The 56,006-nt window shown below is 64.5% G+C and carries 53 protein-coding genes (2 of these 53 cut by a window edge); 16 read left to right on the top strand and 37 right to left on the bottom strand.

The window, feature by feature from the left end:
* Positions 1-327 carry the beginning of a choline ABC transporter substrate-binding protein gene (locus GJV37_RS20990; RefSeq protein ID WP_037010356.1) on the bottom strand. Its footprint begins 612 nt before the window's first position, so the window shows 327 of its 939 coding nt (coding positions 1-327); the start codon lies at positions 325-327; its stop codon lies beyond the left edge, outside the window.
* Between the two features lie 237 nt (positions 328-564).
* Positions 565-1,503, bottom strand: coding sequence for a choline ABC transporter substrate-binding protein (locus GJV37_RS20985; protein ID WP_024766697.1), 939 nt, complete (start codon positions 1,501-1,503; stop codon positions 565-567).
* A gap of 335 nt (positions 1,504-1,838) precedes the next feature.
* On the opposite strand from GJV37_RS20985, the gene GJV37_RS20980 reads away from it, so the two are divergent.
* From GJV37_RS20980 to GJV37_RS20970, 3 genes are all read left to right on the top strand, one after another.
* On the top strand, positions 1,839-3,215 hold the full coding sequence (locus GJV37_RS20980; RefSeq protein ID WP_193452917.1) for an L-serine ammonia-lyase: 1,377 nt from the start codon (positions 1,839-1,841) through the stop codon (positions 3,213-3,215).
* Between the two features lie 383 nt (positions 3,216-3,598).
* Positions 3,599-4,705, top strand: a complete 1,107-nt coding sequence (gene gbdR / locus GJV37_RS20975) for a choline metabolism transcriptional regulator GbdR (protein WP_024766695.1) — start codon at positions 3,599-3,601, stop codon at positions 4,703-4,705.
* Between the two features lie 161 nt (positions 4,706-4,866).
* Positions 4,867-6,324, top strand: coding sequence for a hypothetical protein (locus GJV37_RS20970; RefSeq protein WP_170858194.1), 1,458 nt, complete (start codon positions 4,867-4,869; stop codon positions 6,322-6,324).
* A 24-nt stretch (positions 6,325-6,348) separates the two neighbouring features.
* Here GJV37_RS20970 and GJV37_RS20965 read toward each other — a convergent pair whose 3' ends face one another.
* From GJV37_RS20965 to choX, 6 genes are all read right to left on the bottom strand, one after another.
* Positions 6,349-6,600, bottom strand: a complete 252-nt coding sequence (locus tag GJV37_RS20965) for a hypothetical protein (protein ID WP_024766693.1) — start codon at positions 6,598-6,600, stop codon at positions 6,349-6,351.
* A 262-nt stretch (positions 6,601-6,862) separates the two neighbouring features.
* Positions 6,863-7,792 carry an alpha/beta hydrolase gene (locus GJV37_RS20960; protein ID WP_065083772.1) on the bottom strand — a complete coding sequence of 310 codons (930 nt, stop codon included), beginning with the start codon at positions 7,790-7,792 and terminating at the stop codon, positions 6,863-6,865.
* A gap of 7 nt (positions 7,793-7,799) precedes the next feature.
* A complete protein-coding gene (locus GJV37_RS20955) occupies positions 7,800-8,273 on the bottom strand; it encodes a thioesterase family protein (RefSeq protein WP_169889362.1) in 474 nt (157 codons plus the stop codon).
* A gap of 81 nt (positions 8,274-8,354) precedes the next feature.
* Positions 8,355-9,320 (bottom strand): L-carnitine dehydrogenase, encoded by a 966-nt coding sequence (locus GJV37_RS20950; protein ID WP_170858193.1) that lies wholly within the window; start codon positions 9,318-9,320, stop codon positions 8,355-8,357.
* A gap of 127 nt (positions 9,321-9,447) precedes the next feature.
* A complete protein-coding gene (gene cdhC, locus GJV37_RS20945) occupies positions 9,448-10,332 on the bottom strand; it encodes a 3-dehydrocarnitine:acetyl-CoA trimethylamine transferase CdhC (protein ID WP_084359823.1) in 885 nt (294 codons plus the stop codon).
* A 73-nt stretch (positions 10,333-10,405) separates the two neighbouring features.
* The gene (gene choX, locus GJV37_RS20940; protein ID WP_193452916.1) at positions 10,406-11,344 is read right to left on the bottom strand and encodes a choline ABC transporter substrate-binding protein; all 939 of its coding nucleotides are present in this window, start codon (positions 11,342-11,344) and stop codon (positions 10,406-10,408) included.
* Positions 11,345-11,567: 223 nt separating this feature from the next.
* Here choX and GJV37_RS20935 point away from each other — a divergent pair, with 223 nt between their 5' ends.
* The gene (locus GJV37_RS20935; RefSeq protein WP_037010367.1) at positions 11,568-12,542 is read left to right on the top strand and encodes a GlxA family transcriptional regulator; all 975 of its coding nucleotides are present in this window, start codon (positions 11,568-11,570) and stop codon (positions 12,540-12,542) included.
* 201 nt (positions 12,543-12,743) lie between these two features.
* The gene (locus GJV37_RS20930; RefSeq protein WP_084359822.1) at positions 12,744-13,214 is read left to right on the top strand and encodes a nuclear transport factor 2 family protein; all 471 of its coding nucleotides are present in this window, start codon (positions 12,744-12,746) and stop codon (positions 13,212-13,214) included.
* A 109-nt stretch (positions 13,215-13,323) separates the two neighbouring features.
* Here GJV37_RS20930 and GJV37_RS20925 read toward each other — a convergent pair whose 3' ends face one another.
* From GJV37_RS20925 to GJV37_RS20910, 4 genes are all read right to left on the bottom strand, one after another.
* Entirely contained in the window at positions 13,324-14,946 is a 1,623-nt protein-coding gene (locus GJV37_RS20925; RefSeq protein WP_169889364.1) for a GMC family oxidoreductase, read from the bottom strand.
* A gap of 138 nt (positions 14,947-15,084) precedes the next feature.
* Complete coding sequence (locus GJV37_RS20920) at positions 15,085-15,918, bottom strand: ABC transporter ATP-binding protein (RefSeq protein ID WP_024764975.1); 834 nt, start codon at positions 15,916-15,918, stop codon at positions 15,085-15,087.
* Positions 15,906-16,712, bottom strand: coding sequence for an ABC transporter permease (locus GJV37_RS20915; RefSeq protein WP_024764976.1), 807 nt, complete (start codon positions 16,710-16,712; stop codon positions 15,906-15,908). The genes GJV37_RS20920 and GJV37_RS20915 overlap by 13 nt, the downstream gene beginning before the upstream one ends.
* A gap of 57 nt (positions 16,713-16,769) precedes the next feature.
* A complete protein-coding gene (locus tag GJV37_RS20910) occupies positions 16,770-17,744 on the bottom strand; it encodes an ABC transporter substrate-binding protein (RefSeq protein ID WP_024764977.1) in 975 nt (324 codons plus the stop codon).
* A 318-nt stretch (positions 17,745-18,062) separates the two neighbouring features.
* Here GJV37_RS20910 and GJV37_RS20905 point away from each other — a divergent pair, with 318 nt between their 5' ends.
* The 4 genes from GJV37_RS20905 (at position 18,063) to GJV37_RS20890 (ending at position 23,889) form a co-directional block, all read left to right on the top strand.
* Entirely contained in the window at positions 18,063-20,468 is a 2,406-nt protein-coding gene (locus tag GJV37_RS20905) for a carbohydrate-binding family V/XII (protein WP_193452915.1), read from the top strand.
* 85 nt (positions 20,469-20,553) lie between these two features.
* On the top strand, positions 20,554-21,525 hold the full coding sequence (locus GJV37_RS20900) for an AEC family transporter (protein WP_176707206.1): 972 nt from the start codon (positions 20,554-20,556) through the stop codon (positions 21,523-21,525).
* A 265-nt stretch (positions 21,526-21,790) separates the two neighbouring features.
* The gene (locus tag GJV37_RS20895) at positions 21,791-23,095 is read left to right on the top strand and encodes a CitMHS family transporter (RefSeq protein ID WP_193452914.1); all 1,305 of its coding nucleotides are present in this window, start codon (positions 21,791-21,793) and stop codon (positions 23,093-23,095) included.
* Positions 23,096-23,127: 32 nt separating this feature from the next.
* Positions 23,128-23,889: a TerC family protein gene (locus GJV37_RS20890; protein ID WP_024764981.1), complete on the top strand. Its 762-nt coding sequence runs from the start codon at positions 23,128-23,130 to the stop codon at positions 23,887-23,889.
* 61 nt (positions 23,890-23,950) lie between these two features.
* Here GJV37_RS20890 and GJV37_RS20885 read toward each other — a convergent pair whose 3' ends face one another.
* Positions 23,951-24,424 carry an LEA/WHy family protein gene (locus GJV37_RS20885; RefSeq protein ID WP_193452913.1) on the bottom strand — a complete coding sequence of 158 codons (474 nt, stop codon included), beginning with the start codon at positions 24,422-24,424 and terminating at the stop codon, positions 23,951-23,953.
* 17 nt (positions 24,425-24,441) lie between these two features.
* On the bottom strand, positions 24,442-25,749 hold the full coding sequence (locus GJV37_RS20880; RefSeq protein WP_038803449.1) for a PQQ-dependent sugar dehydrogenase: 1,308 nt from the start codon (positions 25,747-25,749) through the stop codon (positions 24,442-24,444).
* A 355-nt stretch (positions 25,750-26,104) separates the two neighbouring features.
* Between GJV37_RS20880 and GJV37_RS20875 the strand changes: the two genes are divergently transcribed.
* Both GJV37_RS20875 and GJV37_RS20870 read left to right on the top strand, forming a co-directional pair.
* Entirely contained in the window at positions 26,105-27,829 is a 1,725-nt protein-coding gene (locus GJV37_RS20875) for a Na/Pi cotransporter family protein (RefSeq protein WP_024764983.1), read from the top strand.
* A 96-nt stretch (positions 27,830-27,925) separates the two neighbouring features.
* Positions 27,926-28,960 carry an AraC family transcriptional regulator gene (locus GJV37_RS20870; protein ID WP_193452912.1) on the top strand — a complete coding sequence of 345 codons (1,035 nt, stop codon included), beginning with the start codon at positions 27,926-27,928 and terminating at the stop codon, positions 28,958-28,960.
* A 70-nt stretch (positions 28,961-29,030) separates the two neighbouring features.
* Here the strand turns inward: GJV37_RS20870 and GJV37_RS20865 are convergent, their stop codons facing one another.
* Entirely contained in the window at positions 29,031-29,987 is a 957-nt protein-coding gene (locus tag GJV37_RS20865) for an NAD-dependent epimerase/dehydratase family protein (RefSeq protein ID WP_024764985.1), read from the bottom strand.
* Between the two features lie 205 nt (positions 29,988-30,192).
* On the opposite strand from GJV37_RS20865, the gene GJV37_RS20860 reads away from it, so the two are divergent.
* Positions 30,193-31,566 (top strand): M16 family metallopeptidase, encoded by a 1,374-nt coding sequence (locus tag GJV37_RS20860; RefSeq protein WP_193452911.1) that lies wholly within the window; start codon positions 30,193-30,195, stop codon positions 31,564-31,566.
* Between the two features lie 23 nt (positions 31,567-31,589).
* On the opposite strand, the gene GJV37_RS20855 is transcribed toward GJV37_RS20860, so the two are convergent.
* The gene (locus GJV37_RS20855; RefSeq protein ID WP_024764987.1) at positions 31,590-32,141 is read right to left on the bottom strand and encodes a GNAT family N-acetyltransferase; all 552 of its coding nucleotides are present in this window, start codon (positions 32,139-32,141) and stop codon (positions 31,590-31,592) included.
* A 124-nt stretch (positions 32,142-32,265) separates the two neighbouring features.
* Positions 32,266-33,555 (bottom strand): MFS transporter, encoded by a 1,290-nt coding sequence (tcuC, locus tag GJV37_RS20850; RefSeq protein ID WP_193452910.1) that lies wholly within the window; start codon positions 33,553-33,555, stop codon positions 32,266-32,268.
* Between the two features lie 506 nt (positions 33,556-34,061).
* Between tcuC and GJV37_RS20845 the strand changes: the two genes are divergently transcribed.
* The gene (locus GJV37_RS20845; protein ID WP_024764989.1) at positions 34,062-34,637 is read left to right on the top strand and encodes a S1C family serine protease; all 576 of its coding nucleotides are present in this window, start codon (positions 34,062-34,064) and stop codon (positions 34,635-34,637) included.
* On the opposite strand, the gene GJV37_RS20840 is transcribed toward GJV37_RS20845, so the two are convergent.
* On the bottom strand, positions 34,619-35,848 hold the full coding sequence (locus tag GJV37_RS20840) for a nucleoside recognition domain-containing protein (protein ID WP_024764990.1): 1,230 nt from the start codon (positions 35,846-35,848) through the stop codon (positions 34,619-34,621). The genes GJV37_RS20845 and GJV37_RS20840 overlap by 19 nt on opposite strands.
* 108 nt (positions 35,849-35,956) lie before the next feature.
* Positions 35,957-37,306, bottom strand: coding sequence for a glutamate/aspartate:proton symporter GltP (gene gltP / locus GJV37_RS20835; RefSeq protein ID WP_037010334.1), 1,350 nt, complete (start codon positions 37,304-37,306; stop codon positions 35,957-35,959).
* A 665-nt stretch (positions 37,307-37,971) separates the two neighbouring features.
* Between gltP and GJV37_RS20830 the strand changes: the two genes are divergently transcribed.
* Positions 37,972-38,631, top strand: a complete 660-nt coding sequence (locus tag GJV37_RS20830; RefSeq protein WP_170858189.1) for a DUF3313 domain-containing protein — start codon at positions 37,972-37,974, stop codon at positions 38,629-38,631.
* 188 nt (positions 38,632-38,819) lie between these two features.
* Here GJV37_RS20830 and GJV37_RS20825 read toward each other — a convergent pair whose 3' ends face one another.
* From GJV37_RS20825 to GJV37_RS20805, 5 genes are all read right to left on the bottom strand, one after another.
* Positions 38,820-39,290 (bottom strand): inhibitor of vertebrate lysozyme family protein, encoded by a 471-nt coding sequence (locus tag GJV37_RS20825; protein ID WP_054907599.1) that lies wholly within the window; start codon positions 39,288-39,290, stop codon positions 38,820-38,822.
* Positions 39,291-39,330: 40 nt separating this feature from the next.
* On the bottom strand, positions 39,331-39,492 hold the full coding sequence (locus GJV37_RS20820) for a DUF1328 domain-containing protein (RefSeq protein WP_017518828.1): 162 nt from the start codon (positions 39,490-39,492) through the stop codon (positions 39,331-39,333).
* 174 nt (positions 39,493-39,666) lie between these two features.
* Positions 39,667-39,984: a hypothetical protein gene (locus GJV37_RS20815; RefSeq protein WP_170858188.1), complete on the bottom strand. Its 318-nt coding sequence runs from the start codon at positions 39,982-39,984 to the stop codon at positions 39,667-39,669.
* Positions 39,985-40,262: 278 nt separating this feature from the next.
* On the bottom strand, positions 40,263-40,697 hold the full coding sequence (locus GJV37_RS20810; RefSeq protein WP_037010327.1) for a ferritin-like domain-containing protein: 435 nt from the start codon (positions 40,695-40,697) through the stop codon (positions 40,263-40,265).
* Between the two features lie 32 nt (positions 40,698-40,729).
* Positions 40,730-41,584 (bottom strand): BON domain-containing protein, encoded by an 855-nt coding sequence (locus tag GJV37_RS20805; RefSeq protein WP_193452909.1) that lies wholly within the window; start codon positions 41,582-41,584, stop codon positions 40,730-40,732.
* A gap of 227 nt (positions 41,585-41,811) precedes the next feature.
* Between GJV37_RS20805 and algB the strand changes: the two genes are divergently transcribed.
* Positions 41,812-43,158, top strand: a complete 1,347-nt coding sequence (gene algB, locus GJV37_RS20800) for a sigma-54-dependent response regulator transcription factor AlgB (protein ID WP_024764997.1) — start codon at positions 41,812-41,814, stop codon at positions 43,156-43,158.
* Between the two features lie 2 nt (positions 43,159-43,160).
* On the top strand, positions 43,161-44,948 hold the full coding sequence (locus tag GJV37_RS20795) for an ATP-binding protein (RefSeq protein WP_246228404.1): 1,788 nt from the start codon (positions 43,161-43,163) through the stop codon (positions 44,946-44,948).
* Here the strand turns inward: GJV37_RS20795 and GJV37_RS20790 are convergent.
* The 13 genes from GJV37_RS20790 to GJV37_RS20730 form a co-directional block, all read right to left on the bottom strand.
* Positions 44,945-45,727, bottom strand: coding sequence for an N-acetylmuramoyl-L-alanine amidase (locus tag GJV37_RS20790; protein ID WP_170858185.1), 783 nt, complete (start codon positions 45,725-45,727; stop codon positions 44,945-44,947). The genes GJV37_RS20795 and GJV37_RS20790 overlap by 4 nt on opposite strands.
* 22 nt (positions 45,728-45,749) lie before the next feature.
* Positions 45,750-46,337, bottom strand: coding sequence for a MarC family protein (locus GJV37_RS20785; protein ID WP_017518835.1), 588 nt, complete (start codon positions 46,335-46,337; stop codon positions 45,750-45,752).
* Between the two features lie 109 nt (positions 46,338-46,446).
* On the bottom strand, positions 46,447-47,814 hold the full coding sequence (gene glmU, locus GJV37_RS20780; protein WP_037010321.1) for a bifunctional UDP-N-acetylglucosamine diphosphorylase/glucosamine-1-phosphate N-acetyltransferase GlmU: 1,368 nt from the start codon (positions 47,812-47,814) through the stop codon (positions 46,447-46,449).
* Positions 47,815-47,925: 111 nt separating this feature from the next.
* Entirely contained in the window at positions 47,926-48,351 is a 426-nt protein-coding gene (locus tag GJV37_RS20775) for a F0F1 ATP synthase subunit epsilon (RefSeq protein ID WP_017518837.1), read from the bottom strand.
* Between the two features lie 181 nt (positions 48,352-48,532).
* Positions 48,533-49,909 carry a F0F1 ATP synthase subunit beta gene (gene atpD, locus GJV37_RS20770; protein ID WP_017518838.1) on the bottom strand — a complete coding sequence of 459 codons (1,377 nt, stop codon included), beginning with the start codon at positions 49,907-49,909 and terminating at the stop codon, positions 48,533-48,535.
* A gap of 30 nt (positions 49,910-49,939) precedes the next feature.
* A complete protein-coding gene (atpG, locus tag GJV37_RS20765; protein ID WP_017518839.1) occupies positions 49,940-50,800 on the bottom strand; it encodes a F0F1 ATP synthase subunit gamma in 861 nt (286 codons plus the stop codon).
* A 52-nt stretch (positions 50,801-50,852) separates the two neighbouring features.
* Entirely contained in the window at positions 50,853-52,397 is a 1,545-nt protein-coding gene (gene atpA, locus GJV37_RS20760) for a F0F1 ATP synthase subunit alpha (RefSeq protein ID WP_017518840.1), read from the bottom strand.
* Between the two features lie 18 nt (positions 52,398-52,415).
* Entirely contained in the window at positions 52,416-52,952 is a 537-nt protein-coding gene (locus GJV37_RS20755) for a F0F1 ATP synthase subunit delta (protein ID WP_024765001.1), read from the bottom strand.
* A gap of 12 nt (positions 52,953-52,964) precedes the next feature.
* Positions 52,965-53,435 (bottom strand): F0F1 ATP synthase subunit B, encoded by a 471-nt coding sequence (locus GJV37_RS20750; RefSeq protein ID WP_017518842.1) that lies wholly within the window; start codon positions 53,433-53,435, stop codon positions 52,965-52,967.
* 52 nt (positions 53,436-53,487) lie between these two features.
* Entirely contained in the window at positions 53,488-53,745 is a 258-nt protein-coding gene (gene atpE / locus GJV37_RS20745) for a F0F1 ATP synthase subunit C (protein WP_003457994.1), read from the bottom strand.
* A 110-nt stretch (positions 53,746-53,855) separates the two neighbouring features.
* Positions 53,856-54,725, bottom strand: a complete 870-nt coding sequence (gene atpB, locus GJV37_RS20740) for a F0F1 ATP synthase subunit A (protein ID WP_017518843.1) — start codon at positions 54,723-54,725, stop codon at positions 53,856-53,858.
* A 16-nt stretch (positions 54,726-54,741) separates the two neighbouring features.
* Complete coding sequence (locus GJV37_RS20735) at positions 54,742-55,149, bottom strand: F0F1 ATP synthase subunit I (RefSeq protein ID WP_037010316.1); 408 nt, start codon at positions 55,147-55,149, stop codon at positions 54,742-54,744.
* Positions 55,150-55,300: 151 nt separating this feature from the next.
* Positions 55,301-56,006, bottom strand: the 3' portion of a protein-coding gene (locus GJV37_RS20730; RefSeq protein WP_024765004.1) for a ParB/RepB/Spo0J family partition protein. Its footprint extends 167 nt past the window's final position; 706 of the gene's 873 nt are visible here — the last part of the coding sequence; its start codon lies off the right edge, out of view; the stop codon is at positions 55,301-55,303.

The following is a 56,006-nucleotide window of genomic DNA, read 5'->3' as shown; positions in this document are numbered from 1 at the left end:
CTCGAGGTTGGCCTTCACCGTCTCCACCGACCCGTTGTCGGCGTAGGGCTTGATGTCGTTGGCCATGCTCGGCATCCAGTTGCCGAGGAAGACGTCCAGGTCCTTGTTCGCCAGCGACTTGTAGGTCACCGGGACGGAAAGCATGGTCACCTTGGTCTTGTAGCCAAGGGACTCCAGCACCTGTCGGGTAGTGGCGGTGGTCACGGTGATGTCGGTCCAGCCGACGTCGGAGAAACGTACCGTGCCGCACGAGTCAGGTTCAGCGGCCTGAACCGCCAGCGGCGCGCAAATGGACACAGCCAGCAGCAAAGACTTGAAACCATTCATGAGCGTACTCCTCTGCGGGGTGGGCGCCGGCGCTGCCCACGGTGGGGCGCGGCGGTCTGAATTATGGTTGGGGCCTGGGGCGGGCCCTTTTGTTGTCATTTCGTAAACGATCATGGAGCAGGAAAATTTCGTCGCATACCGGGTGGGTCGCATCCAGTGCAGGCGAAGTCGTATTCAGCACCAGCCATGTCGCATCCAGTGGAAAGGCCCGGTTCCAGCGACTTCCAGAAGCTCGGATCAATCCATGGCGGCGGTTTTCTGGCCCCCCGGCGCCGCGCCCGATGAGCCGGGAGCGACACCCTGCAACCAGCCATCGAGCACCTGCGGATTGGCTTTCAACCAACTCTTGGCGGCCTGGCGGGGATTGCGTCGCTCGTTGAGCACCGCATCCATCAACTGGTTCTCCATCGCCAGATCGAACTTCAGGTTCTTCAGCAGCCGCGCGACATTGGGGCACTCCTGAAGATAGCCTGCTCTGACGTTGGTGAAGACCGTTGCGCCGCCAAAGTTGGGACCGAAGTAGGAATCCCCTCCCTCCAGATAGTTCATTTGGATGCGGGTATTCATCGGGTGCGGCTCCCAGCCCAGGAACACGATGGGCTGTTTCAAGGCCCCGGCTCGCTTGACGTAGGCCAGCATGTCGGCCTCGCTGGATTCCACCAGCTTGAAGTCGCCCAGGCCGAAGGCCTTTTCCTTGATCATCTTCTGGATCAGCTGGTTGCCATCGTTGCCCGGCTCGATACCGTAGATGCGCCCACCCAGCTGCTCCCTGAATTTTGCGATATCGGCAAAAGTCTTCAGCCCGGCCTCGTACGCGTAGCGCGGCACCGCCAGGGTGTACTTGGCGCCTTCGAGGTTGGCGCCGACGGTTTCCACCTGGCCCTTGTCGGCGAAGGGCTTGATGTCGTTCGCCATGCTCGGCATCCAGTTGCCGAGGAACACGTCGATCTTCTTCTCCGCCATCGCCTTGTAGGTGTCCGGCACGGACAGCCGCACCACCTGGGTACGGTAACCCTGGTGGCTGAGCACCAGTCGCGTCACCGCGGTGGTCACGGTGATATCGGTCCAGCCCACGTCGGCGAAACGCACCACGGAGCAGGATTCGGGTTCGGCGGCGCGCACAGCGCCCGGTAGTACCACGGATAACGCCAACAGCGACGACACAAGACTCTTCATGAGGCCAGCCTCTGACTGCGGAGAAGGGGGGTGGACACGGGCGAACGCGGCCGTTCGTCGGTGGCGGATCATGGAACAGCGCGACCGCCCACGCCTATCGACCGGTCGTGGTTCGCGGCGATCGCGTCGTAAAGAGGCAAGCTTTCGTCGGCCCCGGAACAGGCGGCCCCATGCCCTGCTCCGGCAAGGTGTACCGGCGGCGTTATTGGATACGGCCGCGTCGTCGATGGACGTCGCCGGTGCCGGACTTGGGTCGATCATGACCGGGCATCGCGGGCACAGGGACGTGCCTATCCCACTCTACTTACGGATGCGCAGCTCGCTCGGAGTCCGGCATGGCAATCAGTGTGTTCGACCTGTTCAAGATCGGTATCGGCCCTTCCAGCTCGCACACGGTCGGCCCCATGCGCGCTGCCGCGCTGTTCGTCGGCGCCCTGCGCGAGCGGCAGTTGCTCGAACGCACCACGCGCGTGGAAGTGCGCCTGTATGGCTCGCTGTCCGCTACGGGCGTCGGCCACGGCACCGACCGCGCGGTGATCATGGGCCTGATGGGCGAATGGCCGGACCGCATCGACCCGCGCCAGATCGAACCACGCATGGCCACGCTGCGCGAGTCCGGCGAATTGCTGCTGGCCGGCAGTCGCGCGATCCCCTTCGACTGGATCCGCGACATGCGCCTGCTCGAAGAGAACCTGCCCTACCACCCCAACGCCATGCGCCTGACCGCCATCGAAGGCGACCAGGTGCTGCACAGCGACACCTACTACTCCATCGGTGGCGGCTTCGTGGTCGACGAGGAACAGGCCGCCTCCGGCAGCCTCGACACCGACAGCACCGTGCTGCCCTACGACTTCGCCAGCGCCGCCGAACTGCTCGTGCTCTGCCGCCGCCACAACCTGCGCGTGTCCGAGCTGATGATGGCCAACGAGCGCATGTGGCGCAGCGAAACCGACATCCGCGAAGGCCTCAAGGTCATCTGGCAGGCCATGCGCGACTGTGTGAACAACGGCTTGAGCCAGGAAGGCATCCTCCCCGGTGGCCTCAACGTGCAGCGGCGTGCCGCACGCCTGCACCGCAACCTGCAGGAAATCGGCAAACCCAACGTCATCGGCTCGACGCTCTCGGCCATGGAATGGGTCAACCTCTTCGCCCTCGCCGTGAACGAGGAAAACGCCGCCGGCGGGCGCATGGTCACCGCGCCCACCAACGGCGCGGCCGGCATCATCCCGGCGGTGCTGCACTACTACATGCGCTTCAACCCCGATGCCAGCGACGACGACGTCACCAACTACTTCCTGGCCGCTGCGGCCGTCGGCATCCTGTGCAAGAAGAACGCCTCCATCTCCGGTGCCGAGGTCGGTTGCCAGGGCGAAGTCGGTTCCGCCTGCGCCATGGCCGCCGCAGGCCTCGCCGAAGTGCTCGGCGCCAGCCCCGAGCAAGTCGAGAACGCCGCCGAGATAGGCCTGGAACACAACCTCGGCCTGACCTGCGACCCGGTCGGCGGCCTCGTCCAGGTGCCCTGCATCGAGCGCAATGCCATCGCCGCGGTGAAGGCCATCAACGCCGCGCAAATGGCCCTGCGCGGGGACGGCCAGCACTTCATCAGCCTCGACCAGGTGATCCGCACCATGCGCAACACCGGCGCCGACATGCACGACAAGTACAAGGAAACCTCGCGCGGCGGATTGGCCGTCAGCATCATCGAGTGCTGACCCGCAATCGACCACGCCAGGCCTGGCGCGCCCCCTGATGGCGCAAGCGGTACGCCCGTCCCGACGGCACCAGGGGCGTTACCGTTCCGGGCACAGCACCGCCGGTCGCGTGACCGGTGAGTGCTACCAAAAACCCCAGCCCAAGATCCATGCGTATTTGCGACCTTCGAGGCGTCGCAATCCGGGCCTGCAAAAGCGGCATTCCCATGCCGTTTTCTTTTTTAATTGAACGCCCATTCAACCTAGGCACGGCATTTGCCTTGCTAATAGGTAGAGAGAACAGAGGAGCAGTCCGGGCCGCGCCCGGGTCAGGTTCCCGAACAGAACAACAAGCATAAGAAACGCCTCCAGCGAGGCGACTGTGACTAGCGTGAGGTGATCGAATGAACGCGTTCAACCCCGGAGTTCCCCCGCAAAACCGAGCTCCGCAGTCCATCGGCTTCCTGCTGCTGGACAACTTCACCCTGATCTCCCTGGCCTCGGCGGTGGAGCCGCTGCGCATGGCCAACCAGCTGTCCGGTCGTGAACTCTACCGCTGGCACACCCTGAGCCTCGACGGCCGCCAGGTCTGGGCCAGCGACGGCCTGCAGATCACTCCTGACGCAGCCTGCGACAGCGCTCCGCAGATGGACACGCTGATCGTGGTCGGTGGCGTCGGCATCCAGCGCAGCGTCACCCGCGAGCACACCACCTTCCTCCAGGCCCAGGCGCGCCTGGGTCGCAAGCTCGGCGCCGTGTGCACAGGCAGCTGGGCCCTGGCCCGCGCCGGCCTGCTCGACGGCTACGACTGCTCGGTGCACTGGGAATGCCTGGCCGCCATGCAGGAAGCCTTCCCCCGCGTGGCCATGAGCACCCGCCTGTTCTCCATCGACCGCAACCGCTTCACCTCCTCCGGCGGCACCGCGCCGATGGACATGATGCTGCACCTGATCGGCCGCGAGCACGGCCGCGAGCTGTCGGCGGCGATCTCCGAAATGTTCATCTACGAGCGCATCCGCAACGAGCAGGACCACCAGCGCGTGCCGCTCAAGCACATGCTCGGCACCAACCAGCCCAAGCTGCAGGAAATTGTCGCGCTGATGGAAGCCAACCTCGAGGAACCCATCGACCTCGACGAACTGGCCGTCTACGTCAATGTCTCGCGTCGCCAGCTCGAGCGCCTGTTCCAGAAGTACCTGCACTGCTCGCCGTCGCGCTACTACCTGAAGCTGCGCCTGATCCGCGCGCGCCAGTTGCTCAAGCAGACCTCCATGTCCATCATCGAAGTCGCCTCGGTCTGTGGCTTCGTCTCCACGCCGCACTTCTCCAAGTGCTACCGCGAGTACTTCGGCATCCCGCCGCGCGACGAGCGCCAGGGCCAGCCGATCGGCCAGCCGGTCATGGTCATGCCGATCCCGCAGGATCTCGCCCTCATGCCCAACTCCTCGGCCATCTCGGCCCTCAGTCAGGCCCAGGGCGAATCCACCTTCGCCAGCGTGCGGGTGCTCTGAATCCAGGGAGGCGGGAAACGAAAAGGGGAGGCCCATGGCCTCCCTTTTTTCATTCCTGTGACGCATTACGCCCCATCATTCAGATTCGTCTGAATCGCAAATCGCGCTGAATCTCGCAGTCTCCGAAGGGTTCGCCAGCATTCTTCGGAACCTCGGGACACATGGAAACCGCCCTCGAATACCTGGCCCAGCGAACGCGGGAGCTCTATCGCAAGGCCATCGAACAGGATCACGCAAGCCTGACCGGCATCCAGCTGCTGCGCCAACTCGAACGCCTGCGCCCGGAAATCTTCGACGTCAGCCGCCACCTCACCGACCTTTTCGGCGAGCACACCGGCGCGCTCGAACAGGCCAGGGCCGACAAGGCGGAAAAACTCATCGTCGCCCTCCACCGCCGGCTGCTCAGTGGCTACTGGCACCTGCTGCGCACCCGCCGCGCCGAGCGCAAGACCGCCGCCCTGCTGATGCAACGCATGGTCCGCAGCCTGCAGGAAATCCACTTCAACTGCTTGCAGAACCACCACCCCGCCCCGCCAGGGCTGTGGAGCCTGCTGCACCAGGTGTACGGGCGCGCCCTGCGAATCGAAGTCCAGCACCTGCCCATCGACGACGGCGAAGCCTTCGAGCCGCGCAGCCAGACCGTCGCCGGTGGCTATCTGCACTGCCTGCTCGTGGTTGGCTCCCGGCCGTTGGAGATTCCCGCGCAATACCTGCCGGCATTGATCGAATCGACCCAGGTCTTCTCCTCCATCGTGCACATCCGACCGGAGCAACCTGGCAGCCATTGGCTGCTCGAACGCGAGTACGACCGGCCCTTCCGCGAACCCGACACGACCAGCCGTGAGCAGGGCCTCGCCCTGGCGCTCGACGAACTGCTGGACATGCTCAAGCGCTTCACCGACGCGAGTGCGGGCGACTCAGCCTTTGACCTGAATGCCCACCTGCTCGCTTGCTGGAACGAAACCGGCACCGAGCCCTGGCAGGTCTGCCGGGGCTTCCCGGCACTGCTCGCGCACCTGGGCGTCGCCGACGACACACGCCTGGATGCGAGCCACTTCGAGCGCCAGCAAGAAGTGAGCGATGTCTGGTCCCAGCAACGCGGCGGCCGTGGCGGGCTGGACGAGATGGTCGCGCACCCGCACGACATCGAATTCAACCGCCCGGTGTCCAAGGCCAGCCTCCCGCCTGCCCGGCCGCTGACGCAGCCTCGTAGCAGCGAACGGCACTTCAGCGGCCACTGGGAAGGCTCGCCGCCACCCACCGTCGGCGAGCTGCTTGGCATCCGCCAGTCGGCCAGCGGCTCCTGGTACCTGGCGCAGGCGGAAAGCCTCCGCCTGCTCGGCGGCGAACGCTACGAGTTGCGCGGCGCCTGGCTTTCCTCAGAGCCGCGCCCCTGCCGCCTCAGCCTGCGCAGCAAACTGCAGGAGAGCGCGCCGCGCCACGGCTTGCTGTTGCCTGAAGGGAATGGGTTGCGCGTGCTCTGCCCGACACTGCCGCTGGATGCCGGGCGAAAGGTCACGGTGGAGGACCAGGGCCGACGCTACCTGGCCCTGCTGGGCGATCCCATTGGCGACACCTTCCCGCTGTCACCGCTGGAAGTGGCCGCCGACCTGCCCTGAAGGCAGGGCTGGCGCCAGCGGCGATCACAACGCCTTGGGTACCAGCGCCGGCAGCAGCTGGCGGGAGATCGCCTCGCGTACGGCCGGCAGCAGGGTGGCGTTGCCGGCGAGCATTTCCTCCACCAGGCGACGCAGCGCCAGGGAGCGCTCCGGCGTCAGACCACGCACGGCGTATTCGCAGGCCTGCTCCGCGGTGACATCCGGCGGCACGGCGAAGCCCAGCGCTTGCAGGCGTTCGCGGAAATCGTCCTGGTCGATCAGGTCGGCGTGCATCATCGCGGGTCTCCTTGGGAGCGGCAGGGTCTGCCTCGATTCTGGTAAGCCCGGCGGGGCGCGGCAAGCACCTGTCCGGCGGAATGTCCGCGGCGGGCAAGCGCAGGTCGTTTTCGACTAACCGGGGCAGCGGCGCGGCGCGCAGACTGGCTTCCACACCCTGCGGCGGCACCAGCACCGGCTGCAGGGCCTCGCACACTGAGAGCCCGCATCGGCTCGATTTGTCCCCTGCCGCGCGTCGGGCGCCGCAGGGGATTTTTTTGGCTCAGCGCAAGTGGCGGCGCAGGAATGCCAGCAGAGCGACGCGCAACTGCACCACTTCCGCCACGTCGTGGGCGCGCAGGCAGCCGTGGACCAGGCCGGGCCCGGCGAAGTACTCCACGTCCACGCCAGCCGCGCGCAGACGGTCACGGTAGAGAGCACCGTCATCGCGCAGCGGGTCGAATTCGGCGACAGCGATGAAGGCCGGCGGCAGACCACGCAGGTCTTCGGCCATCAGCGGCAGCGCGAGGGGATCGCGACGGTCGGCGGGCCGCGACAGGTAGGCGTTCAAACAGTTATCCACCTCCTCGCTGGTCAGCAGGGGCGCGTTGGCGCACTGCGTGCGCGAGGGTGTCGGCTGGTCGCCCAGAGCAGGGTAGATCAGCGCCTGGGCCCCCGGCAGCGGCTCTCCCGTGTCGCGCAGGGCGAGGCAGAGCGCGGCGCTCAAATTGCCGCCGGCACTGTCGCCGGCCACCACCAGGCGGGCGATGTCCACCGGTTCGCCCAGGCTGCCGCTGCGCAGGCGCTGCCAGACGATCCGGCAGTCGTGCAGGGCGGCGGGATAGGGATGCTCCGGCGCCAGCCGGTAGCTGACGGCAACCACCAGGGCCTGGAGCCGGGCGGCCAGTTCCGCGCAGATGACGTCGTGGCTGCCGGCATTGCCCAGCGTCCAGCCGCCACCGTGCAGATAGAGCACCGTGGGCCAGCCGCTTTCCGGCGCGAGCGAGGCGGGCCGGTAAAGACGGATTTCCGGCAGGCCTTCCAGCAGCAGTTCGCTGATGCAAAGCCCAGCCGGGCGCGGCGGGCAGAAGGCCTCGGCCATGCGTAGATAACCTTCGCGCTGGGCGGCGAGGGTGGGACTGGCGACGGCCATCGATTGCGTGCGAACGACGAACGCCTGCATGGCATCGGACAGCGGATAGCGCCGCGTCATGGAGCGCTCAACCCGGCAGGCCGATGACACGGCCCACGTAGTCCGGACGCGGCAGCGGCCGATGGGCCTCGGCCAGCGCCAGCACGCGCTCCAGCACCACGCCTTCGAAGGGCGCTGAACGTGCCCCGCCTTCGAGGTTCACGTGCAGCAGCATCTGTTCGCTGGCGGCCAGGGCGAGGTCTTCGCCGGCGCGGTGCAGGCTGTGGAAAACATGCAGGCGCTTGCGGTCGTGGGCGATCAGTTGGGTGCGCACTTCGACCTTTTCACCCTCCTTCACCTCGTGCAGGTAGTTCAGGTGTACTTCGAGGGTGAACAGGGAAGCGCTGGTGGCGGCGCGATGCTCCGCGTCGAGGCCCAGGTGATCCATCAGGGCGTCGGTGGCGTAGCTGAACAGCAGCAGGTAGAAGGCGTCGCGCAGGTGGCCGTTGTAGTCGGTCCATTCGGCGAGGATGGGGGTTTCCCAGGTTTTCAGGGCGTGCATGGCTGTGCGTCCGTGAGGCCCTCACCCAGCCCTCTCCCAGTAGGGAGAGGGGCGGTTCGGAGCGGGTGATGAACCGTGAGGTTAGTCGGCGAAGGCGAAGCCGTGTCTGGACTTGGTGTCCTTGATGGCGCCGAGTACCGCCAGCAGGCAGTCGTCGCGATAGCGCTCCAGCTCGGCAATGCTCCGCGAGCCCTGCTGTTCACTGGTGCCTTCCACGACGCGGTCGATCAGCGTGTCGGTCAGCTCCGGGGCCGGCAGGTAGGTCCAGGGCAACTGCAGCGCCGGGCCGAACTGGGCCATGAAGTGACGCATCCCGGCGTTGCCGCCGGCCAGGGTGTAGGTGAGGAAGGTGCCCATGAACGACCAGCGCAGGCCGGCGCCGAAGCGGATGGCGTCATCGATCTCGCCGGTGCTGGCCACGCCATCGTTGACCAGGTGCAGCGCCTCCCGCCAGAGGGCTTCGAGCAGGCGGTCGGCGATGAAGCCCGGTACTTCCTTCCTCACGTGCAGCGGCCGCATGCCGAGCGATTCGTAGACCTTGATCGCGGCCTGGACGGCTTCGGGCGCGGTCTTCTCGCCGCCCACCACTTCCACCAGCGGCAGCAGGTACACCGGATTGAACGGATGGCCGACCACGCAGCGCTCGGGGTGTGTAGCGTCGGCGTAGAACTCGCTGGGCAGCAGGCCGGAAGTGCTGGAGCCGATCAGGGCGTTGGGCTTGGCGGCGGCGCTGATCCTGGCGTGCAGCTCGCACTTCAGGTCGAGGCGTTCGGGGGCGCTTTCCTGGATGAACTCGGCGTCGCGCACGCACTCTTCGATGGTCGCGACAAAGCGCAGGCGGTCCTGCGAGGCGCCGGGGGCGAGGCCAGCCTTTTCCAGCGCCGGCCAGGCATTGGCGATGCGCGCGCGCAGAGCGGCTTCGGCGCCGGGAGCCGGGTCCCAGGCGACGACGTCGAGGCCGTGGGCCAGGGCGCGGGCGACCCAGCCACTGCCGATGACGCCGCTGCCGAGGGCGGCGAAGGTTTTGATGTCGGTGATGAAGGGCATGGTAGCTCCAGCAGGAATGAGGGATTACCTGTAGGAGCGAGCTTGCTCGCGAACAAAGTCCGCAGCGGGGCTGGTTCGCGAGCAAGCTCGCTCCTACGAAGAGCAGTTCGTACGCAGGGTGATTGGATCAGCGCGGCTTGAGATTCATCTTCCTGCGCCCCTCGGCCGGGGTCAGGGCGCGGCCGCCCAGGCGCTGGATGATCTCGATGGCACGTTCGACCAGTTGGCCGTTCGTGGCGTGCACACCACGGTCCAGCCAGATGTTGTCTTCCAGGCCGACCCGCACGTTGCCGCCCAGCAGCATGGCCTGGGCGACCATGGGCATCTGCGAGCGGCCGATGCCGAAGCCGGCCCAGGTCAGGCCGTCGGGGATGTTGTCGGCCATGGCCTTCATGGTGGTGGTGTCCGCCGGTGCGCCCCACGGGATGCCGAGGCAGATCTGAATCAGCGGGTCCTCCAGCAGACCTTCCTTGAGCATCTGCTTGGCGAACCAGAGGTGGCCGGTGTCGAAGATTTCCAGTTCGGCCTTCACGCCCAACTCGGTGATGCGCTTGGCGCCGGCACGCAGCTGGGCCGGGGTGGAGACGTAGATGAAGTCGCCATCGCCGAAGTTCAGGGTGCCGCAGTCCAGGGTGCAGATTTCCGGCAGCAGTTCTTCGACGTGCTTCAGGCGCTCCAGCGGGCCGACCAGGTCGGTGCCGGCGCCGAACTCGAGCGGCTGTTCGCCCTGGCCGATCTGCAGGTCGCCGCCCATGCCGGCGGTGAGGTTGATAATGACGTCGGTGTCACTCTCGCGGATGCGTTCGACCACTTCGCGGTAGAGCTTCACGTCGCGGCTGGGCTTGCCAGTCAGCGGGTCGCGGACGTGGCAGTGGGCGACAGTGGCGCCGGCCTTGGCGGCCTCGATGGCGGCGGCGGCGATTTCCTTCGGGGTGACGGGAATGGCCGGGTGCTTGCCGACGGTATCGCCGGCGCCGGTCACCGCGCAGGTGACGATTACTTCGTAGTTCACGGTGGCTGTCCTTCTTGAGGTCGAACGAACCCACTGCGCGCCGGACGACGCGCAGGGAGTTGCTGGTAAGTGGTTACTTGAGCGAGGCCTGTACGGCGGCGAGGCCGTCCTTGCCGTCGAAGGTGGTCACGCCATCGAGCCAGGCCTTGAGCGGCTCGGGGTTCTGCTTCAGCCAGGCCTTGCCGGCATCCACCGGCTGGCTGCGGTCGAGGATCGGCACCATCACCTGGCTCACCTGCTGGCTGCTGAACTTGAGGTTGTGCAGCAGCTTGGCGACGTTGCCGCACTGCGCCTGGTAGCCGCCGGCGGTCATGATGGAGACGGTGGCGGAGCCTTCGTTCGGGCCGAACACGTCGTCACTGCCGGTGAGGTACTTCATATCGATCTGCAAGTTCATCGGGTGCGGTTTCCAGCCGAAGAACACCACCCACTGCTGGCGCTTGATGGCGCGCTTGACCGCGGTGAGCATGCCGGCCTCGCTGGACTCGACGATCTGGAAGCCCTTCAGGCCGAACTTGTCGTCGGCGATCATCTTCGCGGTGATGCGGTTGGAGCCGCTGCCGGGCTCGATCAGGTAGATCTTGTTGCCCAGCTTGTCCTTGAACTTGGCGATGTCGGCGAAGGTCTTCAGACCGCCATCGTAGACGTAGGTCGGCACAGCGTAGGTGGACTGCGCGTCCGGCAAGGTCGGCGGGGTGATCACGTCGATCTGCTGCTTGTCGAGGTAGGGCTTGGCCACCGGCTGCATGGTCGGCTGCCAGTAGCCGAGGAAGACGTCGAGCTGCTTGTCGGCCATGCCGGCGAGGACGATCTGCTGCGAGGCGCTGGTCTGCTTGACCTTGTAGCCCAGGCCGTCGAGCACGGCTTCGGCCACGGCGCTGCTGGCGACGACGTCGGTCCAGTTCACCGTGCCCATGCGCACGTTCTGGCACTGGGCGGGCTCGGCGGCCCAGGTGGTGCTGGCGGCGGCCATTAGTGCGGCGCAGCCGAGCGCTCTGATCGATAGCTTCATGACTTCTCCCTCAAGGCCTTTGCGGCGTTGGTTATCGTTGTTGTACGTCATGCGGCCCTCAGGGGGCTGGAGAACAAATTACGCAGGCGCAGCCCCGGCGAATCGCACTGCGGCGACCAGCTCTTGCACAGCAGCGACCTCCCCGATTGCCAGGGCGACTTGCATGGTTCATAAGCAAGGGCAGGCTGCCACTATGTCGCCCTCCCATCGCACGGTACCCGCCATGTCCCAAGACTTCTGGTTCCTGCTGTTGCCCGGATTTTCCGTGATGGGTTTCGTCTCCGCCGTGGAGCCGCTGCGGGTGGCCAACCGCTTTCGCGGCGAACTCTACCGCTGGCACCTGATGAGCATGGATGGCGGACCGGTGCTGGCCAGCAACGGCATGTCGATGAACGCCGACAGCGGCCTGGAGGCATTGCACGAAGGCGATACGCTGCTGGTGGTGGCGGGTTTCGAGCCGCTGCGCGCCTGCACCCCGGCGCTGCTGCACTGGCTGAAACGGCTGGACCGTGATGGTGTGACACTGGGCGGCATCGACACCGGCAGCTTCGTGCTGGCCGAGGCTGGCTTGCTGCAGCGCCAGCGCTGCACGGTGCACTGGGAAGCGCTGGAGGCCTTCCGGGAGACTTATCCACAGGTGCAGGCGACCCAGGAGCTGTTCGAGATCGACGGCCCGCGCATCACCTCCGCCGGTGGCACCGCGTCCATCGACCTGATGCTCGACCTGATCGCCCAGGCCCACGGGCCGGAGCTGGCGGTGCAGGTATCGGAACAGTTCGTGGTCGGGCGTATTCGCAACCGGCAGGACCACCAGCGCTTGCAGATCGCCAGCCGCTATGGCGTGAGCAACCGCAAGCTGGTGCAGGTGATCGGCGAGATGGAGCGCCACACCGAACCGCCGCTGACCACGCTGGAGCTGGCCGAGCGCATCCAGGTGACACGGCGCCAGCTGGAGCGCCTGTTCCGCTTGCACCTGAACGACACGCCGTCGAACTTCTACCTCGGCCTGCGCCTGGACAAGGCCCGCCAGCTGCTGCGCCAGACGGACATGAGCGTGCTGGAGATCGGCGTGGCCTGCGGCTTCGAGACGCCCTCGTACCTGTCGCGCAGCTACCGGGCGAAGTTCGGGGTGTGCCCGAGCCAGGATCGGGTCGGGTTGCGCAAGGTCGTCGCCAAGGCAGTCATCCCGCAGGCATGAGTCTCCTGCAGGAGCGAGCGGGCTCGCGAACGGTGTCAATCGGCAGTGTCGGAGCTTCGCGGGCTCGCGAGCAAGGGCTAGGCGCCCCTCGGTCCCACGAATAGCAGGTTGGCAATATCTGTGTGGTCGCCGTCATTTACCCGTTCACGGGCCGAGCGGAGTATGGAGACCAGCTTCCCCCCACTGCCTTTGGAGACCACCATGAACGAAGCCCGCCCCCCTCTGCCGCCGTTCACCCGCGAAACCGCGATCCAGAAAGTCCGCCTCGCCGAGGATGGCTGGAACAGCCGCGACCCGCACCGTGTATCACTGGCCTATTCACCGGAGAGCCGCTGGCGCAACCGTGCGACCTTCGTCCAGGGGCGCGAGCAGATCGTGCAATTCCTCACCGCCAAGTGGGTGCGCGAGCAGGAGTACCGGCTGATCAAGGAGCTCTGGGCCTTCACCGACAACCGCATCGCCGTGCGCTTCGCCTACGAATGGCACGACGACTCGGGCAACTGGTTCCGCTCCTACGGCAACGAGAACTGGGCGTTCGACGAGAACGGCCTGATGTACGAGCGCCACGCCTGTATCAACGACCTGCCAATCAGCGAGGACGAGCGCCTGTTCCGCTGGCCGCAGGGGCGCCGGCCGGATGAGCATCCGTCGCTGAGCGGGCTGGGACTGTAGCGGGTTATCCACAATCCACAGCCGGTTGGCTGTTTTACGAGCGGTCCTGCCCGCGAACGACCTCTGCAACGAGGCCGGTTCGCGAGCAAGCTCGCCTTTACAAAAGCTGTTATGCCGGGACAGCGCGGGCGGGAACGGTGGAGGAGATGCGGCTGTCCTCCAGGATCATCGCCGCCGCCCGCTCGCCGAGCATGATGCACGGCGCGTTGGTGTTGCCGCTGATCAGCGTCGGCATGATCGACGCGTCCACCACGCGCAGGCCCTTCAAGCCATGCACGCGCAGGCGCAGGTCGACCACAGCCATCGCGTCTTCGCCCATCTTGCAGGTGCCCACCGGGTGGAACACGGTAGCGGCGTATTCGCGCAGGTGCTCCAGCAGTTGCTCGTCGGTCTGCACCTGCGGGCCGGGCAGCATTTCGGCGCCGCGGATGTTGTCGAACTCCGGCTGGGCGAGGATCTTGCGCGCCAGCTTCACGCCTTCCACCAGCACGCGGCCGTCTTCCTCGTTGGCGAGGAAGTTGTAGTCGATCTCGATGTCGCCGCCGGGCTTCACGCGCAGCTCGCCGATGCTCTTCGGGCGCAATACGCAGGTGTGCACGGCGTAGCCATGGCCCCACTCGAACAGGCGGCCACGGTGGCTGCGGTAACCGGGGACGAAGTGGAACTGCACGTCGGCCAGGCCATCCGCCAGCGGTGTGCGGGCAAAGCCGCCGGCTTCGACGTAGTTGGTGGTCAGCCAGCCCTTTTTCGCCAGCAGGTACTTGAACGGCGACAACAGGATTTGCGGCAGCGAACCCAGGGAGAAGCCCAGGCTAAGCGGGCTGGGCGAGCGCACGGTGACCAGGCCGTCGAGGTGGTCCTGGAGGTTCTTGCCCACGCCCGGCAGGTCGTGCGTGACCGCGATGCCGGCGGCTTTCAATTCCTCGCCCGGACCGATGCCGGAAGCCAGCAGTATCTGCGGCGAACCGAGGGAGCCGGCCGACAGAATCACTTCGCGGCGCGCCAGCAGGCGTTCGCCGCTGCGCAGTTCGATGCCGGTGACGCGCTCGCCTTCCAGCAGCAGACGGCCCACCTGGCGGCCGCTCAGCACGGTGAGGTTCGGGCGCTGCAGCGGCGCGACGAAGGCGCGGTAGCTGCTCAGTCGCTTGGCGTCCTTCTGGGTCACGTTGTAGATGCCCACGCCCTCGAACTCGCGGCCGTTGAAGTCATCGTTGCGGCGCAGGCCGAGGTGTTCGGCAGCCTTGATGAACAGGTTCGACAAGGGGTTCGGATCACGCGGCTTGTCCACCACCAACTCGCCGAGGGTGCCGTGCAGCGCCGGGTCCTGGCCCAGCAGGTTGCGCTCGGATTTCTTGAAGAACGGCAGCACATCCTTCCAGCCCCAGCCGGGGCAGCCGTCCTGCTCCCAGCGGTCGTAGTCGGAGGCGTGGCCACGGATGTAGATCATGCTGTTCATCGAGCTGGAGCCGCCCAGGGCCTTGCCACGCGGGCAGTGCAGCGAGCGGTTGTTCAGCCGCTGCTGCGGTGCGGAGTAGAAGTTCCAGCTGAAGATCTTGCTCTTGTACAGCGTGATGGTGCCGGCAGGGGTCTGCACGCGCGGGCTGGCATCGCTGCCGCCGGCTTCCAGCAGGCAGACGCGCACCGACGGGTCGGCGCTCAGTCGGTTGGCCAGGACACAGCCGGCGGAGCCGGCGCCGACGATGAGGTAGTCGTAGGTGGAATCGTTGGACATGGGGGTTTTCCTTTGGTCCTTGCGTGAATGGCAGAACCCCTCACCCCAACCCTCTCCCGAGGCAGAGGGGGCCGAACGGTGCTGCAGCGAATCACCGTATCGGCCGGCGCCCTGCAGAAGGCGCCGGCCGACGGCAGGTCAGTGCGCTTCTTCCAGGTCGTCGTGCAGCAGCCCGAGGATCTCGCGCTTCATCTCGATGAACTGGCGGTCCATGACCATGTCCAGCGAGCGCGGGCGCTCGATGGGCACGTCGAGGATGCGCTTGATGCGGCCGGGGCGTGCGCCCATGACGTAGACGCGATCGCCCAGCAGGATGGCCTCGTCGATGTCGTGAGTGACGAACACCACGGTCTTCTTGCTGTGGTCCCACACGCGCAGCAGCAGTTGCTGCATCTGCATGCGGGTCTGGCTGTCGAGAGCGCCGAAGGGCTCGTCCATCAGCAGGATCTGCGGGTCGTTGGCCAGCGCGCGGGCGATCGCCACGCGCTGCATCATTCCGCCGGAGAGCTGCTTGGGATAGTTGTTCTCGAAGCGGCGCAGGCCGACTTCGTCGAGGTAGTAGTCGACGATCTCGCGGCGCTCGGCCGCCGGCATGCCGCGACGCTTGAGGCCGAACTCGACGTTCTGGCGCACGGTCAGCCAGGGGAACAGGGTGTAGCTCTGGAACACCATGCCGCGGTCGGCGCCCGGGCCGTCGACCAGTTGGCCGCCGACGTAGATGTCGCCTTCGGTGGGCTCGGCCAGGCCGGCAGTGAGGTAGAGCAGGCTCGACTTGCCGCAGCCGGACGGGCCGACGATGACCGCGAACTGCTGGTCCGGCACTTCGAAGGAGACGCTCTCCAGCGCGCTGAAGGTGCCGCCCTCGGGCGTGCGGTAGCGCAGGCTGACGTTCTCCACCCGCAGGCGCGGCGGCCTGGCTTGTTCCTGACCGGTCACGGCCGCTTCTTCCTGCTTGATCGCTACTGCGCCCATGACGCCACCTTCAGTCGGATGAATCGGAAGAGTTGGTCGGTAATCAGGCCCAGCAGGCCAATGATGGCGATGGCCAGGAAGATCACGTCGACCTGGAAGCCGCGCATGGCCTTGAGGCTGATGTAGCCCAGGCCGCTGGAGGCGGCGACCAGTTCGGCCACGACCAGGTAGGTCCAGGCCCAGCCCATGGTCACGCGCAGGGTGTCGAGCACGCCCGGCAGCGACGCCGGGCCGAGCACGTGAAGGACCACGTCGCGACGGTTGCAGCCCAGGGTGTAGGACGCATTGACCAGGTCCTTGGCGACGCCGCGGGAGACGTCCGCGATCATCACCAGTTGCTGGAAGAACACGCCGAAGATGATCACGGTGACGCGCTGTTCCAGGCCGATGCCGATCCACAGGATGAACAGCGGCACGAAGGAGGTCACCGGCAGGTAGCGAATGAAGTTCACCAGCGGTTCGAGGAAGGCCTGGACGATGCGGAAGCTGCCCATCAACAGGCCCAGCGGCACCGCCACCAGCGAGGAGATGATGAAGCCGATCATCACCACCTTGACGCTGGCCATCACGTGGGTGGCGAGGGTGCCGTCACTGGCCAGGCGCACGCCGGCCGCGAGCACCGCGTCCGGGGTGGGCAGGAACATCGCCGGCACCACGCCGCCATAGGAGAGCCCGGCCCACAGACCGAACACGAGCAGCCAGCACAGGGTGCCGGCGGACCAGACCAGCTTCAGCGGCAGGTCGACCTTGGGCGTCAGGCAACGGCTGAGCCAGGATTGCGAACGACGAGGCATCGCGGATTCCTCCAGGCGAGCGGCACGGCGCCGCCCGCGGGGACAAGAGTGAGACGGTTACTCGGAGACGAAGCGCGGGTCGACCAGGTCGTCGTAGCTGACTTCCAGGCGCTTGCCCTGCAGGCCGCTCCAGGTTTCGTTGGCGAGGCGGATCAAGCCCTTGATGTCGCCGGGCTTGCCGGGAGTGCCAATGAGTTGCTCGCTCATGGCCTTGTCGTAGAAGCGCACGCCCTTGGCGGCATCGGCCAGGGCCTTGGGATCGGAGAGGTAACCGCCGACGCCCTTGGCCATGATGGCGTAGGCCTCGTCCGGGTGCTCCTTGGTGTATTGCACGGCCTTGTACAGGCCTTTCACCAGGGCCTTGACGTCCTCGGGCTGCTTCTCGATCACGTCGCAGTTGAGGGCGACCACGTCGACGATCACGCCGGGGGTGGTGGAGCTGTCTACCAGCACCTTGCCCTGCTGCTTCTCGCGTACCAGCGAGAGGTGCGGTTCCCAGGTCACGGCGGCGGGTACGCGGCCGGCGATGAAGGCGCTGGCCGCGTCATCGGCGGTCATGTTCTGCACCTTGATGTCGCTCATGCTCATGCCGGCGTGCTTGAGCAGGTAGGCCAACCAGAACTGCGAGACAGAGCCTTCGTTGACCGCCACTTCCTGGCCCTTCAGCTGGGCCAGGGAGGTGACGTCCTTGCCCACCAGCACGCCGTCGCCGCCATGGCTGTCGTCCAGCGCAGCCACGGCCTTGAAGCAGAACTTCGGCCGGTACTTGAGGATTTCGTCGATGGTGGAAGCGGAGCCGGAGAGCTGGCCGGAGGCCTGGGCCGCCATGTACATCGAGGCTTCCTCGATGGTGGTCAGCTGCAAGTCGAGGCCCTGCTCCTTGAAGTAGCCCAGGTCGCGGGCGAGATAGAGGGTGCCGTAGCCGACCCAGGTGGTATGGCCGATGGACAGGGTACCGGCCTGCGCGCCAGAAGCGGCGGCGAGAGCCAGGGCGGAACACGCGATGGAACGCACGAGCAAGGACTTGATCATGAAGCACTCCCACAGCCGTTTGGCTTTGTTGTTAATTTACTGCGGCAGTGGCCAGGAGGCCGGTAGAACCGGGACATGGGCGGCATCGGGCTCTATGGCCCAGCGTCTGAAGGCTTTGTCTCGCGACATGTCTGACAGGCCGATGGTGGCCGAAGCGGGAGGCTCGGAAAATTATTAAATATGTCGTTGCGCCATAAGAAAAAGCTGCCTTGCCGGCGAAATTGCACCAGCATGGCGCAGGGGAGAGCTCGGCCGCGCGCGGGTTGTTCCGCGCTGCACTATGGTTGAACGCAGCTCTCCTCAAGGAAGGTTTCCAGCATGGCCCCCCGCCCCATTCTCTCGGCCCTGGCGCTCGTCGCCGGGCTGTCGTTGCATCCCGCTGCTGCCGTTGCCGCCCAGGGCCAACCACAGGCCAGTGCGCCCGCTTCGCCGGCAATGGCCGAAGAACTGAAATGGCCCCGGGATTTCGCCCTGGGCGACCAACATGTGCAGATCTTCCAGCCGCAGATCGAAGACTGGGACGGCACCCGCATGGGCGGCCGGGCGGCCATCGCCATCGGCGCCGCCAATGCCGCGCCCACCTATGGGGTGGCGCAGTTCTCCGCCGCCGCCGCCATCGACAAGGCCAGCGGCCTGGTGCAACTCACCGACCTGCGCATCGAAAAGGTCGAAGTCCCCACCGCACCAGACAGCGCCGACAAGGTGCGCGATGCCCTGGTGGCGCGGCTGCCCAAAGAAGGCCTGACAGTCTCCCTCGACCAGTTGCAGGCCAGCTACGCGGTGAACCAGCAACTGGACAAGCTGCGCCACGTGGAAGTGAAGAACGACGCGCCGCAGATCATTTTCGCCAGCACCCCGACCGTGCTGGTGATCATCGACGGCCAGCCGAAGTGGCAAGCCCTGACGGGCAGCGACTTCGAGCGGGTTATCAACAGCCGCGTGCTGCTCCTGCGCGACGCCCAGGGCAACAACTACCTGAACGCCGCCGGTAACTGGTACACGGCGCAGGCGCTGGACGGCACCTGGCTGGTGCTCAGCCAACCGCCCAAGGTGCTGCTCAGCGCCCAGCAGGCGGCGGAGAAGGCCGGCCCGGTGGACGCTCTGCTGCCCAAGAACGGCAAGAAGCCGGGCAAGGCGCCGGCCGTGCGGGTGGCCACGCAGCCCACCGAACTGATCGTCAGCGACGGCACCGCGCAGATGGCGCCGGTGGACGGCGTCAGCCTGCTGAGCCTGAACAATGCCGATCACGCGGTGTTCGTCGATCCGACCCACAACACCTGGTACGTGCTGGTATCCGGCCGCTGGTTCAGCGGCCCGGGTGAGAAAGGCCCGTGGACCTATGTGCCCGGCAAGGACCTGCCCGCCGACTTCGCGAAGATCTCCGCCAAGGACCCGAAAGCCAACGTCCTCGTGTCGGTTCCCGGTACGCCCCAGGCCAAGGAAGCCGCCATCGCCGCGAGCATTCCGCAGACTGCCAGCGTCTCGCGCAGCAAGGCCACGCTGAAGGTGACCTATGACGGCGCGCCGAATTTCCAGTCGATCACCGGCACCAGCCTGAACTACGCGGTGAACACGCCGACGCCAGTGATCGAAGTGACGGCCAACCAGTTCTTCGCCGTGAGCAACGGCGTCTGGTTCACCGCGCCCAGCCCGAGCGGGCCGTGGCAAGTGGCCACCGAAGTGCCCGCGGCGATCTACGGCATCCCGCCCAGTTCGCCGGTGTACTACGTGACGTATGTGCACATCTACTCGGTGACCCCGCAGACCGTGGTTGTCGGCTACACGCCGGGATACCTGGGCGTGGTGGTCAACAGCGACGGCACGGTGGTGTACGGCACGGGCTACGCCTATCCCGCCTATGTCAGCAGCACGGTGTACTACGGTTATCCACCGACCTATGGCTACGGGGCGGGCTTTGCCGTCGGCGCGCTGACCGGCTTCGCCTTCGGCTACGCCGCCGGAGCCTGGTGGGGCACGCCGGAGCCATACTGGGGCCCGTACTGGGGACCTTATCCACAGGGCGGCTGGAGTTATACCAACATCAACCAGGCCAACTTCTACGGGCGCTGGGGCCAGGGCACCGTCACCCACGCCGATGGCTACAACGCCTGGACCGGCACCCAGTGGCAGGGCAGCTCGGCGGCCGGCTACAACCCGCGCACCGGCACCCGTTTCGCCGGTAGCCAGGGCGCGGCGTTCAACCCCTATACCGACCAGGGAGTGGCCGGCCGGCGCGGTGCCTATTCCAATGCTTCCACCGGTATCTCCGCCGCAGGGCGCAGTGGCGTGGCCTACGATGCCGATAGCGGCGACTTCAAGGCCGGCCAGCAGGGCGTGAAGCACAACGCCCAGACCGGTCGCACCACCATCGCCGAGCGCGGGGTATCCGGCGATGTGGATGACGGCCGCGGCAGCTACGACCACGACAACCGCGGCGTGACCTACAACCGCCGCACCGGCAACGCCGTGGCCTGGAAGAATGGCGACGTCTACGCCGGGCACGATGGCAACGTCTACCAGCACACCGACAACGGCTGGCAGCAACACACCAGCAATGGCTGGCAGCCCGTCCAGCCGAACCAGGCCAACATGCGTGGGCAACTGGAGCAGCAGTACCAGTCGCGGCAGGTCGGCCAGCAGCGCTTCAATCAGACGCAGCGGCAGTGGGGCGGTGGAGGGCATTTCGGCGGCGGCCACATTGGCGGCGGCGGTTTCCGCCGCTGAGGGTGTGGACAAGGTTTTCCACACCGCCTGAGCCTGTGGAAAACCACGTCAGGCAAGGATCGGCACTTATCCACACACCTTGCCCTTGCCCCCTCACCCTCGGCAAGATGCCCGCTCCCACCACCCTCTTGGGGTTGCCGTGACCGCTCTGTTCCAGGCCCTGTGGCCATTGTTCGCGTTGATCGTCGGCGGCTTCGTGCTGCGCCGCAAAGGTTTCCCCGGCGAGGCCTTCTGGCCGGCAGCCGAGCGGCTCAACTACTTCATCCTGTTTCCTGCGCTACTGGCCAGCAGCCTGGCCAGCGCGCCGCTGAACGACCCCGGCCTCGCCCGCCAGGCGCTGGCAGTGGTGCTCGGGCTGGGTATCGCCTGGATTGCCCTGCTCATCGCCAAACGCCTGCGTGGCTGGAATGCCGCGCGCTTCGGCGCCATCGCCCAGGGCGTGCTGCGCTTCAACACCTACCTGGGGCTGGCGGCCGTGGGCAGCCTCTATGGCAAACCGGGCCTGACCCTGGCCGCGCTGATGCTGGCGCTGATGGTGCCGACAGTGAACGTGATGTCGGTCTGGGCGCTGACTGCCGAACGCGGCATCAGCCCGCGTTCGCTACTGCTGCCGATTGTCAGGAACCCGCTGATCCTCGCCTGCGTGGCGGGCGCGTTGCTGAATGTGAGCGGCATCGGCCTGCCCGGCGGTACGGACCGGCTGTTCAACCTGCTGGCCGTAGCGAGCCTGCCGCTGGGCCTGCTCTGCGTGGGTGCAGCACTGCAGCCGCAGGAGCTGCGCGCGGAGGTCTCGGCACTGGGCTGGAACTGCGCAATCCGCCTGCTGGCCATGCCTTTGCTGGCCTTCGCCATCGCTCGCCTGCTGGCACTGCCGCCGCTGGAGAGCGCACTGCTGGTGATGTTCTTCGCGCTCCCCACAGCCCCGACCGCCTATGTACTGACCCGCCAGCTGGGCGGCGAAAGCGGACTGATGGCGGGGATCATCACCCTGCAGACACTGCTGGCCGGCGCCAGCCTGCTGCTGGTGATGGGTGCGATCCAGGCGCTGGGCTCCTGAAATTTGTCCACTGCATCTGGATTGAACCTGCGCAAATCCCCACCGATCTGTGGAAATATTCCGCGAAAGCCTGCTGAAAGCTTGACCCCCTAGCATCGCCGCCTCGGTCCTCCCGGCCGGACCTGCGTTCGCGCAGCGTACAAAAACAACAATCGGTGATCGCTCATGCCCCGTTTCCTGTCCGCCCCCGCTCCCACTCCGTCCGTACCACTCGTGCTTATCCACAGCCGCTGCTGAACCTCGGCGCCGAGACGGAGTTATCCCCATGCTGACTTTCCTCGCCTTCGCCATGGTGGCGACCTTCATGTTCCTGATCATGACCAAGCGGCTTTCGGCACTGATCGCGCTGATCCTGGTCCCGATCGCCTTCGCCCTGCTCGGCGGCTTCGCCAAGGGCCTGGGACCGATGATGCTGGACGGCATCCGCACCCTCGCGCCGACCGGCGTGATGCTGATGTTCGCCATCCTCTACTTCGCCATCATGATCGACTCCGGGCTGTTCGACCCGGCGGTGCGGCGCATCCTCAAACTGGTGAAGGGCGATCCGCTGAAGGTATCGATGGGCACCGCCGCGCTGGCGATGATCGTCTCGCTGGATGGCGACGGCTCGACCACCTACATGATCTGCGTGGCCGCCGTGCTGCCGCTGTACAGCCGCCTGGGCATGAGCCCGCTGCTGATGGCCTGCCTGATCATGCTCTCCAGCGGCGTGCTGAACATGACGCCCTGGGGCGGCCCCACTGCCCGCGCAGCCAGCGCCCTTCACGTCGACCCGGCGGACATCTTCGTGCCGATGATCCCGGCCATGCTCGCCGGGATCGCGGCGATCTTCGCCCTCGCCTGGGCCTACGGCAAGCGCGAGCGCGCCCGCCTGGGCGAGTTGCACCTGCCGATCGACCACGAAGCGATGGCGGAAGTGAGTGTGTCGCAATACCCCGAGGTGCGTCGGCCGAAGCTGCTGTGGTTCAACGCCGTGCTGACCGTTGTGCTGATGGGCACCCTGATCGCCGGCCTGCTGCCGATGCCGGTGCTGTTCATGATCGCCTTCGGGATCGCGATGATCGTCAACTATCCCTGCATCCTGGAGCAGAAGAAGCGCATCGGCGCCCACGCCGAGAACGTCCTCGCGGTGGTCTCGCTGATTTTCGCCGCGGGCGTATTCACCGGGATCCTCTCCGGAACGGGCATGGTCGAAGCCATGTCCAAGAGCCTGCTGGCGGTGATCCCGCCGGCGCTGGGGCCGTATCTGGCGACCATCACGGCGCTGGTGAGCATGCCGTTCACCTTCTTCATGTCCAACGACGCTTTCTACTACGGCGTGCTCCCGGTACTCTCCCAGGCCGCCGCGCAGTACGGCATCACGCCGGTGGAAATGGCCCGTGCCTCCATCGTCGGCCAGCCGGTGCACCTGCTCAGCCCGCTGGTGCCCTCGACCTACCTGCTGGTAGGCCTGGCCAAGATCGACTTCGGCGACCATCAGCGCTTCACCCTCAAATGGGCCGTGCTGGTGTGCCTGGCGATCCTCGCCGCCGCGCTGCTGCTGGGCCTGTTCCCGCTGTTCAATGACTGACCGATCAACGACCGACTTCGAGTACCGCGACAATGGAATGGCTGACCAGCCCTGAAATCTGGATTGCGTTCTTCACCCTGACTGCCCTGGAAATCGTCCTGGGCATCGACAACATCATCATGATCTCCATCCTGGTCGGCCGCATGCCCAAGCACATGCAGCCGCGCACGCGCTTCTTCGGACTGGCGCTGGCGATGGTCACGCGCATCCTGCTGCTGCTCTCGATCACCTGGGTCATGCGCCTGACCGCCGACCTGTTCCACGTGTTCGGCCAGGGCATCTCCGGGCGCGATCTGATCCTGTTCTTCGGCGGCCTGTTCCTGCTGTGGAAAAGCAGCAGCGAAATCTTCCACGGCCTGGAGGGCGAGGATGAAACCGAGGGAGAACCCAAGAGCGTGATGGGTGGCTTCATCGGCACCATCATCCAGATCGCCATCATCGACATCGTGTTCTCGCTGGACTCGGTGATCACCGCCGTGGGCATGGTTTCCAACGTGCCGGTGATGGTCGCGGCCATCGTCGTGGCGGTCATGGTGATGATGCTGGCGGCGGGCGCCATCAGCGACTTCATCGACAAGCACCCGTCGCTGAAGATGCTCGCGCTGTCCTTCCTTATCGTGGTCGGCACCGTGCTCATCGCCGAAGCCTTCGAAGTCCACGTGCCCAAGGGCTACGTCTACTTCGCCATGGCCTTCTCGCTGGCGGTGGAAGCGCTGAACATCCGCATGCGCACCGCGCGTGGGAAGAAGGAAGTGGACCCGGTGAAGCTGCGCAAGGACATCCCAGGCCAGTAGCCCACGGCAGGCAATAAAAAACCGGGCTATCCACAGCCCGGTTTATCCACAGCAACGTACCTCAAGGACGTGCAACCGGCTCCGGCCAGTTCAGCACGCCCTTGTCGTTGAAGCGCACCGTACCGAACAACCCACCGGCCAGTTTGCCGCTGATTTCGTAGGGCATGCCCTGGCGCGGTGGACCGCCGGACAGGCCCCAGGCCTGGCGGAGCGCAGAGAAAGCCGAGATGCTCACCGGCACACTGATCACCGTTTCGCCGAATCGCGGCACCTGCCCGCTGGCGTCGCTCACCCCGCTGGCCAGCGGCTGGCCGTTCACCGAAAGGTCCAGGGCGATACCGTTGTAGTCGATGGCCTGGTCATTGGGGTTCTGCACCCGCAGCTTGACCGTGAAGCGCGCTTCCATGCCCTGCCCGGTCGCCGGCTCCAGGCCGACCAGGTCGATGCGCAGCGGATCGCGCGTGCCGAACAGACTGCTGCACGCGCCCAGCGTCAGTAGCGCGGCCATCAGGATCAGGCGATGTAGCTTGGCCATGCGGCCTCCTCGTCGATTCACTTCAGGGTAGCCGGGCGCAACCGCCATACGGTGTTACCCACATCATCGGCCACCAGCAGGCCGCCAAACTTATCCACAGCGACGCCGACCGGACGGCCCATGGCTTCCTCCTTGTCGTTGACGAAACCATCCAGCACCGTCACCGGCTGGCCGTTGGGCTTGCCGCCGCCGAAGGGGATGAACACCACCTGGTAACCGCTGCGCGGCTTGCGGTTCCACGAGCCGTGCTGGCCGATGAACACGCCGCCACGATAACGCTCCGGCAGCAGGCTGCCCTGATAGAAGGCAAGGCCGAGGGAGGCGGTGTGCGAACCCAGGGCGTAGTCGGGCACCAGGGCCTTCTGCACCATGTCCGGGCGCGGCGGTTCGACGCGTTTATCCACATGCTGGCCGAAGTAGCTCCAGGGCCAGCCGTAGAAGCCGCCGTCCTTCACCGAGGTCATGTAGTCCGGCACCAGGTCGTTGCCCAGTTCGTCGCGCTCGTTGACGGCTGTCCACAGGGCGCCGCTGTTGGGCTCCCAGCCCAGCCCGTTGGGGTTGCGCAGGCCGGAGGCGAATACCCGCACGTTACGGCTGGAAAGGTCGATCTGCAGGATCGCCGCGCGGTGCTTCTCCGCGTCCAGCCCGTTCTCGCCGACGTTGCTGTTGGAGCCGACGGTGGCGTAGAGGTAGCGGCCGTCGGGGCTGGCGAGGATGTTCTTGGTCCAGTGGTGGTTGATCGGCCCGCCCGGCAGGTCGACGACCTTTTCCGCCGGTGCGCTGATCGCCGTCTCGCCAGTCTTGTACGGGAAGCGCACCACGGCATCGGCGTTGGCCACATACAGCCAGTTATCCACAAGCGCCATGCCGAAGGGCGAGAACAGACCTTCCAGCAGCACGCTGCGCTGTTCCGGCACGCCATCGCCATCGCTGTCGCGCAGCAGGGTGATGCGGTTGGCGCTGGGTACCGAGGCCCCGGCCTTGGCCATGACCTTGCCGGCGACCCAGTCCTTCAATCCGCCGGACTCTTCCTTGGGCGGTGCCGAGCTTTCCGCCACCAGCACATCGCCGTTGGGCAGCACGTAAAGCCAACGCGGGTGTTCCAGCTTGTCGGCGAAGCGCTGCACCTCCAGGCCTTCGGCAGCACGGGGCATCTGCCCGGCGGGCCAGCCGGTGGCGGTGGCGATGTTGACGGTGGGCAGCACGCTGCTCTGGGGTTCGGGCAATTGCGGTTGAGGTCCGGTGCCGGCGGTGAACGGCAGCGCCGACTTGTCGCCGCAACCGGCCAACGCCAGTACGATCAGGAGGGGGAACGACCTACGCATGCGACTTCTCCTCGGCCTGTGGCGCATCCATGTCGATGAGCACTTCTGTCAGCAAATGGTTAGGCAGTCTAGACATATCCGCCCGCCGATCCGTGCGAAATAACCGATGCAAAGCCTCTCGCACCCGTGTTTGATCGGCTTTACTGACAGACAGGAATCCCGGCAAATCAGAGATTTGGCGAACCCTCAGGGAAGAACGAGGGTCTACCATGACAGTCTTGTGACAATCGCCTGAATGCTGCCGTGTCCTTCTCGGCCCTCCGCGCTGTCTGTACGGAGCCGCGGGCGAGGTCGTTACAGGGTCCGTCGACGGACGCTCCGCCCGCGGGCCCATTTGCGTGCAAGGGGGCCCGACATGCTCAAACTGCTCGATCTGCTCTCTGCCGTCGCCCTGTTGGTGTGGGGCACTCACATCGTCCGCACCGGCATCCTCAGGGTCTACGGCAGTAACCTGCGAAAAATCCTCAGCCGCAGCGTGGAAAAGCGCCCGCTGGCCTTCGCCGCCGGCATCGGTGTCACCGCGCTGGTGCAGAGCAGCAACGCCACGGCGCTGCTGGCGACCTCCTTCGTCGCCACCGGACTGATGGCCCTGGCGCCAGCGCTGGCGATCATGCTCGGCGCGGACGTCGGCACGGCGCTGATGGCACGGGTGCTGACCCTGGACCTGTCGTGGCTGTCGCCGCTGTTGATCTTCTTCGGGGTGATCTTCTTCCTCGGCCGACAGAAGTCGCGCCTGGGCCAGCTCGGCCGGGTGTTCATCGGCCTGGGGCTGATCATCCTGGCGCTGCAGCTGATCGTCGCGGCAGCGGAGCCGATGACCCAGGCCAAGGGCGTCAAGGTGCTGTTCTCCAGCCTGACCGGCGACGTGATGCTGGATGCGCTCACCGGCGCGCTGTTCGCGATGATTTCCTATTCCAGCCTGGCGGCCGTGCTGCTTACCGCGACGCTGGCCGCCTCCAAGGTGATCTCGCTGAAAGTGGCGCTGTGCCTGGTGATCGGCGCCAACCTGGGCAGCGGAATCCTGGCGATGATCAGTGCCTCCTCGCAGAACGCCGCCGGCCGCCGCGTGGCGCTGGGCAGCCTGCTGTTCAAGGTCGCCGGCTGCGCCCTGGTGCTGCCGCTGGTGGGCCCGCTGGCAGACTGGATCGACCACTGGCAGTTCAGCACCGCCGAACTGGTGATCGCCTTCCACGTGCTCTACAACACCACCCGCTGCCTCGCCTGCCTGCCGCTGACCGGACAAATGGCGGCCTTCTGTACGCGCATCATGCCCGACCGCCATTCGCCGGAAGATATCGTCCGCCCGCGTCACCTCGACCCCGGTGCGCTGGACACGCCAAGCCTGGCGCTGGTCAACGCGGTGCGCGAAACCCTGCGCATGGGCGATATCGTCGAACAGATGCTGAACAACCTGATGCAGGTTATCCACAGCGGCGACCCGCTGCTGGGCAAGGAAATCCGCAAGCAGGACGACGACGTCGACGCCCTCTACACCGCGATCAAGCTGTACCTGGCGCGCATGCCCCGCGAAGACCTGAGCGAAGCCGACAGCCGTCGCTGGGCGGAGATCATCGAGCTGGCGATCAACCTCGAGCAGGCGGGCGACATCATCGAACACATGCTCGGCGCCGTGCAGGACAAGAAGACCTCGCGCAGCCGATCCTTCTCCGACAACGGCCTGGAGGAGATCACCGTGCTGCACGGTCAGTTGGTGGCCAACCTGCGCCTGTCCCTGTCGGTGTTCCTCAATGGTGACCAGGAAGGCGCCAAGCGCCTGCGCCGTGCCAAGCAGCGCTTCCGCCTGCAGGAACGGCGCTTCGCCCACTCGCATGTCGACCGCCTGCGTCAGCAGGTGGTACAGAGCATCGAGACCAGCTCGCTGCACCTGGACCTGATCAGCGACATGAAGCGCTTGAACTCGCTGTTCTGCGCCATCGCCTATGCTGTTCTGGACAACCCGGATGCCAGCAGTTCGGCAACCACTGAACCTGGGGAAGACGATGACTTCGTCGAGCGCGAAGTCGAAGCGGTACAGGATCAGCAGCGCCCGGCTCCGCCCGGCTCCAGCGCGACGGGTTGACGGCCAGGGACTGGGCGAGCGCTTCGACGGAGCGTTCGCCAGCTCCTACAAAGTCCTGATATCACGACGCCCAGGGTTCGGGCAGAATCCGCCGCCATGGAAGCATGCACTCAATCCCAACGCCCTCCCTCGGTCAGCGCCAGCCTGACCCAGGCCATTCTGCTGGCGGCCGTGCGTCTCGGTATGAACCGCGATGCGCTGCTCGCTGCCAGCGGCATTCAGCAATCCCAGCTCAGCGACCCGGATGCGCGTATCGACTTCGCGCTGCAGGAGCGCATGTGGCAGGTGATCCAGACCGACCTGAAGCACGATGAGCCCGGCCTGGCCATGGGCCGCGCCCTGTCGCCGGCATCCTTCAGCGCGCTGGGCTATCTGCTGCAGTCGAGCACCACGCTGGGCGACGCCCTCGAGTCGGCCATGCGCTACCAGCGCCTGGTAGGCGAAGGCGGCCAGGTGGCCATCGAGGCGCAAGCCGAGATCATCTGGGTGACCTACCGCCCGCTGAGCCCCGAAACGCCGGCGACCCGCGCCCGCGCCCTGGCGCTGCTGGGGTTCTGGGCGCGCCAGCTGCGCGCCCTGCTCAGCGGCCTGCAATTGGCCGGCTGCCGCTTCATGCACAGCCAGCCGGAGAATCTCGAAGAATATGAAAAGGCCTTCGGCTGCCCTCTGCAGTTTGAAGCGCCTGACTACGCCATGGGCCTACCCAGGGCACTCATCGACGCACCACTGCCCCAGGCCAATCCGCCGCTGCGCGATCTGCTGCGCCAGCACGCCGAAGGCCTGCTCGCCCGGCTGCCCAGCGCCAGCATCAGCGGCCGTGTCGTCGCCCTCCTGGGTGAGCAACTGGCCCGCGGCGAACCGGGCCGCGCTTCGGTTGCCAGCGAACTGGGCCTGAGCGAGCGCACGCTGCAGCGCCGACTGGCGGAGGAAGGCAGCAGTTATCAACAGCTGCTCGCCGACACCCGCCGGCAACTGGCGGAACGCTACCTGGGCGAAGGCAACCTGCCGGCCACGGATATCGCCGCCCTGCTCGGCTATTCCGAACCCAGCGTGTTCTTCCGTGCCTTCCGTCATTGGACGGGGCTGACACCGGGCGAATATCGCCAGCGGAGGCGGCAGTCAGGCAGTTAGCCGGCAGCGACAAGCAGCGGCCAGCAGGCTTTTCAACAGACTTGCCTACAGGATATCCACAGCCTGCGACTCAGCCGTTCGGTCCCCGCGCCGCGAGATAGGCCAGGAAGGCCTCGCGGCTGGAATAGCGCGGCTCGTAGCCGAACTCTTCCTTCAACCGGCGATTGTCCAGCACTGGCCGATAGCGCAGGTAGTCCACCTGCTCCGGGCCGAAGCGCGACAAACCCAGCGGCTTGAGCAGCCCCAGCCCCATGCGCAGCAGGCCTGCGGGCATGGACCGATAGGGTTTGTTGAGCAGGCCGGCGATTTCGCGCAAGGACAACGCACCATCGCCGGCGAGGTTGTAGATGCCCTCGCTGCCGCGTTCCAGCCCCTGGCGGATCACATTCACGACATCCTGGTCCCAGATGAACACGAAGCGGCTGCGGTGCCCCAGCACGCCCACCATGGTGGGCCGGGCAAAGAGTTCGCTCAGCGGGTTATGCACACGTCGGCCGAGAATGGTGCCGGGACGCAGGATCAACTGCTTGAGCTGTGGATAACGTTTCCGCGCATCCGCCAGCAGTTGTTCGATCTCCTGCTTGCAACGCGCCTGGAGCAGGTGGGGGTGTCCGCGCAGCGGATGGGATTCGTCGATCCACTCGGCATTGTCGCGGTGGAAGCCATAAGCGACGCCGGAGCTGGTGACTATCAGTTGCTTAACGCCGGTCTGCCGCGCCGCCTCGATCAGCGCGCGAGTGCCGCCGACTTCGATGGCATGCAGCTTCTGCGGGGTCATTTCCCGCGGCGGGTTGACCACGGCGGCGAGATGGACGATGGCGTCCGGTCGCCATTGTTCTACGCAGGCATTCACCTGCGCAGCCACACCCAGGTCCAGCGCAACCGGCTCGATGTTCGGTCGCAGGCCCTGGGTATTGATGCGCCTGACGTCTCCGGCGATCAGCGTCCAATCCAGGTGCTGCACGGCCAGTTCATTGAGCAGGCTCTGCCCCAGAAAGCCAGCGGCGCCGGTGATCAATACGCGCATGAAACCTCCAGATCGCTCGGGAACGCGGCGAACTTTGGGCTATTGAAGGGTGCGTGCTTGCAGCGTAGTTCCACTGCGCCAGCACCGACAGTGACCGCACAAGCCAGCCCCATGACCAAAGATGCCACCCGACAAAGGTTGAACGCGGTGGGTTCGCGTCGGTCAATCCGCTATCCTCACGGCTTTGCGTCCAGGCTCACCGCTCATGCGTTGGTTGTTCGTCCCCCTGCTGTCCCTGCTGCTCACCACCTGGTCCCTTGCCGACCAGCGACAGACGGTCGAGGCCTATCAGCTGGAGAACGGCATGGGCGTACTGTTCAAGCCCACCCACGAGAAGGGCCACGTGTCGATCCGCCTGATCGTCGGCGTCGGCTTCAGTGATTTCAGTTGCCGCGACCGGCAGCTTCCGCACCTGATGGAGCACCTGTTCTTCAGCGGCCTGGATGGCGGCGACGAGGCCGACCTGGAAGCGCGCATGCAGGCCCTGGGCGGCCAATGGAACGCCTACACCAGCGAGGGCGACACCGCTTTCGTCGTCGAATCCCCCGCCGCCACCCAGCGCCAGGTGCTGGACCTGCTGCTGGAAATCATCACCCGCACCCAGCTCGACCAGCGCAAGATCGACTCCGCCAAACAGGTACTGGTGCGCGAGGACGGCGGCCATTATTCGCACCTGCAGCGCTGGCTGGACCACCAGAACGTCAGCCGCGCCGGCCAGGAACAGCTGGCCGTGGAACTGGGGCTGTCGTGCGACGAGCGCGCGCCTGTGGATAACCTGACCCGGACCCAGCTGGAGCAGTTGCGCAAGGACTGGTATGTCCCCAGCAACATGACCCTGATCATCGTCGGCGACCTCGACCCGCGCCTGCCGGTCTACCTGGGCCGTACCTACGGCGCCCTGGTCGATCACGGCACCCCGGAGCGCCGCGACCTGCCGCAGATGAAAAAGGGGGCCGAGCGCCAGCGCAGCCTGACCACCGGGCTGTTCGGCGAAAGCGCGGTACTGCACTGGATTTTCCCCGAGCCGGCGGAAGCCGACGGCGCCACGCTGGACCTGCTGCAGGCCTACCTGAACGATGCGCTCTACACCGAACTGCGTGTACGCCGGGAGCTCTCCTATGGCCCCTGGAGCGAACGCACCGCCTGGGCCAACCAGGGCTTCATGAGCCTGAACGCCGATGTCGAGCGCGATCAGGAGAAGGTGACCCAGCAGGCCCTGAAGGACCTGGTGGATAAGATCCGCCACGACGGCCTCGACCCACAGCGCTTTGCCCGCATCCAGCGCGTGGCGCGCGCGCAACTGGCCTGGAGCACGCCGGGCAACTCGACGCTGGCGGATTACTACTGGGGCGCGCTGGCGGACTTCGACGACGGCAAGTTCCCCGACGAGGACAAGCGCCTGGCAAGGGTCAGCCTCACGCAAGCCAACGACGTGGCGCAGCAGCTGTTCAAGGACGAGGGGTATCTGCGTATCGAGAAACCGCTGCTGGACGACGATAGGGTCTATCCACTTTCAGCGCTGGGCGCGCTGCTGTTGGCGGTACTGGTCGGGCTGGCGCTCCGGCGCCGGCGGGGCTGATTGCCCGCCGGGCCGGATAAGCCTCAGAGGGCGAGGCGGCGGATGACCTGGCAGGAATCGTCCGGGTCGACCTGGGCGCGGAAGCCCAGCTCGCGGGCCATGTCGCGCATGTCGCGGTCCATGGACGAGTCGATCGAATACATCTGGTGGAAGCCATTGCGCTTGGCCACGTCGATCAGGTGGCGCATCAGTGCAAGGCCAAGGCCCAGTTGCTTGAACTCGTCGGCGATGGTCACCGCGCATTCGCATTGCTGGTTGTCCACAGCCGCGTAACGGCTGATGCCGACTTCGCGCAGCTCGCCGTCCACATGGGTCAGTGCGATGAAGGCCATGGTGGTCTGGTAGTCCACGTCCATCAGGCGATCGAGCAGCTTGTCGTCGATCTTCACTTCGCCGTGGAAGCGGAATTTGCGGGTCATGGGGGATAGGCGCTCGAGGAACAGGCGCTCGCGCTCGCGGTCTTCGGCGCGCAACGGCCGGATCAGCACATGGCTGCCGTCTTCGAGAGTTTCTATCCAGTGATCGGCGCCAACAGCCCCGAGGGCTGCGAGCTCGGCGGTGGGGTGGGTGATCATGACGCGTTCTCCGCTGGAGAAGAGGGATTGGGTTGACCCTATCCTTCTCCTGCGCGGTCCGGGCAAGCCTGACTTGAGTCAATGCCGCCCGAAACCGCGCTGGGGCAGAACGTCGCAGAGGGTCTCAGACCCCAGCGGCCAGCGCCCCTTCCCGCGCACGGGCGCCCTTGCGGAACAGCACCAGGGTAGCGAGCAGGCCCAGGGCCGCCGCACCACTGAGCCAGATTCCCGGCGCGGCCTTGTTGTCGAGGGTGTGGATAAGCCAGGTGCAGACCGCCGGGGTGAAGCCACCGAAGGTCGCAGTCGCCAGGCTGTAGGCCAGGGAGAAGCCGGTGGTGCGTACGTCGGCCGGCATGATCTCGGTGAGCGCGACAACCATCGCACCGTTGTAGCTGCCATAGAGAAAGGACAGCCATAGCTCCACCTCCAGCAGGCGAGCGAAGCTGGGCTCCGCCACCAACCAGGACAACATCGGGTAGGCGGTGACCAGTGCCAGCACGGTGGCGGCCAGCAACAGCGGCTTGCGGCCGATGCGATCGGACACCGCCCCCATCAGCGGCAGCCAGATGAAGTTGGACAGGCCCACGCACATGGTCACCAGCAGGCTGTCGAAGTCCGACAGGTGCAGCTCGTTCCTGCCGAAGGTCGGGGTGTAGGCGGTGATCAGGTAGAACGACACGGTGGTCATTACCACCATGGCAGTGCCGGCCAGCACCAGGCCGAAGTTCTGGGCGATGGAGCGCAGCACCTGGCCCAGGGTCGGACGATGCTTGCGCTGCTGGAACTCCGGGGTTTCCTCCAGCGAGCGACGGATGATGAACAGCGCGGGGACGATCAGGCAGCCGATGAAGAAGGGCACGCGCCAGCCCCACTCGCCCATGTCCTGCGGGCTCAGCCAGTGGTTGAGGATCACGCCCAGCAGGCCGGCAAACACCACGGCGACCTGCTGGCTGGCCGACTGCCAACTGACGAAGAAGCCGCGCTTGCCCGGGGTGGCGATTTCCGCGAGGTAGACCGACACGCCGCCCAGCTCCACGCCGGCGGAAAAGCCCTGCAGCAACCGGCCGAACAGCACCAGCAAGGGTGCTGCGACACCCAGGGTGGCGTATCCCGGAACAAAAGCGATCAGCAGGGTGCCCATGGCCATCAGGCCAAGGGTGATGATCAGGCCCTGGCGGCGACCGTGGCGGTCGATATACGCGCCAAGGAAGATGGCGCCCAGCGGGCGCATCAGGAAGCCGGCGCCGAAGGTCGCCAGCGACAGCATCAGGGAGGCGAAGGGGTCGTCGCCGGGGAAGAAGGTCTTGGCAATGGCGGTGGCGTAGAAGCCATACACCATGAAGTCGTACATCTCGAGGAAGTTGCCACTCACCACGCGGAAGACGGCTTTGGCTTTGGAATTGTTCGAGGCCATGGGGACATCACTCAGGCTGACACACGGGAAATTTCCACGAGGGAAATCGACAGTCGCCATCCGGGTGGATCGGGGCAGTGGAGGGCCGACTTATTTGTAACCCTATGTGTAATGACCGCCATCAGACAATCGAAAAATGGCTGAAAGGTTTGAATTACATGGGTTTGAAAGCTTCGTGAAAGCTTCGATGCTGTTCGTCGGCAAAAACAAGTAACGTCTTGACAGTTATAAATTGGTACTTGGTTTTTTTGACAAATAAGATTATTCCTGAAACTTTATATCAACTTCCTTCAGAAACTTCCTAGGAAACTTTCGCCATACAAGATTATTAACAAGCTATTTTACTGCGTAATAAATCCTAATTTTATATAGGAATTTTCTTTCAATAATCATTAACTTTTCCCACAAATTAAACGGAAAAGGCTAATGATATGAAATGGAGTTTCCTACTCATCCTGACGTTGACAGGATGCAATGGCTGGGTATCGCCGGAAACCGACAGTCGCTTGACCGAGCGGTACTTCCAGGTCCTGTCAGGCCCGCCACTGCCCGGCCTGCTGGTTGCTTCCGCGGTGCAGTGGAACGCCGACTACGCAGTAACCGCCGCCCACACTCCTTTTCTGATGAATCAGGCGTACCGCTGCAGCACCGGTTGCGACCTGCTGTTCATCGCTCACAAGGCTGCGGGTGAAGTTCCGCACTGGCGGGATTTCCGCCCAGGTGAACAGGTGACCGCCATCGGCAGCAGCACGCTGATGATCCCGGTGAGTTCCCAGGGTCGGGTCTGGCCGGTCCCGTTCATCAACTCCGGATCGCAAAGTACCGAGCGCTACGGCGTGCACGATGCCGCGATGGCCAAGGGCATGTCCGGCGGCCCGCTGCTGGCCGGAGATGGCAGCGTGCTCGGGATCAACATCGGCTTCCACGCCGGCTGGACGCCACCGGCGAACCGACCGGAACTGGCCGGAATGGAGCGGCTCAGTGTCTTCGTGCCCTACCAGGTGATCCAGCGCGAATGGCTGCTGTTCCAGGAGCAGACGAAGCGCGGGGCGGCCCGCCAGTTTCAGGCGAAGAACCAGTAGCACACGCCGATGGACGCCAGCACGCCGGCCAGGTCTGCCAGCAGCGCGCAACCCACGGCATGGCGGGCACGCTGGATACCGACGGCGCCGAAGTACACGGCCAGCACATAGAAGGTGGTCTCGGTGCTGCCCTGCACGGTGGCGGCTACCAGGGCCGGGAAGCTGTCCACGCCGTGGGATTGCATGGTCTCCAGCAGCATCGCCCGCGCGGCGCTGCCGGAGAACGGCTTGACCAGCGCGGTGGGCAGTGCATCGACGAAACGGGTATCCCAGCCCACGCCCTCGACCACCCAGCGAATGCCGTCCAGTGCCATCTCCAGCGCACCTGAGGCGCGCAACACGCCAACGGCGCAAAGCATCGCCACCAGGTACGGCAGCAGGCTCCTGGCAACGTCGAAGCCTTCCTTCGCGCCTTCGACGAAGGTTTCGTACACCGGCACCTTTTTCAGCCAGCCGACGATGAGGAACAGCATGATGATGCCGAACAGCGTCAGGTTGCCCAGCAACGAGGACAGTTGCGCCAGCGCGGTGGCGGACAGCCCCGCCAGCAGCGCCATGAAGGCACCCAGCGCCAGCGCGCCGGGAATCAGGTAGGCCAGCACGACCGGGTCCCACAGTCTCAGGCGCTGCATGACGGCAACGCTGAGCAACCCGACCAGGCTGGAGGCGCTGGTGGCCAGGAGGATCGGCAGGAACACCAGGGTCGGGTCCACCGCGCCCTGCTGGGCGCGGTACATGAAGATGGTCACCGGCAGCAACGTCAGGGAGGAAGCGTTGAGCACCAGGAAGAGGATCTGCGCATTACTCGCAGTGGTGCTGCTGGGGTTGAGCTCCTGCAGCGCCTTCATGGCTTTCAGGCCGATGGGCGTGGCGGCGTTGTCCAGGCCCAGGCCGTTGGCGGCGAAGTTCAGGGTGATCAGGCCGATGGCCGGGTGGCCGGCGGGCACTTCCGGCATCAGGCGGCGGAACAGCGGGCCAAGGACGACCGCGAGCTTTTCCACCAGCCCGGCCTTTTCGGCGATACGCAGGAAGCCGAGCCAAAGGGTCAGGGTGCCGAACAGCAACACCATGACTTCCACCGACAGCTTGGCCATGGCGAACAGGCTTTCCACCATGGCGGCGAAGACGGTGGCTTCGCCCCCCAGCAGCCAGCGGGAAAGCGCGGTGACCGCCGCCACCATGAAAAAGCTCAGCCACAGGCCGTTGAGCATGAATCGTCCCCCTTGGAATGGCCCGGATGATAGCGGCACGGCCCCCTCCGACGCCAGAAACGACAAGGCCCCGGACGCTGCCGGGGCCTTGTGGATAACCCTTGCGGGTCAGCGAGCGGCGGGGCTTTCCTTGCCATCCGCGCCCTCGCCTTCGAGGAAGGCTTCAACGCGACCGTTCTGCATGGCCTGCCAGTAGCGGGCACCTTTCTGCGCGTCGTACACGCCTTCCCACTTGGAGATGACCAGCACCGCCAGGGCGTTGCCGATCACGTTCAGTGCGGTGCGCGCCATGTCCATGATGCGGTCGACGCCGGCGATAAAGGCCAGGCCTTCCAGCGGAATGCCCACGCTGCCGAGGGTCGCCAGCAGCACCACGAAGGAAACGCCCGGCACGCCAGCGATGCCCTTGGAGGTGACCATCAGGGTCAGCACCAGCATCAACTGCTGGCCGATGGACAGGTCGATGCCGTAGAGCTGGGCGATGAAGATCGCTGCGATGCTCTGGTACAGGGTCGAGCCATCGAGGTTGAACGAGTAGCCGGTGGGCACCACGAAGCTGCTGACCGCCTTCGGCGCGCCGTAGGCTTCCATCTTCTCGATGATGCGCGGCAGCACGGTCTCGGAGCTGGCGGTGGAATAGGCCAGGACCAGCTCGTCCTTGAAGATGCGCATCAGCTTGATGATGGAGAAGCCGAACAGGCGTGCGGCCAGGCCCAGCACCATGAAGGCGAAGAAGGCGATGGCGAAGTACACCAGTACCACCAGCTTGGCCAGCGGCAGCAGCGAGGCGAAGCCGAAGTTGGCCACCGTCACGGCGATCAGCGCGAACACGCCGATGGGGGCGTAACGCATGATCATGTGGGTGACGCGGAACATGGCCTCGGCCACGCCCTGGAACATCTTCACCAGCGGCTCGCGAGTCGGCGCCGGCAGCGAAGACAGACCCAGGCCGAACATCACCGAGAAGAAGATGATCGGCAGCATTTCGCCACGGGCCATTGCCGCGAAGATGTTCGACGGGATCAGGTTGAGGATGGTCTCGATGAACGCGTGGTGGTGTTCGACTTCCTTGGCGGTCTGCGCGTACTGGGAGATATCCACAGTGCCCAGGGTGCTCATGTCGATGCCGGCGCCGGGCTGGAAGATGTTCGCCAGCAGCAGACCAACCACGATGGCGACCGTGGTGATGATTTCGAAATAGATGATGGTCTTCAGGCCGATCCGCCCGAGCTTCTTAGCATCCCCCATGCCGGCGATGCCGACGATGAGCGAGGAGATGACGATCGGAACGACGATCATCTTGATCAGGCGGATGAAGATATCGCCCGCCGGCTGGAGGATGTTGCTGATCCACCAGGCCTTTTCCGCGCTGAAATGGTTGAGCGCGGCGCCCAGTGCAATTCCGAGTACCAGGCCGATGAGGATCTGCCAGGCGAGGCTGAGCTTGGCTTTGCCCATAGTGAGTCACCCTTGATTCTTGTGGAAGTCGGGGTCGCCAAACCATCGGGATGCCGACGGCCAGCGAAAAAAGGGGCGCATGATTCCGACCCACCCCTTTCCCGTCTAATGCCGGAAACGCCTACCCCATGCACAATCGGCATAGGAAAAGACATCTGAAACCTTGGTTCCAGGTCGTAAGACCCTTGATTTTCTGCATGATCCAGGTTCCTCGATGCCTGTCACGCAGCGCTCTGCAAAGCCGTCTAGGCTTGGTGCTGATTGGCCATCAATGGCCCGGATTGTTCGGATAAGAAGTCCGCGCGCGCTGACGGGCGGGTTCTTGTTACCGGATGTACGGTCGCCGCCAGGGGACCGTCATGGATGGCCGAGGGCGAGGAAAAGGGCCCTTCGACTGCGAGGCTGGCGGGAAAGCAGGCACTGTGGATAAGTGTCGGATTCCGCTCTTCATTATTGGGATGCCGGAGGGCCGTCGATTCGGCCGACGGGGATCGGCGAGGCATTGTAGGACGGATCCTTCGGAGTGCGGATTGACCGACATCAGTGAAGTTCGAGCGGTTTCGAGCAAGGGCGCGGATACCCTGCCGCCGCGACAGCCGGGTAAGCAATGGGTTGTTCGATGTGATGAAAACACAACGCGGTGACACTCTGAATAAGGACGCTCCATGACGCGACGCTCTGTAGTACCTACCCTGCTTTTTGCCGGTGCACTCGCGCTGGCCGGTTGTTCCAGCCAGAAACCGGACGCCTCGCAGTACTCGGGCTTCCTCGGCGACTACTCGCAACTCAAGCCCGCCACTTCGCCCAGTGGCCAGCCGGTGCTGCGCTGGGTCGACCCGAACCTGAAGCTCGCGAACTACAGCTCGGTGCTGGTCGAGCGGCCGGTCTACTACCCGCCGCCCAAGCCGAACGAAAACATCGATCAGACAACCCTCAACGAAATTCCCGACTACCTGAAGAAGCAGGTCGAACTGCAGTTGGGCAGCCGCTACCGCATCGTCCAGCAGGCTGACCGCGACACGCTGGTGCTGCGCACCGCGATCAGCGGTGTGGACGTATCGAACGAAGGCCTGCACGCCTATGAAGTCATCCCGATCGCTCTGGTGGTAGCGGCAACATCGACCGCCATCGGCACACGTGACCAGGACACCGAGGTTTTCGTGGAATTCGAGGCATTGGATGGCGCGACCAGCAAGCCGGTCGCCAAGGTGGTGCGCAAGGGTGCAGGCAAGACGCTGGAGAACTCCAGCACTCACCTCACCCTCGACGACCTGAAGCCGGTGCTCGATGGCTGGGCGCGCGACGCGGCCAACTTCAAGCCCTGACCTGTGTGGCGCTCCGGAACCGGTGCGAGCGCGTCGCCCCGGTTCCGTACGCCTTGCCTGACCCAGCCCGCTGACGCGGAGGTACTCCCTGTACCCCTAGGTCGCTCAAGACATGGCGCATCCCGAACGTCCCGGCCCCCTGGCCATGCGTACGCCGTAATGGCGACGCGGTATTCGAAATCGGTGCATCAATACCAGTTGGGATCGCTCTTGAGCTGGTCGTCGAGGATCCGTTTCACCGAATCGTCCGGCTCGCCGAGCCAGCGGAAACTGGCGTGCTTGCTCGGCGACTTGTCCGCCGGCAGGTTCTCGGGAACCTTCACATACAGCGCGTAGGCCTTGTCCTTGTCCCAGGTGAAGGCCACGTACAACCGTTCGGCGGCGCAGTTGTGCTGCTCGCACAGCTGACCCACCAGATACTTGTCGCCCTGCTCGTCCACCGCCTGCATCGGCGTGGCGGTGCCGCTGAGGTTCATCACCCAGTCCGGCAGGCGGCTCTCGTCCTTGACTACCGATTGCCAGGTTTCACGGTACTGCTCGTCGGTGGCGATCAGCTCGTTGAGGCGGTACTGCGCGTCCTTGTCCGCCTCGGCGGCCAGGGCATTCGCCCCGGCGCCGGCAAGCAGAAGGGACAGCAGGAGGCTGCGGGTAAAACTCATCGGTAAGCTCCTTGCTCGTCTTCAGCCTGGTCCGTGGGCATCAACCTCGACGACGACCCATGAAGAACGACACGATGAACAGCACCAGGAAAATCACGAACAGGATCTTGGCGATACTGGTGGCTGCGCCTGCGATACCACCGAAGCCGAGGACTGCGGCGATGATGGCGATGATCAGGAATGTCAGTGCCCAGCTAAGCATGGGGTCTCTCCTCTTCTCGTTGTCGGTTCGGCACCCACTCCAGGTGCCTGCTCCAGTGAAAGCCCGCGGAGTATTCGCAAGGCAGCCTCCGGAAGGCTTTGTCCGCCCGGGCGCTTCCGGGCACTGCGGACGTATCGGACAGGCCCTCGGCCCGCCGGCGATTCATGAATTCGGTCAGAACACCCAGCCGCCCTGCGGTCGCGCCATCGGCTGCACCTGCGCCTGGGTCTGTGCCTGCGGGGCAGGCAGCACCTGGGGCTGGTTGCGAGCCGGCGCGGTCTGTGGATAACGCGAAGCTTCGCGGTACAGGCCAGGCGTGCTGGAGGTGGTCGGCACGTAAGCGGCCGTAACGCTGGCGGCCTGAGTGCGGGAGACCTGCATCTGCAGCTGCACCTGATTGATCAGCAGCAGCACAAGGGCACCGGCGAAGAAGATCCGGCTCCAGACATCGATTCGTGCGACGTGCACCTGGCTGTTCATTGCGCTGTTCATCCCGTTTCTCCTGCCCGCCTCCGGTCTTCTTGTTCGAGCTTCGGTCCGTTTTCTATCGGACTTTTCGCTCTCGCCGCCGCGGGTGGTTTGTTGACTGGCTTATCAGAGAAATTGCACGCCGCGTGCCAGTCTTGAATTTTCTATTTTTACCTTATAAATCAATAACTTAAATCTAGTACTAAGGTCCCTTTGAGCTGCATCCTGCACGATGGGGGAGGATTGGTCGTGCGTTTTGCAACCCCGCTTCCAGGGCGCGTCCCTGCGCCCTGTGAACCACGTCACTTCAGCGAGTGCTTGAGCTGGCTCATCTGGTCATGGCAGGCCCGCACCTTGGGCAGTTCGGCACGCAGCAACGCCTGGGTTTCCGGCGTGCCTTTCTGCATGGCGTCCTCGAAGGCATGGAGGATGCGATCCTCGGTTTCCTCCAACTGGGCGACGTAGGTGGCGCCTTCGTCGCTCGCCAGGGTGGCACGGGTGTCGGCGTAGACCTGGCGCAGCTTGCCCAGCAGGGTGCCGCCGGTGGCGGGCTCCTCATGGTTGGCGGCAACCTTGCCGGCGAGAGCATTGATCACGTCGGTCTTGGCCTGCGCCATGGACTGGAACAGCCTCTGCAGACGCGCGTCCTTCACTTCCTGGATGGCGTGCTGGTAGAAGCGCTGGCCGTCGCGGGTGATCTCGATAAGTTCGTTGAGCTGACTGGTCATGCGGGACATGGGAGTTACTCCTGCAAGGAAGGATGGAATCGTTAGGCGGCCTGGCCGGCCACCTTCAGCGCGGTGGCGTCCACCTCACGCACACCGCGGGTCTTGCGCGCGGAATCGATCAATTGCTGGCGCTCGTCGGCGCTCGGTACCTGGCCACTGAGGGTCACCACGCCATCGCGGGTGGACACACCGATGGACAGGCCATCCAGCGCGTGGGCTGAGAGGATGCCGGCCTTGATCTGGCTGGTTATCCAGGCATCGCTGACAGCCGCCTGGGCGTCGCCGACGGATTTCTCCAGCTTCTGCGCCGACGCGGCATCCGGGTCGACCTTGAGGCGGTTATCCACAGAGGTGACGCCTTCGGTCTGCGCGGCGAGATGAGCAGCCTGCTGGCTGGCGTCCTCGCTGGCAGCCGTGCCCTCCAGCGTGACGGCGCCGGAGCGACTGGTGACCTTGATATCCAGGCCGTCGGCACGTTTTTTCAGCAACAGCTTGGATTTCACCTTGGCAGCGAGGGTCGCGTCGTCCCAGCGCTGCACAACGCCATCGTCCCTGGCGGCATCGCCTTTCTGCGCATCCGCCAGGGAGGCATCGACGGCCAGTTGGTTATCCACAGCGCTTATACCTTCGACACTGCCGGCAATCTGCCCGGCCAGTGCCTTCTGCTCCTCACTGGCGACAGCGCCGGTCAGTTGTGCGCGGCCGTTCTCGACGTCCACCTTGATGGCGTAAGGCTTGAGTTCGCGATTGAGATTGATGGCCGTCCAGATCGAGCCCTCCTGGCGGGCTTCGGCCAACTGCGCGGCGATTCCGGCTTCGGCAGCGTGGCTGGCGAGAGGCTGCAGGGCGAGCAGCGCGGAACCCAGGGCCAGGGCAAGGATCTTCGGGTTAGGCATGGCGGTCTCCGTCCAACGATGTTTCGCTATTGGATTCGCAAGCCCCATGCCAGTGCGTTTATTAGAATAAAAATCTTTTAATTCAATATGTTGAGTAATTCATACCGCACCCCTGACTGTGCACCCTGCCCGAGGGGATCGAAAGATTCTTGCAACTTGCACGAAAATCCCTGGACTAAGCAAAATCCCACACTTAACAACAACGATTCATACGAGGAAAACGCTGAATGGACGCAACGCCTGAACAGCAGGGCCGCATCCTTCTGGTCGATGACGAGTCCGCCATCCTGCGCTCGTTCCGCTATTGCCTGGAGGACGAAGGCTATAGCGTGGCGACCGCCAGCAGCGCACAGCAGGCCGAGAACCTGCTGCAACGTCAGGTATTCGATCTTTGCTTCCTCGACCTGCGTCTGGGCGATGACAACGGCCTGGACGTTCTGGCGCAGATGCGGGTGCAGGCGCCCTGGATGCGGGTGGTGATAGTCACCGCGCATTCGGCTGTGGACACCGCCGTGGACGCCATGCAGGCCGGCGCCGCCGACTACCTGGTGAAACCCTGCAGCCCCGACCAGTTGCGCCTGGCCGCCGCCAAGCAACTGGAAGTGCGCCAGCTCACCGCGCGCATCGAGGCGCTGGAAGGAGAGATGCGCAAACAGGGCGACGTGCTGGAATCCCACAGCCCGGCCATGGCCGCTGTGCTGGAAACCGCCCGCCAGGTCGCCGCCACCGACGCCAATATTCTCATCCTCGGCGAGTCCGGCTCGGGCAAGGGCGAATTGGCGCGGGCGATCCACAACTGGAGCAAGCGCGCGAAGAAATCCTGCGTAACGATCAACTGCCCTTCCCTGACCGCCGAACTGATGGAAAGCGAGCTGTTCGGCCACAGCCGCGGTGCCTTCACCGGCGCCACCGAAAACACCCTGGGGCGCATCAGCCAGGCGGATGGCGGCACGCTGTTCCTCGACGAGATCGGCGATTTTCCCCTCACTTTGCAGCCAAAGTTATTGCGATTCATCCAGGACAAGGAGTATGAGCGCGTCGGTGACCCGGTGACCCGCAACGCCGATGTGCGCATCCTCGCCGCCACCAACCGGGATCTGGCCGGCATGGTCGCCCAGGGCGCGTTCCGCGAAGACCTGCTCTACCGTCTGAACGTCATCGTGCTGAACCTGCCGCCGCTGCGCGAACGCGCCGAGGACATCATCGGCCTGGCCGAACGCTTCCTGGCGCGCTTCGTGAAGGACTACGGCCGCCCTGCCCGCGGCTTCACCGACGAGGCCCGCGCGCTGCTGCGCCGCTACGCCTGGCCCGGGAACGTGCGAGAGCTGCGCAACGTAATTGAACGGGCGAGCATCATCTGCAATCTTGATCTCATTGGCGTGGAACAGCTCGCCATCGGGGAACAGACTTCCAACTCCGCGCCGCGCATCGGCGAGGCAATGAGCCTGGAGGAACTGGAGAAAGCCCACATCGCCGCCGTGATGGCCTCCAGCGCTACCCTTGACCAGGCGGCCAAGACTCTGGGGATCGACGCTTCCACCCTCTATCGCAAGCGCAAGCAGTACAGCCTGTGAACCTGCCTATCCCGATGACGCTGCGCACGAGGCTGTTTCTCAGCATCTCCGCACTCATCACGGTAGCCCTGCTGGGCCTGCTGCTGGGCCTGTTCAGCGTGGTGCTGACCGGCAGTCAGCAGGCCCAGCTGATCCAGCGCAACTTCGAAGCCATCGAGGTCAGTCAGCGCCTGCGCCAGGCGCTGGGCGACGAACTGGTGCAGGTTCTCAGCGCGCGACCGAGCGCTGAACATCTGGAACTGGCCCGCACGCATTTCTCCCAGGCGCTCGAGCGTGGCCGCGCGCTCGCGCGCAACAGCGGCGAACGCCAGGCCATGACGGAGATCGCCGACGCCCACCGACTGTTCGTCGAGGCGACCGATACGCCTGGACCGGGGCGCCCGGAACTGCTGGAAGACAGCGACCTCAGCCGCACCCTGGACGTCCTGCGCAACCGTTTGCTGGCGCTGCACCAGGTGGCGATGGAAAACATCAGCAACGACGAACGCTCGGCCCGTGACCGAACCTTGCTGATCAGCGGCCTGCTCGGGCTGATCGGCATCGCCATCCTGGTCGTCGGCTTTATCACCGCCCATAGCATCGCCCGGCGCTTCGGCGCCCCGATCGAGACGCTGGCCAAGGCGGCGGACAAGATAGGCCAGGGGGATTTCGACGTGACCTTGCCGGTCTCCGGCGTCGCCGAGATGTCTTCCCTGAGCCGCCGCTTCGGCCTGATGGCCGAAGCGCTGCGCCTCTATCGGGCGAGCAACACCGAAGCCCTGGGCTCAGGGCGCAAGCGCCTGCTGGCAGTGCTGGACAGCATCGATGACGGCCTGGTGATCCTTGATCGGCATGGCCGCATCGAGCACGCCAATCCGGTCGCCACGCGCCAGTTGTTCTCCCATGGCGATCCCCAGGGCCAGGACCTCGGCACGATGCTGAACAACCCGGCGCTGACCCAGGCAGTGCAGCGCGTGCTGAGTGGCAACCTGCTGGAGGAGACCCCGCAGGACCTGGTGGTGGAAGTGAGCGGCGAAAGCCGGCTGCTGACCTGGGGCATTTCGCCGGTCAGCCATGACGACGGCCGCAACATCGGCGCGGTGATGGTGGTGCGCGATGTCACCGAGCAGCGCGCCTTCGAGCGCGTGCGCAACGACTTCGTGCTGCGAGCCTCACACGAACTGCGCACCCCCATGACCGGCATGCACATGGCCTTCGGCCTGCTCGCCGAGCGCTTGAAATTCCCCGCGGAATCCCGCGAGCGAGACCTGGTGCGTACGGTGGACGAGGAAATGCATCGTCTGGTGCGGCTGATCAACGATCTGCTGAACTTCTCCCGCTACCAGAGCGGCACTCAGAAGCTGGAGTTGCAGCCCTGCGACGTTGCCGACCTGCTTCGTCAGGCGAACCACCGCTTCATCGGGCCCGCAGCGGAGAAGCACATCGAGTTGGACCTGGAGATCGCCGAGGGACTGCCGCCCATCAACATCGACCGCACACAGATCGAACGGGTGCTGGACAACCTGATCGGCAATGCCCTGCGCCACACTCCCGAGGGCGGCACTATCCGCCTGCAGGCGCGTTGCCAGGACGAGCGCGTGGCGATTGCCGTGGAAGATAGCGGCGACGGCATACCGCTCAGCCAGCAGGGACGCATCTTCGAGCCTTTCGTGCAGGTGGGTCGCAAGAAAGGCGGCGTCGGACTTGGCCTGGCCCTGTGCCGGGAAATCGTGCAATTGCACGGCGGACGCATTGCCCTGCGCTCGCAACAGGGCAAGGGCTCGCGCTTCTACCTGCTGTTGCCGGTTTAAGACGTCGGTACGGCCAGCAGCAGCGCGGCGGTTTCCAGATCCGGTTCGCCGTCGAAGCGCGCCGGGCGGAAACGCATCTGGAACGCCGCGATCACATTGCGGGTTTCCTCATCCATCGCACCATCGAGCGGCACCGCGTAACCGTGGCGTGCCAGCTGCTGCTGGAACCAGACCGGTGCCGGCAATTGCCCATTCAGCTCGGCCAGCCGGCGCGACAGCTCGCCCGGTTTCGGCCAGGGAATCAGGCCCGCGTCGGCCAGCTTCTTCCAGGGAAACAGCGGGCCCGGGTCGACCTTGCGCTGCGGGGCGATGTCGCTGTGCCCGAGGATGTGTTCCGGGGTGATGCCCTGGCGCTTGGTGATGTCCTTGAGCAAGGCGATCAATGCGTCGATCTGAGCATCCGGATAGGGATACCAGATCTTGCCGCTGGGGGTGTCGCGGTAGCCGGGGTTCACCAGTTCGATGCCGATGGACGTGGAATTCAGCCAGGTCCGGCCCTGCCATTCGCTGGCGCCGGCGTGCCAGGCGCGACGGTTTTCGTCCACCAACTGGTAGATGGTCGCCGGGTTGTCGCCGATCAGGTAGTGCGCACTCACCTCGCCGTGGGTCAACAGCGCCAGCGAACGCGGCAGGTCGGCCGAGGTGTAGTGGACGATGACGTACTGGATGCGGCTGTCCTGGTTCTTCGACACGTGCTCGCGATCGATCTGCAGCCCCTTGTCGGCGCAGCCGGCGAGCAGTGTGGTGAGAAGCAAGAAGGTCAGGACACGCAGGGTCATGGCAGTTCTCAAGGGGACAGCATCAGGCGGCGATGTGCAGGAAGCTGCGCACGTTCTGCAGGAGCATGTTGACGCTGAGCATGATCAGCAGCATGCCGGCCAGACGCTCCACCGCCATCAGCCCGCGCGGGCCGAGGAAGCGCTGGAGGAATGCCGCCTGCATCAGGATGAAGGCGGTCGCGGCCCAGGCCAGGATCACCGCCAGATACAGCTCCCACAAGGGACCAGTGTAGGTGCTGCGCAGGGTGATCAGCATCGCCAGCGCTGACGGCCCCGCCACCGCCGGGGTAGCCAGCGGCACGAACAGCGGCTCGTTGTCCGGCATGTCGCCCAGCACGCCCTGGGGCGTGGGGAAGATCAGGCGCATGGCGACCACGAACAGGATTATGCCGCCAGCGATACCGGTGGCTTCCTTGGACAAGCCGAGTCCGGTGAGGATGTGCTCGCCCAGGGTGAGGAACAGCAGCAGCAGACCCAGCGCGAAGAGCAGTTCACGCAACGCTACCTTCAGACGGCGTTCAGCCGGTACGGATTTGAGGGCGGCGAGGAACACCGCGATATTGCCGAATGGATCGGTGATCAGAAAGATCAGGATGGCGACGCCGAGCATGACCGGGAAAACTCCAGCAAGAACGAGCCACTGCACAGCAAGGCTTTGTGAATAACAGAAAAAATCGCCCTGTGGATAACGACTTACCCACAGGGCGATGCGTTGTGAATCAGGATTTCTTGATCTTTTCCGGGCGCTTCCAGCCTTCGATCACCCGCTGCTTGGCGCGACCGACGCCCAGGGTGCCGGCCGGGACTTCGGCGGTAATGGTGGAACCCGCGCCAGTCGTGGCCCCGGTGCCGATATCCACAGGCGCCACCAGCGAATTGTTGGAGCCGATGAAAACGTCCTCGCCAATGCTAGTGCGCCACTTGTTGGCGCCATCGTAGTTGCAGGTGATGGTGCCGGCACCGATGTTGGAGCGCGCACCGACTTCGCTGTCGCCCAGGTAGGTCAGGTGGCCGACCTTCACGCCATCCTGCAGGTGTGCATTCTTCAGCTCGACGAAGTTACCCACATGCACCTTGCGCTCCAGCACGCTGCCCGGACGCAGTCGGGCAAACGGGCCGACATCGCTGTCGGGGCCGACATGGGCGCCTTCCAGGTGCGAATTGGCCTTGATGATCGCACCGCGACGCAGCGTGCTGTCCTTGATGTAGCAGTTCGGGCCGATCTGCACGTCATCCTCGATCTCCACCTGACCCTCGAGAATCACGTTGATGTCGATGCTGACGTCGCGGCCGACGCTGACTTCGCCACGAACGTCGAAACGCGCCGGGTCGATCAGGGTCACGCCTTGAGCCATCAGGCGGCGCGCCACGCGCTGCTGGAAGAAGCGCTCCAGCTCGGAAAGCTGCAGGCGGTCATTGGCGCCCTGGGTTTCCATCGCCACCTGCGGCTGGGCAGTGGCCACGCGCAGGCCGTCCCCCACCGCCATGGCGATGACGTCGGTGAGGTAATACTCGCCCTGGGCGTTGGAGTTGGACAACCGCGACAGCCAGCCCAGCAGGCGCTCACGGGGCGCAGCGAGGATGCCGGTGTTGCCTTCGCGGATGGCACGCTGCTCGGGGGTAGCGTCCTTCTGCTCGACGATCGCCCGAACCTCGCCATCGGCGCCGCGGATGATGCGGCCGTAGCCAGTCGGATCGTCCAGCTCGACCGTCAGCAGCGCCAGCTGTTCCGGCGTGGCCTGGGCCATCAGGCGTTCCAGGGTCGGTTGCTCGATCAGCGGCACATCGCCGTAGAGGATCAGCACATTGTCTGCACTCAGGAACGGGGCTGCCTGCGCCACAGCATGGCCGGTACCCAGCTGCTGTTCCTGGATAACGAAATTCAGGTCATCCGCCTGCAGGCGCTCACGCACCAGGTCGGCGCCATGGCCAATCACCACATGGATGCGCGACGGGCCAAGGCCCCGGGCGGTATCGATCACGTGGGCAAGCATCGGTTTGCCAGCGACCGGATGCAGGACTTTCGGCAGTGCCGAGCGCATGCGGGTGCCCTGGCCGGCAGCAAGAATGACGATTTCGAGAGACATGGGTGGGAGACCGTCCTGGTGAGCGGGATTATCCGCGAGTGGAAAAAGAAAAAGGGTAGCCAAGGCTACCCTTTTCCCATTTGACGCTGAAGTCCCTGAGGACTTCGCGGCTTAGCCGCCGTACTTCTTGCGAACCTGCTGGACCGTGCGCAGTTGCGCTGCGGCTTCGGCCAGGCGGGCTGCGGCGGAGCTGTAGTCGAACTCTGCACCTTTGCCTTGCAGAGCCTTCTCAGCTTCCTTCAGTGCGGTCTGGGCAGCCGCTTCGTCGAGGTCGCCTGCGCGAATCACAGTGTCGGCGAGAACCTTGACCATGTTCGGCTGTACTTCGAGGAAGCCGCCGGAGATGTAGTACACCTCCTGCTCGCCACCCTGCTTCACCAGGCGGATCGGACCCGGCTTGAGCTCGGTGATCAGCGGCGCGTGGCCCGGAGCGATACCCAGATCGCCCAGGGAGCCGTGCGCTACGACCAGCTCGACCAGACCGGAGAAGATCTCCGCTTCGGCGCTGACGATGTCGCAGTGGACTGTAATAGCCATACCCTTGCCTCACGTAATTAGGCTGTCGATGCGCTACTGCGCTAGGCCAGGCGGCGTTGGAATCGATCTCAGAATGCTCGTTTACCAACGTAAACTGCGCTTCTTCGATCAATTCCGCCTTGCCTGACCGTCGCTCGCAACGCTCCTCGACGGCCTGGGCGCCCGTTGCCGGGCGCACGGATTACAGCTTCTTCGCTTTCTCGATGGCTTCTTCGATGCCGCCGACCATGTAGAACGCCTGCTCGGGCAGGTGATCGTAGTCGCCGTTGAGGATGCCTTTGAAGCCAGCGATGGTGTCCTTCAGGGAGACGTATTTGCCCGGCGAGCCGGTGAATACTTCAGCCACGAAGAACGGCTGGGACAGGAAGCGCTGGATCTTACGAGCACGGGCCACCAGCAGCTTGTCGGCTTCGGACAGTTCGTCCATGCCGAGGATCGCGATGATGTCCTTCAGCTCCTTGTAGCGCTGCAGAACGTACTGCACGCCACGAGCGGTGTCGTAGTGATCCTGGCCGATGACCAGCGGGTCCAGCTGACGGGAAGTCGAGTCCAGCGGATCCACGGCCGGGTAGATACCCAGCGAGGCGATGTCACGGGACAGTACGACAGTGGCGTCCAAGTGGGCGAAGGTGGTCGCCGGGCTCGGGTCGGTCAGGTCGTCCGCGGGAACGTAAACGGCCTGGATCGAGGTGATCGAGCCTTTCTTGGTGGAGGTGATGCGCTCTTGCAGAACGCCCATCTCTTCGGCCAGGGTCGGCTGGTAACCTACTGCCGAAGGCATACGGCCCAGCAGTGCGGATACTTCGGTACCGGCGAGGGTGTAACGGTAGATGTTGTCGATGAACAGCAGTACGTCACGGCCTTCGTCACGGAACTTCTCGGCCATGGTCAGGCCGGTCAGCGCAACGCGCAGACGGTTGCCCGGCGGCTCGTTCATCTGGCCGTAAACCAGGGCTACCTTGTCCAGTACGCCGGAATCCTTCATCTCGTGGTAGAAGTCGTTACCCTCACGAGTACGCTCGCCCACACCTGCGAACACAGAGTAACCGCTGTGCTCCATGGCGATGTTACGGATCAGTTCCATCATGTTGACAGTCTTGCCGACACCGGCACCACCGAACAGACCGACTTTACCGCCCTTGGCGAACGGGCAGACCAGGTCGATAACCTTGATGCCGGTTTCGAGCAGGTCGTTGCCGCCAGCCTGGTCAGCGTAGGACGGAGCGTCGCGGTGAATACCCCAGCGCTCTTCTTCGCCAATCGGACCGGCTTCGTCGATCGGGTTGCCCAGCACGTCCATGATACGGCCCAGGGTCTTGGTGCCGACCGGGACGGAGATGGCTGCGCCGGTGCTTTCCACGTTCAGGCCACGCTTGAGGCCTTCGGTGGAACCCATCGCAATGGAACGAACCACGCCGTCGCCCAGCTGCTGCTGAACTTCCAGAGTGGTTTCGACGCCCTGAACTTTCAGGGCCTCGTAGATGCTCGGCACGGCATCGCGCGGGAATTCCACGTCGATCACGGCGCCGATGATTTGAACGATACGTCCGCTACTCATGTCTGGTTCCTCTGAATTTTGAACCTGTTCTTACACCGCGGCAGCGCCGCCGACGATTTCCGAGATTTCCTGGGTGATCGCCGCCTGACGTGCCTTGTTGTAGATCAGTTGCAGACCACTGATCAGATCACCGGCGTTGTCGGTAGCGTTCTTCATTGCAATCATCCGGGCCGCCTGCTCACAGGCGTTGTTCTCAACCACGGCCTGGTACACCTGGGATTCCACGTAGCGCACCAGCAGGCCGTCGAGGAGGGCCTTGGCGTCGGGTTCGTAGAGGTAGTCCCAGTGGTGCTTCAGCTCGGCATTGTCCTCGGCCACCAGCGGAATCAGCTGTTCCACGGTCGGCTTCTGGGTCATGGTGTTGACGAACTTGTTGGAAACCACGTACAGGCGATCGATACGACCTTCCAGGTAGGCATCCAGCATGACCTTGACGCTGCCGATCAGATCGTTGATCGACGGCTCTTCGCCCAGGTGGCTGATAGCTGCAACCACGTTGCCGCCATAGCTCTTGAAGAAGGATGCACCCTTGGAGCCGATCACGCAGAGATCAATCTCCGCGCCACGATCGCGCTGCCCGCTCATGTCCTTGACGAGCGCCTTGAACAGGTTGATGTTCAGGCCGCCAGCCAGGCCACGGTCGGAGCTCACCACGATGTAGCCGACGCGTTTTACTTCACGCTCGACCATGAACGGGTGACGGTATTCCGGGTTGGCGTTGGCCAGATGGCCGATCACCTGGCGAATGCGCTCCGCGTAGGGACGGCCGGCCGCCATGCGCATTTGTGCCTTGCGCATCTTGCTCACCGCCACCTTTTCCATGGCATTGGTGATTTTTTGCGTGCTTTTGATGCTCGCAATCTTGCTGCGAATCTCTTTTGCGCCTGCCATTTCACACCTATCGGTTTAGCAGGCGGGGGCCGTCACCGACCCCCGCTGCGGCTTACCAGGTTTGGGTGGCCTTGAACTTCTCGATGCCGGCCTTGATGCCTGCGTCGATTTCGTCGTTGAAGTCACCCTTCTCGTTGATCTTCGCCAGCAGAGCGGCGTTCTCACGTTGGAAGTAGGCGATCAGCGCTTGTTCGAAGGCGCCCACCTTGGCGATCTCGACGTCCTGCAGGAAGCCACGCTCGGCGGCATACAGGGACAGCGACATCTCGGCGATGGACATCGGCGCGTACTGCTTCTGCTTCATCAGCTCGGTAACGCGCTGACCATGTTCCAGCTGCTTGCGGGTCGCGTCGTCCAGGTCCGAGGCGAACTGGGCGAAGGCCGCCAGTTCACGGTACTGGGCCAGGGCGGTACGAATGCCACCGGAGAGCTTCTTGATGATCTTGGTCTGGGCCGCGCCACCGACACGGGATACCGAGATACCGGCGTTGACGGCCGGACGGATACCCGAGTTGAACATGGCGGATTCCAGGAAGATCTGGCCGTCGGTGATCGAGATCACGTTGGTCGGAACGAACGCGGAAACGTCGCCGGCCTGGGTCTCGATGATCGGCAGGGCGGTCAGGGAACCGGTCTTGCCTTTCACTTCGCCGTTGGTGAACTTCTCTACGTACTCTTCGGAAACGCGGGAAGCGCGCTCCAGCAGACGGCTGTGGAGATAGAACACGTCACCCGGGTAAGCTTCGCGGCCCGGCGGACGGCGCAGCAGCAGGGAGATCTGGCGGTAGGCAACAGCTTGCTTGGACAGATCGTCATAAACGATCAGAGCGTCTTCGCCGCGGTCACGGAAGTACTCGCCCATGGTGCAGCCGGAGTACGGAGCCAGGTATTGCAGAGCGGCGGATTCGGAAGCGCTGGCAACCACCACGATGGTGTTGGCCAGGGCGCCGTTTTCTTCCAGCTTGCGAACGACGTTGGCGATGGTCGATTGCTTCTGACCGATGGCAACGTAGACGCAGCGGATGCCGCTGTTCTTCTGGTTGATGATGGCGTCGATGGCCAGAGCGGTTTTACCGATCTGACGGTCACCGATGATCAGCTCGCGCTGGCCACGGCCAACCGGGATCATGGCGTCGACCGACTTGTAACCGGTCTGAACCGGCTGGTCTACCGACTTACGCCAGATCACGCCCGGTGCCACTTTCTCGACAGCGTCGGTCAGTTTGGCATCGATCGGGCCTTTGCCATCGATCGGGTTACCCAGGGCGTCGACAACGCGACCCAGCAGTTCCGGACCAACCGGGACTTCCAGGATGCGGCCGGTGCACTTGGCGTTCATGCCTTCTTTGAGGTCCTGGTATTCACCCAGTACCACAGCACCGACGGAGTCTTGCTCCAGGTTCAGCGCCATACCGTAGACGCCGCCCGGGAATTCGATCATCTCGCCGTACATGACGTCGGCCAGACCGAAGATGCGCACGATGCCATCGGAAACACTGACGATGGTGCCTTCGTTGCGCGCTTGCGAGGCGACGTCGAGTTTCTCGATGCGCCCCTTGATGATTTCACTAATTTCGGAAGGATTGAGTTGCTGCATGCCGCTGCCCCTTCAAACTCAAGATTTCAACGCTTCGGCCAGTTTCGCGATTTTGCCGCGCACCGAGCCATCGATTACCAAGTCGCCGGCGCGAATAACCACGCCGCCGATCAGGCTCGCGTCTTCCGACGCATGAAGTCGCACTTCGCGACTGAGCCGGGCGCTGAGAGCCTTGGCGAGTTTGTCCTGCTGTTGCTGGTCCAGGGCGAAGGCACTGGTGACCTCGACCTCGACCAATTTTTCCTGCTCGGCCTTGAGTTGCTCGAACATCACGAAGATGGTCGGCAGCAGGTCGAGCCGCTTGTTTTCAGCCACAGTCCGGACGAAGTTCTGGGCCGGAGCATTGAGCTTGTCGCCACACACGTCGATCAGCGCGTCAGCCTTGGCGGCTGCGGTCAGCTGAGGCTCCTTGAGCAGCTGGCGCACGGTGTCGTCCTGCGACACTGCAGCCAGCACACCCAGAGCAGCAGACCAATCGGCCAATTGCTGATGAGCCTGGGCGTACTCGAAAGCCGCCTTCGCGTAAGGACGAGCCAATGTGGTCAGTTCTGCCATATCGCCCTCTGCTTAGATCTCGGCGGCCAGTTGATCAACCAGCTGCTTTTGCGCGTTGGCATCGATCGAAGCACCCAGGATCTTCTCGGCGCCGGAGACAGCCAGGGCACCCACTTGGGCACGCAGGGCGTCCTTGACGCTGTTGAGTTCCTGTTCGATCTGGGCTTTGGCCTGGGCGATCATGCGATCACCTTCGGCACGGGCCTGATCACGGGCTTCGTCAACGATCTGGTTAGCGCTCTTCTTCGCCTGCTCGATGATTTCGGCTGCCTGAGCCTTGGCTTCGCGCAGTTGCTGACCCGCTTTCTCGTGGGCCAGTTCCAGGTCACGAGCCGCGCGGTTGGCAGCGTCCAGGCCGTCGGCGATCTTCTTCTGACGCTCGTGCAGAGCCGCGATGACCGGAGGCCACACGAACTTCATGCAGAACAGGACGAAGATGGCGAACGCGATGGCCTGGCCGATCAGAGTTGCATTAATGTTCACGCCAATACCTCGCTCGTTCGTTGTTCAGTCACAGATTTCCGCGTTGCGGAAATTACTGGGCAACCTGAGCAATGAACGGGTTAGCGAAGGTGAAGAACAGAGCGATACCAACACCGATCATGGTCACGGCGTCGAGCAGGCCGGCGACGATGAACATTTTGACCTGCAGCATCGGAACCATTTCCGGCTGACGAGCAGCGCCTTCCAGGAACTTGCCGCCCAGCAGGCCGAAGCCGATGGCGGTACCCAGAGCGCCCAGACCGATCAGCAGTGCAACGGCGATAGCAGTGAGTCCAACTACAGTTTCCATTTTTCCTCCCGACTTTTTTGTCGTGTTGGTTAAAGGTTGAAGCAAGTTAAGGTGGTGAAGCTCTTCTTACGCCCACTCCCGCGAGGGAATGGGCGCATAGAATCTTTGGATCAGTGGCTGTCTTCGTGGGCCATCGACAGGTAGACGATGGTCAGCATCATGAAGATGAAGGCCTGCAGGGTGATGATCAGGATGTGGAACACGGCCCACGCCCAGTTCAGCACCACGCCCATGCCGCCCAGCCAGAGGATGCCGGAACCGAACATCACGGCGATCAGGATGAAGATCAGCTCGCCGGCGTACATGTTGCCGAACAGACGCAGTGCCAGGGATACCGGCTTGGCGATCAGGGTCACGAACTCCAGCAGGAAGTTCACGGGGATCAGGATGATCTGAACCACCATGTTGCTGCTGTGGAACGGGTGCAGGGTCAGCTCGCCGAGGAAGCCGCCGATGCCCTTGACCTTGATGCTGTAGAAGATGATCAGCGCGAACACGGCGATCGACATGCCGAAGGTGGCATTCGGGTCGGTAGTGGCCACGGCGCGGAAGAACAGGTGCTCGTTGCCGGTGACCGCCTGAGCCGCCAGCGGCAGGAAGTCCACGGGCACCAGGTCGATCAGGTTCATCAGGAAGATCCAGACGAACACGGTCAGCGCCAGCGGTGCGATGAGCGGATTACGGCCGTGGAAGGTGTCCTTCACGCTGCCGTCGACGAACTCCACGAGAACTTCGACGAAGTTCTGCAGGCCGCCAGGTTGACCGCTGGTGGCCTTCTTGGCTGCCATGCGGAAGATCAGGATGAACACCAGGCCGAGGAATACGGACCAGCCCAGGGTATCAACGTGGAATGCCCAGAAGCCCATTTCCTTGGCTTGTTCGGCGGTGTGGGCGAACCCCCAGGAACCATCCGGCAGACGACCCAGGGTCAGGTTCTGCAAGTGGTGCTGGATGTAACCCGAAGCGCTTTCTGCTGCCATGTTTGCCTCAATCGCTCTAAGGTCTTGTAAATGTGTTTCGCATCAGCAGGGGTGCAAACCAGCTGACCGCGAGGGTCAGCAGGTAGAGGCCGAACAGCGCCAGGGGCGCCAGCGGCTTCACACCTGCGAACGTCAGTGCGAAGAGCACTGCCGTCAGAATCAGTTTTCCCGCCTCACCGGCATAAAAGGACCGGACTATCAGCTGGGCAGAACGCGCGCCGCTATAACGGAACGCCTTGCGAGCAAAGTACAGATTCGGCAACCACGCAATCAGGCCTCCGAGCAATCCGGAATAACCTGCGACCGATCCCCGGGCAAACCACAGGGTTGCTGCACCGATAAGCAGCACCACCAGTTGGACGAGCAACAGGCGAAACGCCGGTTGACGATGGAAGGGCAAACGATTGGGCTTGCGGGGTTCCATCTGAGCTCACAGTCCTCTGGCGTCGGCTTCACAAATCAACAACTTGGCATACTTTGTGCCGACAAAATTGCGCGCAGAGTATAGGGGGCGCCGCATACCCGTTCAACCGTCAGGTAGTGATTTCCGACGACCCCCTACATAGCCTTTCGTATCAGCGTATGTGGGCGAGCACACCCTGCAGCTCGTCGAGGGAGTTGTAGCGGATCACCAACTGGCCCTTGCCCTTCTGGCCATGGCGAATCTGCACGGGAGCGCCCAGGCGCTCGGCCAGGCGCTGTTCGAGGCGGCTGATGTCCGGGTCGGTCCTGACCGTTTTGACAGGTTCCTCGGATGTATTGAGCCACTGGCGCACTAGTGCTTCGGTCTGACGCACAGTGAAACCGCGTGCGACAACATGTCGCGCACCCTCAACCTGCCGATTCTCCGGCAGTCCGAGCAAGGCGCGGGCATGGCCCATTTCCAGGTCGCCATGGGAGAGCAGGGTCTTGATCTCCTCCGGCAGAGCGATCAGCCGCAACAGATTGGCCACGGTGACGCGGGATTTGCCCACGGCGTCGGCGACCTGTTGCTGGGTCAGCTGGAATTCCTGCTGCAGGCGCTGCAGGGCAGCCGCTTCCTCGATGGGATTGAGGTCTTCGCGCTGGATGTTCTCGATCAGTGCCATGGCGATGGCAGCTTCGTCGGGCACTTCGCGGACCATCGCCGGGATCTTGTCCAGGCCGGCCTGCTGGGTGGCGCGCCAGCGGCGCTCGCCAGCGATGATCTCGTAGCGACCGTTGCCAATGGGGCGCACCACGATCGGCTGCATCACACCCTGGGCCTTGATCGACTGGGCGAGTTCCTCGAGGGCCTGTGGG

The sequence above is a fragment of the Pseudomonas nitroreducens genome (assembly GCF_010994165.1).
Taxonomy (GTDB): domain Bacteria; phylum Pseudomonadota; class Gammaproteobacteria; order Pseudomonadales; family Pseudomonadaceae; genus Pseudomonas; species Pseudomonas nitroreducens.
Note: the sequence above shows the minus strand (reverse complement) of the source record. Positions and strands in the feature narration are given on the sequence as shown.

What these genes read in the sequence shown, in the direction of transcription:
- GJV37_RS20985 (WP_024766697.1), bottom strand. Translation starts at nt 1,503, where the DNA reads ATGAAGAGTCTTGTGTCGTCGCTGTTGGCGTTATCCGTGGTACTACCG.
- GJV37_RS20980 (WP_193452917.1), top strand. Translation starts at nt 1,839, where the DNA reads ATGGCAATCAGTGTGTTCGACCTGTTCAAGATCGGTATCGGCCCTTCC.
- gbdR (WP_024766695.1), top strand. Translation starts at nt 3,599, where the DNA reads ATGAACGCGTTCAACCCCGGAGTTCCCCCGCAAAACCGAGCTCCGCAG.
- GJV37_RS20970 (WP_170858194.1), top strand. Translation starts at nt 4,867, where the DNA reads ATGGAAACCGCCCTCGAATACCTGGCCCAGCGAACGCGGGAGCTCTAT.
- GJV37_RS20965 (WP_024766693.1), bottom strand. Translation starts at nt 6,600, where the DNA reads ATGATGCACGCCGACCTGATCGACCAGGACGATTTCCGCGAACGCCTG.
- GJV37_RS20960 (WP_065083772.1), bottom strand. Translation starts at nt 7,792, where the DNA reads ATGACGCGGCGCTATCCGCTGTCCGATGCCATGCAGGCGTTCGTCGTT.
- GJV37_RS20955 (WP_169889362.1), bottom strand. Translation starts at nt 8,273, where the DNA reads ATGCACGCCCTGAAAACCTGGGAAACCCCCATCCTCGCCGAATGGACC.
- GJV37_RS20950 (WP_170858193.1), bottom strand. Translation starts at nt 9,320, where the DNA reads ATGCCCTTCATCACCGACATCAAAACCTTCGCCGCCCTCGGCAGCGGC.
- choX (WP_193452916.1), bottom strand. Translation starts at nt 11,344, where the DNA reads ATGAAGCTATCGATCAGAGCGCTCGGCTGCGCCGCACTAATGGCCGCC.
- GJV37_RS20935 (WP_037010367.1), top strand. Translation starts at nt 11,568, where the DNA reads ATGTCCCAAGACTTCTGGTTCCTGCTGTTGCCCGGATTTTCCGTGATG.
- GJV37_RS20930 (WP_084359822.1), top strand. Translation starts at nt 12,744, where the DNA reads ATGAACGAAGCCCGCCCCCCTCTGCCGCCGTTCACCCGCGAAACCGCG.
- GJV37_RS20925 (WP_169889364.1), bottom strand. Translation starts at nt 14,946, where the DNA reads ATGTCCAACGATTCCACCTACGACTACCTCATCGTCGGCGCCGGCTCC.
- GJV37_RS20920 (WP_024764975.1), bottom strand. Translation starts at nt 15,918, where the DNA reads ATGGGCGCAGTAGCGATCAAGCAGGAAGAAGCGGCCGTGACCGGTCAG.
- GJV37_RS20915 (WP_024764976.1), bottom strand. Translation starts at nt 16,712, where the DNA reads ATGCCTCGTCGTTCGCAATCCTGGCTCAGCCGTTGCCTGACGCCCAAG.
- GJV37_RS20910 (WP_024764977.1), bottom strand. Translation starts at nt 17,744, where the DNA reads ATGATCAAGTCCTTGCTCGTGCGTTCCATCGCGTGTTCCGCCCTGGCT.
- GJV37_RS20905 (WP_193452915.1), top strand. Translation starts at nt 18,063, where the DNA reads ATGGCCCCCCGCCCCATTCTCTCGGCCCTGGCGCTCGTCGCCGGGCTG.
- GJV37_RS20895 (WP_193452914.1), top strand. Translation starts at nt 21,791, where the DNA reads ATGCTGACTTTCCTCGCCTTCGCCATGGTGGCGACCTTCATGTTCCTG.
- GJV37_RS20890 (WP_024764981.1), top strand. Translation starts at nt 23,128, where the DNA reads ATGGAATGGCTGACCAGCCCTGAAATCTGGATTGCGTTCTTCACCCTG.
- GJV37_RS20885 (WP_193452913.1), bottom strand. Translation starts at nt 24,424, where the DNA reads ATGGCCAAGCTACATCGCCTGATCCTGATGGCCGCGCTACTGACGCTG.
- GJV37_RS20880 (WP_038803449.1), bottom strand. Translation starts at nt 25,749, where the DNA reads ATGCGTAGGTCGTTCCCCCTCCTGATCGTACTGGCGTTGGCCGGTTGC.
- GJV37_RS20875 (WP_024764983.1), top strand. Translation starts at nt 26,105, where the DNA reads ATGCTCAAACTGCTCGATCTGCTCTCTGCCGTCGCCCTGTTGGTGTGG.
- GJV37_RS20870 (WP_193452912.1), top strand. Translation starts at nt 27,926, where the DNA reads ATGGAAGCATGCACTCAATCCCAACGCCCTCCCTCGGTCAGCGCCAGC.
- GJV37_RS20865 (WP_024764985.1), bottom strand. Translation starts at nt 29,987, where the DNA reads ATGCGCGTATTGATCACCGGCGCCGCTGGCTTTCTGGGGCAGAGCCTG.
- GJV37_RS20860 (WP_193452911.1), top strand. Translation starts at nt 30,193, where the DNA reads ATGCGTTGGTTGTTCGTCCCCCTGCTGTCCCTGCTGCTCACCACCTGG.
- GJV37_RS20855 (WP_024764987.1), bottom strand. Translation starts at nt 32,141, where the DNA reads ATGATCACCCACCCCACCGCCGAGCTCGCAGCCCTCGGGGCTGTTGGC.
- tcuC (WP_193452910.1), bottom strand. Translation starts at nt 33,555, where the DNA reads ATGGCCTCGAACAATTCCAAAGCCAAAGCCGTCTTCCGCGTGGTGAGT.
- GJV37_RS20840 (WP_024764990.1), bottom strand. Translation starts at nt 35,848, where the DNA reads ATGCTCAACGGCCTGTGGCTGAGCTTTTTCATGGTGGCGGCGGTCACC.
- gltP (WP_037010334.1), bottom strand. Translation starts at nt 37,306, where the DNA reads ATGGGCAAAGCCAAGCTCAGCCTCGCCTGGCAGATCCTCATCGGCCTG.
- GJV37_RS20830 (WP_170858189.1), top strand. Translation starts at nt 37,972, where the DNA reads ATGACGCGACGCTCTGTAGTACCTACCCTGCTTTTTGCCGGTGCACTC.
- GJV37_RS20825 (WP_054907599.1), bottom strand. Translation starts at nt 39,290, where the DNA reads ATGAGTTTTACCCGCAGCCTCCTGCTGTCCCTTCTGCTTGCCGGCGCC.
- GJV37_RS20820 (WP_017518828.1), bottom strand. Translation starts at nt 39,492, where the DNA reads ATGCTTAGCTGGGCACTGACATTCCTGATCATCGCCATCATCGCCGCA.
- GJV37_RS20815 (WP_170858188.1), bottom strand. Translation starts at nt 39,984, where the DNA reads ATGAACAGCGCAATGAACAGCCAGGTGCACGTCGCACGAATCGATGTC.
- GJV37_RS20810 (WP_037010327.1), bottom strand. Translation starts at nt 40,697, where the DNA reads ATGTCCCGCATGACCAGTCAGCTCAACGAACTTATCGAGATCACCCGC.
- GJV37_RS20805 (WP_193452909.1), bottom strand. Translation starts at nt 41,584, where the DNA reads ATGCCTAACCCGAAGATCCTTGCCCTGGCCCTGGGTTCCGCGCTGCTC.
- algB (WP_024764997.1), top strand. Translation starts at nt 41,812, where the DNA reads ATGGACGCAACGCCTGAACAGCAGGGCCGCATCCTTCTGGTCGATGAC.
- GJV37_RS20790 (WP_170858185.1), bottom strand. Translation starts at nt 45,727, where the DNA reads ATGACCCTGCGTGTCCTGACCTTCTTGCTTCTCACCACACTGCTCGCC.
- GJV37_RS20785 (WP_017518835.1), bottom strand. Translation starts at nt 46,337, where the DNA reads ATGCTCGGCGTCGCCATCCTGATCTTTCTGATCACCGATCCATTCGGC.
- glmU (WP_037010321.1), bottom strand. Translation starts at nt 47,814, where the DNA reads ATGTCTCTCGAAATCGTCATTCTTGCTGCCGGCCAGGGCACCCGCATG.
- GJV37_RS20775 (WP_017518837.1), bottom strand. Translation starts at nt 48,351, where the DNA reads ATGGCTATTACAGTCCACTGCGACATCGTCAGCGCCGAAGCGGAGATC.
- atpD (WP_017518838.1), bottom strand. Translation starts at nt 49,909, where the DNA reads ATGAGTAGCGGACGTATCGTTCAAATCATCGGCGCCGTGATCGACGTG.
- atpG (WP_017518839.1), bottom strand. Translation starts at nt 50,800, where the DNA reads ATGGCAGGCGCAAAAGAGATTCGCAGCAAGATTGCGAGCATCAAAAGC.
- atpA (WP_017518840.1), bottom strand. Translation starts at nt 52,397, where the DNA reads ATGCAGCAACTCAATCCTTCCGAAATTAGTGAAATCATCAAGGGGCGC.
- GJV37_RS20755 (WP_024765001.1), bottom strand. Translation starts at nt 52,952, where the DNA reads ATGGCAGAACTGACCACATTGGCTCGTCCTTACGCGAAGGCGGCTTTC.
- atpE (WP_003457994.1), bottom strand. Translation starts at nt 53,745, where the DNA reads ATGGAAACTGTAGTTGGACTCACTGCTATCGCCGTTGCACTGCTGATC.
- atpB (WP_017518843.1), bottom strand. Translation starts at nt 54,725, where the DNA reads ATGGCAGCAGAAAGCGCTTCGGGTTACATCCAGCACCACTTGCAGAAC.
- GJV37_RS20735 (WP_037010316.1), bottom strand. Translation starts at nt 55,149, where the DNA reads ATGGAACCCCGCAAGCCCAATCGTTTGCCCTTCCATCGTCAACCGGCG.